The sequence below is a fragment of the Arthrobacter sp. 10N44_2 genome, from assembly GCF_056394385.1.
Map to the genome: position 1 here is coordinate 1 of NZ_JBFTHT010000022.1, position 57671 is coordinate 57671.

Sequence of the window (57671 nt, forward strand, 5' to 3'; positions counted from 1 at the left end):
CCGTATGCGGGCGCGGCGCTAGGTACGTCTCCAGCTCGCCATGGACAGACAGGATCGACGGCGGGATGATGTTCGGCACGACGCTAACGTCAGCGTCCGGGTTGAAGTCCTTCACCCGCTGCGCAAGCGGCGCAGTCGAGACGGTCACCWTGTCAAACTCGCCCAGGCCCGACAGGTTGCTCGCGAATGCGGCGATGGCCCTCTCGGGTGTCAGCGTGCCGTTCTTCGCCGCAGAGGACTGCAGGGCGATCCCCTCGTCGCCGAAAATGAGGTCATCGTAGTCGGCGATGAGCGTCTTGCCGGCACTGCGCAGACGACGGAGGACAGGTAGGAAGTTCCCGCGGGCCTTGTTGGGCCGGTGGAAGACGTAAACGTCGTGATCGAAATTCGGGTCTTTGTAGAATTGCGCGGCCGAGTAAACGGAGGCGAAGTTGCCCTGGCCAGCCAGCACCTCTGCTGGGTGATAGCACCGGTACCGTACCGATGGGTCGTTGATCGGCCTCTCGCTCCGCCCAGTTTCGGAGACAAAACAGATCGACGTCATCCCGCGAGGCTCCGGTTGCCATCTCGACGCCCCGCGCCACAGGTATCGGACCTAGCCCCGGCCATGGCGTGATCGATGCGCACGTTCCCATTAGCAATTACCACGCATTCCCCCTCAAGGTCGTATTCAGCGTCCAAGTTTAGCGGACGAATCGCCCCGGGTTTGTCGGAAGCCCTGATAGCACGGGTGAACCGTCTGAACCGCACCGGGTTTAATTCCGCTTTTCAAACGAGTGCAGGACGAGGACAGATCGAACAGGGCGAGCCGGTCCGGATTCGCTTTTTTCCGTCAGGTGCCGGGCGGCGAGCCTGGCTTCGATTCCTTCCTGCCGGACCTCGAGCCAGTCCATCGCGGCGTAGACCTCGTCCGTGGTGGCCCCGGGGACGCCGAGGTCCTCGGCCAGGGTGGTGTCGGCCCACCACCGGGTGGTCGCCAGCTTCGATGCGGGAAGGCAGATCCGCGGGATCACCAGGGCGAAGGCAATGTCCCGCATCCGCCCGGCCCGCCCCAGTAGCGCGGGCATCCCGAGCGCTTTGGCCTGGACGGCCACGGCGGCAACGTGGCCGTGGGGAAGGGACTGCGCGGCCTCCGGATTCTCGGTGGAGAATACCGCCGGTTTGCCGGCCAGCGCGCCGCGGACCGCTTAGATCGCCGGTTCCGGCAGCGCCGAGGGGTTCGCCAGGGTCTCGTGCTTGACCTTGCCGTCCTGCCGGAAGGACCGGCGGAGTAACGCCGATTCGTACTCGACCGTTTCCCGGCCTTGTTCACCCGCCGGCTCCGACCATCATCGGTGGATCAAGGTTAGAGCGACCGGTAGAGCTCGCCCGTGGGGGTCAGTGACCCGTTGTTCCGGAACAGGGCAGAGGCCCCCATGATGGGATCGCCGTGGACCCTGGTCTTCCAGGCGAAGCGCTCCACGTAGGACATCTCCCGGAGCCCGGCAACGGTTTCCTTCATGAAAGCCAGAATTTCTTTCTCCGTGAACCGGGAGGGCGAGGAGGCCGTGGCTTTCCAATCGGCCACGGCAAACTCAGTAATCCATATTGGCTTTCCGTAGCGTTCATGCAGCTTCTGCACCGTTTTCAGGAATGAGTCTGCACGGGGCGAAGCGTAGGAGTGCATCGTGACAAAATCCACCTGCAAGTCCTTCGCTGCTGCCTGGTCCATGAATTTTTTGAGCCAGTCGCCCAGCGCCTGAAACGGAGCCGGAGACCCCAGTCTGAGGCCCGATTGTTCCAGCTGCGGCCAGAGCTTGATGGCAGTGCCCACTGACATGTCCGCCTGGGCATCATAGTCAGGTTCGTTGAAGCCGAGGAGATGTTTGGCGCCCGTCCACTGTACCTCCGAGCGTACTTGCGCGATGGCTTTCCGCTCCAAAGATCCGCGCCCCCAGATCATCGGCACATATTCAGCGGCTTGCCTCGAAGCCGGCTGGAGGGACGGGTAGCTTGCTCCCCAGTTGTAAAACCAGTCCAAGTCCAGCGAATCTAGCTCATCGAAGTCGAATCCATTAAAGCGGGGCATACCGACGCCCTTGCTCGCATATCCGGGCTTGGGCCGGCGGGGTCGCAGCGTGGCTCTTGGCGTGGCTCTTGGTGTGTTCGGAGCAACACTCGGCGCGGGCGGCGCCGACGGCGGCCGGGGCCCGGGGGTCGTATCCGGAGTGCACGCCGCCAAGGCGGCGGCGCCGGTGGCGAGGGGGATGGTGAGAAAGGTCCTGCGGTCCATATGCACCCCCTGGCATCGTGGTCGAACTGGCGCCCATCACCCGGCGGACCGGTAACAGTCGTGAGGGCGTGGTGGTCAAACAGCGCAGTGTGGGTAAAGCCCTGTGCTGGCGAAGTACTGCGGCAAACCTGCGTCCTCGGCGGCTCGACCTCCATTGTTTCATGAATGCCCCCGTCGGTTCACCACGGGAATGCGACCGCAGGGCACCGTCGACCACTGCATTTTGCCCGTGGAAGTTGCCTCCTTAAACTGGCGCCCGAGCGGCGTGTCAACGGGGTGCATTCGCAATTCCGGCGTGGTGAATTGGGAATGGAGTTCCAGCGGATATGCATCCTCCAGGCTTTGATCGCTCCGACGAAGACTCTCCGTCCCTAAGTTTTGTGGCGGACGAATTCGTGCGGAGAGGTACAGTCGGCCGAGGCGAACTCGCACAGAATTTCATCTCGCATCCGTTTGTCGATGCGCTCGTGATGCGCGTCCCGAAGCGCCTCGCGGTCTTTGACCGCATCGCAGCACTTCACGGCGCCGAACTGCCGGACAGGTTCGTCCCCAAAATGCCAAAGGCTGGTCGTGAGCGGCGCCGGACATTGGTCCGCGTCCGCTGAGGCGCCTACGCCCCGCTGAACTCCGCCGTCCGGTAGCCGACGCCCAGCAACTCCTCGATGGCCGCCACCGTGCGGGCTGCGGCCTTGCCATCGCCGTAGGGGTTCACTGCGTTTGCCATGGCGGCAAAGTGCGCGGAATCGTGCAGGAGGCGGGTCACCTCGGCAACAATCCGCTCCTCGTCCGTGCCGATCAGCTTCACGGTCCCGGCCTCCAGGGCCTCGGGCCGCTCCGTGTTTTCCCGCATCACCAAGACGGGCTTGCCGAGGCTGGGCGCTTCCTCCTGCACTCCGCCGGAGTCGGTGAGGACGATGTGCGCCCGGGACAGGAGGCGGGTGAATTCGCCGTAGGCCAGCGGCTCCGTCACCAGGACGTTGGCCTTGCCTTCCAGCGCGGGAAGCACGGCCTCGCGCACCACCGGGTTCTTGTGGGCGGGGAGCACAATGACAAGGTCCGGCTCGGCGTCGGCGATCCGGGCCAGCGCCCGGCCCACGTTGCGCATGGATTCGCCCTGGTTTTCGCGCCGGTGCGTGGTGACCAGCAGGATCCGGCAGCCGCTCGCGTCCAGGTCTTCGAGCCGCGGGTCCGTGAAGGGGAGCTGCTTGTCCACCGTGGTGAGCAGGGCATCGATCACGGTGTTGCCAGTCACCACGATGTCCTCCGGACTGATGCCTTCCCTCTCCAGGTTTTCCCGGCTAGTGGAGGTGGGTGCCAGGTGCAGGCGGGTGATCTGGCTTGTGACCTTGCGGTTGGCCTCCTCCGGAAACGGCGAGAGCAGGTCGCCGCTGCGCAGCCCGGCCTCGACATGGATCACAGGGATGCCGTGGTAGAACGCTGCGATGGCCGCGGCGGTGGAGGTGGTGGTGTCGCCCTGGACGACGACGGCGTCCGGCCGGGTGCCGGCGAAGAGCTTCTCCAGACCGTCGATGGTCCGCGTCATGATGGCCGAGAGGGATTGCCCCTGCTGCAAGATGTTGAGGTCGTGGTCCGGAACGATGCCGAAAAGTTCATTGACCTGGTCCAGCATCTCGCGGTGCTGCCCGGTGACCGTCACGATGCAGCGGAAGAGTGGAGACTCCTGGAGCGCGCTGACGATCGGTGCCATCTTGATGGCTTCCGGCCTGGTTCCGAAGATCGGCATGATGCTGTGCATGGTCATTCCCCAAGGGTGTGCGAGTGGTTGGTAAGGTCTTTGGCCCGGGTTCAGCCGAAGAAAAGGGCAAGCGCGATGGCCTGCACCGCGATGACAACGAAGAGCATGGCCAAGAACGCCACACGCCGCTTGCGCCGATATGATGCGGCCCGGATGAGCTGCTGGGCTTCTTTTTCCCGGATAGCGGCAGCCTGGGCCGCAGCTTCAGCGGCCGGGCCTGTAGGCTCCCGCTCCGGGGCGTCTTGTGTTCTGGCATCCTGCTCGGCCGACGGTTCCTTATACGGTACTGGCTCCGCCCCGGGCACTAGGAGGGTGTCTGCGATCTCGGCGTGCATGCGCCGCCTGCGCAGGTGACGTGGCGCGGCGACCAGAGGGGGACGGCCGTCAGGAGAGTGTTCCAGCGTGTCCTCCTCGCCTGGGTCAGATGCCCGAACCGGCTGACCAGTTCAGCCGGTTGAGGTTCAATTGTTACATTTCCGCTCACTGATTGGCGCATTCCGGCCGCAAGGAAGCATCGATCAATCCTCCGGTTTCGACCACAAACCGCCGCAACCATTGGCCCAAATCCAGGTCCGGATGAGAGGCAACCATTTGTACGTCCGCCGTCGTGCACTGGCCAATCAGGCGCCCCGCACGGGTGAGGTGATAGCTGGATGTCACTACGGTGACGGACTTCCAGCCGTTGGCCTTGACCAGGTTGGAGATTGCCAGTGCTTCGCCGCGGGTGTCCAGGTCCGGGGGGCGGAAGCAAATGACGGCCGCGTTGGGGAAGGCGGCTGAATTGCACGCCTCATCCGCCTCCCGATTGCCGAACGTGTCCGTGTGTGAGATCACGAGGACCGGAACGTGGAATTCGGCCTGGAACTGGCGGGCCACCGGCAGTCGTTCGGACGCCGCGCCGCCGAGCATGATGACGGCGTCCGTCCGGTGCGTGCTGAGCGGTTCCACGTTGACGAACAGTTGAAGGGCGATGAGCAGCCACAGCAGGAGGCCCCCGACGGCGAAGGCGAGCACCCTGCGGGTGGCGGTATTCACCGCGGCGACGGAAGGAAGCACGGCTAAGAGTTTGGCACGCGGTCTTCAGGTGGCGAAATGGTGCGCCGGTACTGCGCCAAAACTTGGACAAAAGAATGCGTGATGCAGTTGTGATTTTGGAGATCAAAGTTACTGGGGTGACAGATGTGGATTGCCGTTTATGCTGTAGGCAACTTACGTCGCTCCCACCAACAGGTCTCCACCTGCGGTCTCACCCCTAAGCGAGCAATCTTGCGAAAACTAAACATAGCGGCAACCGTGATTGCCGCCGTGATGCTGGCAGCAACCTTGCCGCAGGCCGCCGTGGCCGCTGTCGAGGTGCCGGCCGCCGGACAGGTGTCCGCCGGAGCGCTGGCGCCGGCGGCTGCCATGCAGACTGGTGCCGTGCCGACAGGTGCTGTTCCGGCGGTGTCGGACCCGAGCCCGCAGCCGCAGGTGGATGACTTTGTGCGTCCGGAACCGCCCGCAGGCAGGGCCAAGTCCGAGTACACCTACGTCAGCGCGCCGCTGGCCGGTACGTTGAAAACCACATTGGTGACGGTGCAGCTGGCCGACAAGTCTGCCGCCGAAACGGACGCGGCCGTCCCCATGGCGGCGGCGAAGGCCTCGCTCAGCGCCGCCAACCGCTACTGGGCCTACGCCACCGCGGGCCGGGTGGACATTGCGCTGACTTCCTCGCGCCAGCTGCACAAGTCCGCCGCGACCTCCAAGCAGTCGCCGGCGCAGATTGTGGACATCGTCTCCCAGGAGCTGGGCTGGACGCAGAGTTCTTACACGGCACTGGTCATGTTCATCCCCGGCGCCTACCTCACAAACGGCGCCGCGGGCATGACCTACAGCAACGGCAACATCGGCGGCCGCATCCTGATGCCAAAAAACAGCCAGCTCTCCACGCCTGTCCTGGCACATGAGTTCGGGCACGCCCTTGGCATGGACCATGCCAACAGCCTGCTGTGCGGCAGCGGGGCCATGGACGTGGCCTCCGGGCCATTCGCCGGGTTTGCGGATGCCACCTGCAGCATCAAGACCTACGGCGACAACCTGGACCTGATGGGCATCTCGCACTTCGACATCATGCCGGAAATCAGCGCCAGCTTCTGGGAAATGGGCCGGTTCGGCAACGGTAACGAGATCGCCAACCTGGGCACGTTGTCCGCCCCCCGCACGGTGAACCTCAAGCCTTGGGCCGGAACGGGTGCCAACCGCGCAGCGAAGTTCACGGACCCGAAATCCGGCGAGGTCTATTTCCTGGAACTCCGCACCCCGGTCGGTTACGACTCCGTCATTGCGCAAGACGGAAACCGCGGCGTGAAGATCACTCAGCAAGGCGGAGGCAACACCTCGATCCTGCTTCCGCCCAATACCCGGGCAACTGCCTTCAACGGCTACTACAGCAACACCCAGGCCTGGCAGGCCGGCCAGACTTTCACGACGCACGCCGGCACGAAGGTCTCCATTGGCGCTGTCAGCGATACCGCGGCTACCGTGACGATCCGTCCGCCGGGTGCGCCCGCGAAGGGCTCCTTCGACAGCGCAGCCCTCGCGGTCACCTCGTCCGGCGCCACCATCAACGTCCGCGGATGGTCGGTGGATCCGGCCGCGGCCTCCACCTCCACCCAGACGCACATCTATGTCACAGCACCTAACGGCACGACGGCTGGCCATGCCTTCACCGCGAACAAACCGCGCGCCGACGTCAATGCGGCGCTGGGCATCAGCGGAAACCACGGCTTCCAGGAGTCGATCACCGTCAAAGCGGCCGGACAGTATGAAGCCTGCGCCTATGCAATCGGCATCTTCAACAACACAGCACTGGGCTGCCGGACCCTCACCCTGGCCGGCACGCCCGCTCCCGAGGGATCCCTCGATGAGGTCACCACCGCCATGGTGTCTGGCAAACCGTCCATCAAGCTGCGGGGCTGGGCCGTGGACCGCGGCCAGGCAGGCGCGTCCATCCCGGTCCACGTCTACGTGACCAGCCCCGCAGGGGCCACCACCGGCCAGGCCTTCACCGCCAACCTGCAGCGCCCGGACGTCAACCAGGCCTTGGGGGTCAGCGGCGCGCACGGGTTTGCGGTCACCGTCCCGGCGACGGAGACCGGCACGTATCGGGTCTGTGCCTACGCCATCCCCGTCGCCCCGTTTGCTGCCGGTAACACCACCCTGGGCTGCCGCAACGTCCCGGTGGCCGTCAGTGACCCGCCCACCGGATACCTGGATTCCGTGGCGTTCATCAACGCCGGGTCCTCGGCGCGGCTGGACGTCGCAGGCTGGTCCTTCGACGCCGGCGTCCCGTCGGCGTCGATCCCCGTCCAGCTGAGTGTCACGGCGCCCGACGGCAGCACCAAGTCAGTGACCACCCCCGCCAACGCTGCCCGGAGCGACGTCAACGCCGCCATGGGGATCGCCGGTTCGCACGGGTACCAGACATCCGTGAGCGTGACGAAGGCCGGTACGTACCGCGTCTGCGCCACCGGAATCGCGGTCGCGACCCTGACCAAGGGCAACGGCTTCCTGGGCTGCGTGAACGCTACGGCGACCCTTGCTGCGCGGCCGGTCGGCTACGTGGACAACATTGTGGTGCAGACCAGGACGCCGTCGGCGGTTATCACGGCTTCCGGCTGGACCTACGAACCCGGTACACCGGCGGCCTCCAACGCCGTACATATCTACGTCACGGGCCCGGACGGCAAGACCAAGGGCTACCCCTTCACCGCGAACGGGACCCGGCCGGACGTCAATGCCGCGTTTTCGCTGACCGGAAGCCACGGATTCCAGAACAGCATCCCGATCACCCTGTCCGGCCGCTACCGCGTGTGCGCATACGGCATCTCCGTGAGCCCGCTGAGTGCGGGCAACACGCTGCTCGGCTGCCGGGATGTGGTTGCGCAGCCCGCAGCCCCGGTGCGGGGTTACCTCGACACCGCCCGCCTCTCCGGGACCAGCACGAATAAATCGATCGTGGCGACCGGCTGGGCCATGGATCCGGGCTTCACGAGCCAGAGTGTTCCGGTCCGCGTCACCGTGAAGTCACCGGATTCGAGCTCCAAGAGCTACAGCGTCACGGCCAACCTGGCCCGGCCGGATGTAAACAGCGCGCTGGGCGTGACGGGAAACCACGGCTACCGTGCCGCCATTCCCATCAAGGCGCGGGGCAAGTACACCGTCTGTGTCTCCAGCGCCGGGGCCGGCGTCCTGCGGACCGGGGTGTCCGCGCTGGGGTGCCAGTCCCTTACCTACTGACGGACCGGAGGGTTCCTTCGAACCCTCCGGTCCGGCACGGTCAGTCCCTCGCGGTAGCGTAGGGCTGTGCCTGAAACTGTGCCCGAACCTGTGCCCGAAACCGCTGTCCCCGAAACCGCCGTGCCCGATGCCCTGCCCGCGGACGCCGCACTGACCGTTGCCGGCCTCTCGGAGTCCCAGCTGCTGGGACGCATCTTTCCGCGGCTGACGATCCCGCAGCCCAATGGCGGACCGGCGGCGGCGTCGTACTTGCTGCTGGGGCCGGGGGACGACGCCGCGATTGTCGCCGCGCCGGACGGGCGGACCGTGCTGAGCATCGACACCCAGGTGGCGGACCAGGATTTCCGGCTCGAATGGAACAACGGCTACCGGACCACCGGGTACGACGTCGGCTGGAAGGCCGCGGCGCAAAACCTCAGCGACATCAACGCCATGGGCGCCCGGGCCACGTCCGTTGTGGTCAGCCTGACCATGCCGCCGGAGACCCTTGTCTCCTGGGTGGAGGATTTCGCGGACGGCCTCGTGGCCGGCATCAGGGGCCTGGGGGCTCCGGCCTGCGCGGTGGCCGGCGGCGACCTCGGCCGCGGCCGCGAACTGGCGGTCAGCGTGGCGATCCTGGGGACCCTTGACGGCAAGGAGCCCGTCCTGCGCTCCGGGGCCCGGCCGGGGGACACCGTGGCCCTGGCGGGAACCGTGGGCCGCGCCGCCGCCGGGCTGGCGTTGCTTGAGTCGAGCGTCCCGGTGGGCGCCCTGACCGCCGGGCAGCGTTCCCTCCTGGACACCCAGTGCAGGCCGCAGCCGCCGCTCGCCGCCGGACCGCTGGCCCGTGAGGCGGGGGCGTCCGCCATGATGGACATCTCGGACGGCCTGGTCCGGGACGGAAACCGCATGGCGGCCGCCAGCCGCGCAATGCTGAACCTGGACGCCGCCGCCCTGAAGGAGCTGGCCGCCCCGCTGCTGCCGGCGTCGGAGCTGCTGGGGGCAGACCCGATGGCCTGGGTCCTCGGCGGCGGTGAAGACCATGGGCTGCTCGCCACTTTCCCGGCAGGGGTTCCGCTCCCTCCCGGGTTCACTGCGATAGGCTCGGTAGAGGCCCCTGCACCAACCGAAAGCACGGGAGTAACGATCGCGGGCAGGCCCGCTGACGCTGTGGGATGGGATCACTTTGCAGACTAAGATTGCCGCCAACGCGCAAGCGATGAAGCGGTGGTTGGGCAAGGCGGAAACCACGCTCGGCAACCACAGCGACCGCCTGAACGCCATCAACATCTTTCCGGTAGCCGACGGCGACACCGGCACCAACCTCTACCTGACTGTCCGCGCCGCGGCCCACGCCGCGGACGCCGCCGTGCCGGGACACCCGGACGGGGCGGCGCACGCGGCGCCGGACCCGACCCTGCATGACGTTGGCGCCGTCCTGGCGCAGGCCGGCCAGGTTGCCATGGAGCAGGCCCGCGGCAACTCGGGAACCCTGTTCGCCGTCTTCCTCTGCGCTGCCGCCGAACCCCTGGCCGGGCACACCCGGATCAGCTCACCCCTGCTGGCTGCGGCCCTGAACCGGGCCCAGATCCGGGCCTGGTCCGCGCTGAGTGATCCCGTGCCCGGCACCATGCTCTCCGTCATGGAGGCTGCCGCCCGGGCCGCGGCCGCCGTGGACTCCGCACACGACGGCGATGACAGCAACCAGACCCTGGGCCTGGCCCTGGACGCCGCCGTCGAGGCCGCCCTGGCCGCCGTGGTCCGCACGGAGGAGCAGCTCGCTGCCCTGCAGGCCGCCCACGTGGTGGACGCCGGCGGCGTGGGCATGCTGCTCATCCTGGACTGCCTCCGTTCGGCCGTGCTGGGCGAGGAGCTCCAGAGCGAACTGCTGGACGGACTGCACGGCTACGACGTCCAGGATCCGCATATCCACGTCGGCATGCCGCGCGACGAAGGTGTCGAAGTCATGTGCACCATTTCCCTGTCCCCGCTGGACGCCGCAATGATGCGCCAACGGCTCGACGAAATGGGCGACTCGGTGATCATGAGCCAGGTCGGCGGCGGCGCCGACGCCGCCGGGCTCTACCGCTGGCGCGTCCACGTCCACGTCCTGGATGCGGACCTCGCCGTCGCGCTGATCCGTTCCCTGGGCGAGCCCACGGACATTTCCGTGAGCGAGCTCGCAGTCCCGCGCGACCCGGAGGCACCGGCCGCCACAGTTGCCGCCACCGCAGCCCCTACAGTTGCCACTGCGCGTGCCGCCGAAACCCGAAACCCCGACGGACATGCACGCTGAACTTGAACTGGGCCTGGAGCGCCGCATCGGCAAGCGCTCCGCGGCTGTCATCGAAAAACACCTTGGCATCACCACTGTCGGCGGGCTCCTGAACTATTTTCCCCGCCGCTACCTCAGCCGCGGCGAGCTCACGCCCATCAGCGAGGTCCCGCTGGACGAGGAAGTGACCCTGATCGCCCGGGTGGTCTCCAACAGCACCCGGCCCATGCGCGCCCGGCGCGGTTCCCTCACCGACGTCGTGATCTCCGACGACGCCGGCGGTGCCGCTTCCACGCGGGCCGCCGGCGCACTGCCGGGTACGCTCAAGGTCAGTTTCTTCAACGGGTTCCGGGCCAAGGCCGAGCTGCAGCCGGGCCGGCGCGCCATGTTTTCCGGCAAGGTTACGCGCTACGCCGGATCCCTCGGCCTGACCAACCCGGATTTCCTGCTGCTGGACGAGGACCCCGAAACACCGGGCATCGACCCCGAGAAGCTCGCCGCCATGCCGATCCCGGTTTACCCGGCCACGGCGAAACTGACCAGCTGGTCCATCCAGAAGGTCATCTCGACGCTGCTGGACACCGTGGAACTGGAAACCCTCGGCGACCCGCTGCCCGCCGAGATCGCGGCGCGGGAGAAGTTCCTGCCGGTCGCGGACGCCTACCGGCTGATTCACGCCCCGCAAACACCGGCGGACTACCAGCGGGCCCGCGACCGGTTCCGCTACCAGGAAGCCCTGGTGCTCCAGTCGGCCCTGGCCCGCCGCCGCGCCCAGCTCGCCGCCGAGGAAGCGACGGCCCGCCGCCCGGCACCGGACGGGCTGCTGCCCGCCTTCGACCGCCAGCTCCCGTTTACGCTGACCGCCGGCCAGGCCGCCGTCGGCAAGACGCTCTCCGATGAGCTCGCCCAGGACTCGCCCATGAACCGGCTGCTGCAGGGCGAGGTGGGCTCCGGCAAGACGATCGTGGCACTGCGCGCCATGCTGCAGGTCGTGGACGCCGGGGGACAGGCTGCCCTGCTGGCGCCCACCGAAGTCCTCGCCGCCCAGCACTATGAATCCATCCGGCGCACGCTCGGACCGCTCTCCCGGGACGGGATGCTCGGCGGGTTCGGCCCGGACGCCGTCCAGGTCACCCTGCTCACCGGCTCCATGCCCACCGCGGCGCGGAAGCAGGCCATGCTCGACGCCGCCTCCGGAACGGCCGGAATCGTGATCGGCACCCACGCCCTGCTCAGCGACAACGTCTCCTTCTACGACCTTGGCCTGATCGTGGTGGACGAACAGCACCGCTTCGGCGTGGAGCAGCGCGACGCCCTCCGGGCCAAGGCCAGCAAACCGCCGCACCTGCTGGTCATGACCGCCACCCCGATTCCCCGGACCGTGGCCATGACCGTGTTCGGCGACCTCGAAACCTCCGTGCTCGATGAGCTCCCCGCCGGCCGCGCCCCGATCTCCACCCACGTGGTGGGGCTCGCGGAACACCCGGGGTGGGCCACCCGGATCTGGTCCCGTTCGCGGGAGGAGATCGACGCCGGCCACCAGGTCTACGTCGTTTGCCCCAAGATCGGCACGGACGACGACGGCGACTTCACCCCGGGCGAGGCCGAACCGTCCGCCGCGTACCTCGAAGGCGAGAACGGTTCCCGGGAACTCGCCTCGGTCACCGGCGTCGTGGAACATCTCCAGGACGAACCGGCCCTGGCCGGGGTGGCTGTGGCGCCGCTGCACGGCCGGCAGGACCCGGTGCTGAAGTCCGAGACCATGGCCTCCTTCACGGCCAACGAAACCAAGCTGCTGGTCTCCACCACCGTGATCGAAGTCGGCGTGGACGTCCACAACGCCACGCTCATGGTGATCCTGGACGCTGACCGTTTTGGCATCTCCCAGCTGCACCAGCTGCGCGGCAGGGTGGGCCGCGGCGGGCTGCCCGGAACCTGCCTGCTGGTCACCACCCTGGAGCCGGGCCATCCGAGCCGGCGCCGCCTGGATGCCGTAGCCGCCACCACCGACGGCTTCGAACTGTCCCAGGAGGACCTCAAGCTCCGCAGGGAAGGCGACATCCTGGGCGCCTCGCAGTCCGGCGGGCGCTCCACGCTGAAGCTGCTGCGCGTCCTCGAACACGAGGACGTGATCGCCCGGGCCCGGCAGGACGCCCAGCGGATCGTGGCCGCCGATCCCGCGCTGGCGGGCCAGCCCCGGCTTGCGGCCGCGATCGATGAATACCTGAACCCCGAGAAGGAGGCGTTCCTTGAACGCGGCTAGGACCACGAGCCAGGCAAGCACGTCCGCAGGGGTCCGCGCATGAGCCGGATCATTGCCGGGGCGGCCGGCGGCAGCACGCTGAACAGCGTGCCCGGGAACCTGACACGGCCCACCACCGACCGTGTCAAGGAGGCCCTGTTCTCCCGGCTGGACGCCTTCAACGTCATCGCCGGCGCCCGCGTGCTCGATCTGTACGCGGGATCCGGCTCGCTGGGGGTGGAGAGCGGCAGCCGCGGCGCGGACTCCGTGGACCTGGTCGAATTCGACGCCAAGGCAAGCGCCGTCTGCCAGCGGAACGCCGCTCTTGTCAACACCGTCACGGGCCGCAAGGTGGTCTCCGTGCACCGCTCCAAGGTCGAATCGTTCCTCGACCGGGCCGCCGACGCCGCGATCTGGGACCTGGTGTTCCTGGACCCGCCCTACCCCCTGGACGAGCCGGCCCTCGCTGCCGTGCTGGCCAAGCTGGTGCCGCACCTGGGCGAGGGAGCGGTCGTGGTGGTGGAACGCTCGTCCCGGAGCCCCGAACCGGCATGGCCCCAGGGCATGGAACGGTTTGCCGAGAAGAAGTACGGCGAAACCCGGCTGTGGTTCACCGAGCCCGGCGTGGAAGCCGCGGACGCTGTAGAAGCCGTGGACCTGGAGGCAGGGGACTAGCCGGCCAGCGCGTCCAAATCGACGCCGGCGAGCAGCCGGGCCGGATGCGGACCGCGCGCCGTGAGCGCCGCCGTCCAGACCTCCGGCCACGGCCCCTGCGTCCCGGTCAGGATGATGTTCCCGGGGTACCGGCCAGTGAACATTCCGGCCTCCGCGAAGGCCGAGACGTCGGCCATGGCCCGGCGCATGGCCGCGATCTGGCTCCGGACCAGGGTCAGTCCGGGTTCGTCGCCCACGTTGACGATCAACACGCCGCGCGGTGTCAGCCGGGCCGCCGCCTCCTGGTAGAACCCGGTACACGCGATGTGTTCCGGCGCCTCCGGCCCGGAGAAGATGTCCAGGATCACGACGTCGAAGCGCAGGTCCGCCGGAAGCCCGGCGAGGGCGTCGCGGGCATCGCCGATCACCGTGTGCAGCTCGGTTCCCTCCGGCAGGGGCAGCTGCGCGAGCACGAAGTCCAGCAGTTCCCGCTCCAGCTCCACGGCGTACTGAACCGAGCCGGGCCGGGTGGCCTGGATGTAGCGGGCCAGCGTCAGGGCCCCGGCGCCCAGGTGCAGCGCCGTGATCGGCTCGCCCCACGGGGCGGCGAGGTCCACCACGTGCCCGATCCTGCGCAGGTATTCGTAGAAGATGTCCGCGGGGTCGGCCAGGTTGACGTGGGACTGCTCGGCGCCGCCGATGCTCAGCACGAAGCCGCCGTCGGTAAAGGGATCCGGTTCGATTACGGCGTGCTGCCCGGTGGTCCGCAGGAACCGCGAGGCCCCGGGTTGCTGCCCGGCCATGTTCACAGCCTGTCGCGCAAGGTCGCCAGCCGCTCGGCGGCCTCCTCCAGCACGTGCAGCTGCTTGCAGAACGCGAAGCGGAGCAGGCTGCGGGTGCGTTCGGCGCCGTCGGTGTGGCAGAAGACGGGCACCGGGATCGCGGCGACGCCCACGAGGGCCGGCAGCCTGCGGGCCAGCTCCACGGAATCGGTGATCCCCAGCGGTGAGGTGTCCACGTTGACGAAGTAGGTCCCCTGTGGGGTCAGCACGTCGAGGCCGGCCGCGCGCAGTCCCTCGCTGAGGATGTCGCGCTTGTACCGGAGGGTGTCGGCGATGCCGGCGTAAAACTCGTCCGGAAGCCCCAGGCCCACCGCGATCGCGGCCTGGAAGGGCGTGCCGGAACTGTAGCTCAGGAACTGCTTGACCGTCCGGGCGGCGGCCACGAGCTCCTCCGGCCCGGAGAGCCAGCCGATCTTCCAGCCGGTGAAGGAGAACGTCTTGCCGGCCGAGGAAATGGTCAGCGTGCGCTCCGCCGCCCCGGGCAGCGTCGCGATCGGGATGTGCCGCACACCGAACGTCAGGTGCTCGTACACTTCGTCGGTGACGATGACGGCGTCGTATTTCGCGGCCAGTTCGACGACGCGCTCGAGCACCTCGCGGGGGAACACCGCTCCGGTCGGGTTGTGCGGATTGTTGATCAGCACCACCTTGGTGCGGTTGCTGAATGCGGCCTCGAGTGCGGCCAGGTCCGGCATGAAATCCGGGGCCAGGAGCGGGGCGGTGACATGCGTGGCGCCGGAGAGCCCGATGATGGCGCCGTAGGAGTCATAGAACGGCTCGAAGGTGAGCACTTCATCTCCCGGACCTACCAGCGCGAGCAGGGCGGCGGCGATGGCCTCCGTGGCGCCGGTCGTGACGATGATTTCGGTCTGCGGATCCGGGTCCAGCCCGTAGAACCGCTGCTGGTGCACCGAGATCGCCTCCCGCAGCGGCAGGATGCCCTTGCCGGGCGCATACTGGTTGGCTCCGGCGGCGATCGCGGCCTGGGCGGCCTCCTTGATCTCCAAGGGGCCGTCCTCGTCCGGGAAGCCCTGGCCAAGGTTGATGGCGCCCGTGCTCAGGGCCAGGGTGGTCATCTCCTCGAAGATCGTCACGCCCAGCGAGCCATCGGGGGAGAGCAGGTTGGCGCCGGTTGCGGCGCGCTGCCACGGCAACGGCATGAGGGGGCTCATCGGGTGCCCGCCTTCTCGTCCCGGCCGGTGAAGCTGTCCATGGTGGTGTAGATCCCAAAGACCTTTCCGCCCACGAAGTCCCACGCCCGCACCGGCAGTATGCCCTTGAGTACTTTCCCCAGCGTGGCCATGGCGGGGGCGATCAGCAGCGGCCGCCCGGCGGTCGTAGCGCGCCATGCCCTGTCCACGGCGTCCTCGGGCGTCATGAGCGGGGTCAGCAGGGGACCGCGGGCTCCCTCGAACATGCCGGTGGAAATGTAGCTGGGGCAGAAAGTGGTGACTTTCAGGTGGCCGTAGCCCTGCTGCTCAAGCTCGAGCCGGAGCGAGTCGCTCCAGCCGATGACGGCCCATTTCGAGGCCGCGTACACGCTCATCCGCGGATTCGAGACCGTGCCGGCGGCGGAGGCAACGTTGAGGATCCGGCGCGGGCGGCCGGCGGCGGCCATCATGTCCGGCAGGAACTCAAGGGTGACGTACATGGGGGCGAGGGCGTTGATGTCCATGGTCAGGGCGATGTCACGGTCCGGGGCGTGGTCCCAGAAGTACGCGCCGCGGACAATCCCGGCGTTGTTCACCAGCAGCGCCAGCGGCCCCTCGGCCCGGGCCTCCCGGGCGGCGCCGGCAATCGCGGCGCGATCCGCCAGGTCCACCGTGCGGGGGACGGCGCGGGCGCCCAGGGCGGCAACTTCAGCGGCGGTGCCGGCCAGGGTATCGGCGTCGACGTCCCAGAGGATCACCACCCCGGCGCCTTCCCGGGCGGCGCGGAGGGCGTAGAGCCGGCCCATGCCGCTGGCGGCACCGGTGACCAGGACCACGCCGCCGTCCACGGTGAAAGGCGGCGCAGTGACAGGCTGCGCAGCGACAGGCCGCACAGTGACAGGAGAAGTCGCGCGATTGTTCGATGCTGACATTCAGCCATGTTATCCCGGGCTGCGGCGCGGATACGGTAGGTTCGGAGCATGAGACGCGCTGTTTGCCCTGGCTCTTTTGACCCCATCCACAATGGACACCTGGAAGTCATTGCGCGTGCCGCGGGCCTCTTCGACGAGGTGATCGTGGCCGTGTCCACGAACTATTCCAAGAAGTACCGCTTCAGCCTGGAGGAGCGGATCGACATGGCCAGGGAAACGTTCGCGTCCTTGCGCGGGATCGTGGTTGAACCCGTGGGGGAGGGTCTCCTGGCCGAGTACTGCCGGCAGCGCGGTGTATCGGCGATCGTCAAGGGCCTGCGTTCGTCCTCGGACTTCGACTACGAGCTGCCGATGGCCACGATGAACCGGCAGCTGACCGGTGTCGAGACGGTGTTCCTGCCGGCGGAAAGCCACTACCTGCACCTGTCCTCCACCCTCATCAAAGAGGTCTTCGCCCTCGGCGGGGACGTCTCGGACTTTGTTCCCCGCTCCGTGCTGAAACGGCTGGCCCCGGGCGAGCCGGTCCCGAACCGGGCGCGCAAAGTGTAAGCTTGACCGGTACTCGGCGGCCTGCTGCCGGTTGCGGGGCCCGAATCCGAGGCCGCTTGTGGTGTGAACCGCCGGCGTGCCCCCGGTTTGAGTCCGTCCGGAAGTTCAGGCTAAGATAGTACGTCGGTCATATGTTCAACAGGAGTTCTCATTAAACGAGATGCTAGTTCGCCCTTGGCGTTCGACGTCAAGGACCTCGGACGCAGTCCGGGAAGCATGCGGACGCTGACGGAACATGTACCCGCGCCAAGTGATCTTGGCGTGGCGCTCATTGGCGTGCAGGAAGGCTCGGATGTCGAGCTGAACCTGCGGCTTGAGGCCGTACACGAAGGAATTCTGGTATCAGGAACCGCGCACGTTGAAGTTACTGGCGAATGCGGCCGATGCCTGGATCCCCTTGCGTATGACCAAGAGGTTGATGTGCAAGAACTTTTCTTCTACGAGGATGCTGTGTTCTCCGACGAAGAAGACGAAGAAGAGCAACGTCGAGTCGAGCACGATCTGATCGATCTTGAGCCGGTGTTGCGGGACGCAGTTGTCACCATACTGCCGTTCCAGCCGGTGTGCCGGGAAGACTGCCAGGGCCTTTGCTCCGAATGTGGAGTGCGCCTGGAAGACGAGCCGGGGCATCACCACGAGGTCGTAGATCCTCGCTGGGCCGCCCTGGCTGACTTGGCTAAGCCTGACCGGCAAAACTGATTTGTAAGTGTTTTTCTAGAGAGAAATGAGTTAGCCGTGGCTGTCCCGAAGCGGAAAATGTCTCGCTCGAATACCCGCGCCCGCCGCTCCCAGTGGAAGGCAACTGCCCCCCACCTGGTGAAGACTGTCGAGAACGGCCAGGTCACGTACAGCCTGCCGCACCAGGCAAAGGTCGTTACCGACTCGGCTGGCACTGCGCTGTTCCTTGAGTACAAGGGCCGCAAGGTCGCAGACGTCTAATCCGCCAACAGGCTGAAAAAGATGTCTTCAACTGAAGAGCTTCTGAAGCGTCTCGGTGTCACTATTGACGCCGGGACGCTTCGTCTTGCGCTCACACACCGTTCCTACGCCTACGAAAACGGCGGCATCCCCACCAACGAACGGCTCGAGTTCCTGGGCGACTCCATCCTGGGGTTCTCCGTAACGGACGCGCTGTACCGTGACAACCCCACGCTGCCCGAAGGCGACCTGGCCAAGCGCCGCTCCGCCGTCGTCAGCACCCGGGCGCTGGCCGGCATCGGCCGCAGCATCGGGCTGGGGGAGTACATCTACCTTGGACAGGGCGAAAAGCTCACCGAAGGCAAGAACAAGGCCTCCATCCTGGCGGACACCATGGAGGCGCTGATCGGCGCCACCTACCTCTCCAACGACATCGAGACGGCCCGGCAGCTGGTCATGCGGCTGGTCGGCCCGCTGTTGAAGGACGCCGCCGCCCTCGGCGCGGGCACCGACTGGAAGACTTCCATCCAGGAGCTCGCCGCCAGCCGGCAGCTTGGGACCATCAACTACGCGGTCGACGGCTCCGGGCCGGACCACGCCCGGACGTTCGAGGCCGTGCTGCGGATCGGCGGCACGGACTACGGCACCGGCACCGGCAACTCCAAGAAAGAGGCCGAACAGGAAGCCGCCGCCGACGCCTGGCGCCGGCTGACCGCCCCGTCCGCGCCGGATCCGCAGCAACTGCAGTCCCAGACCGGCAGCTAGGCAGCGGCATTGCCTGAACTGCCCGAGGTCGAGGTGGTCCGGCGCGGCCTGGTGAGCTGGGTGCGCGGCCGGACCATCACCTCCGTCGAGGTGCTGGACCCCCGCTCCCTGCGCCGGCACGCCCTGGGACCGGACGACTTTGCCGGCAACCTTGAAGGCGCGCGGGTCCTGGACGTGGTCCGCCGCGGCAAATTCCTGTGGATGCCACTGGCGGACACGCCCGCCCCGCCCGGAAACGGTACCCCGGCCGGCGGGCCCGCCCCCGCCGTCGCGCTCATGGCCCATCTGGGCATGTCCGGCCAGCTGCTTATGCAGGACCCCGGCGTTCCGGACGAAAAACACCTGAAGGTCAGGCTGCGGCTCAGCCCAGCCGACGGCATGCCCGAACAGCTCCGGTTCGTGGACCAGCGCATCTTCGGCGGCCTGTTCCTGACCACGCTGATCCCCACCGACGACGGCGGCCCCGGCGGCCTCGCCGAAACGCCGCTGCCGCTCATCGCCGAGGAAGCCGCGCACATTGCCCGCGACCCGCTGGATCCCTGGTTCTCCTTCGAGACCTTCTACCGGCGCCTGCGGGCCCGCAAAACCGGGCTCAAGCGGGCGCTGCTGGACCAGGGCCTGGTCTCGGGGATCGGCAACATCTACGCGGACGAGGCCCTCTGGACGGCGCGGCTGCACTACGCCCGGCCCACCGACACCCTGCGCCGACCCGATGCGCTGCGGGTCCTCGACGCCGCCCGTGCGGTCATGACGGATGCCCTGGCCGCCGGCGGCACGAGCTTCGATTCGCTCTACGTCAACGTCAACGGAGCCTCCGGGTACTTCGACCGTTCCCTGAACGCCTACGGCCGGGAGGGGCTCGAGTGCAAGCGCTGCGCCGCCGCCGGCCGGGTCAGCCGGCTCCTGCGGGAACAGTTCATGAACCGGTCCTCGTACACCTGCCCCGTCTGCCAGCCCCGGCCGCGGAACGGGCGCTGGTAGGGGGAGTCCGGGCGTAGTGCCCGGCCAGCCTCACCAGGCCCTCGTCAAGCGAAACGGCGGGGGCCCAGTTGAGGAGTTCACGGGTCCCGCGCTGGTCGAACCAGTGGGCCGTGGAGAGCTGCTCAGCGAGGAATCTGGTCATCGGCGGCTCCCCCGCCCGGCCGGACCGGGACCACACCTTCTCCACCACCGATCCCGCAGCCCGCGCGAGACTGCCCGGCACCGTCCACGACGGCGCAGGGACGCCGCCCGCGGCGCAAATGCCCGCCAGCAGCTCACCAACCGGGCGGGGTTCGCCGTTGCTGACCACGAGCGCCCGGCCGTGGATGTGCTCCATCCGGTCAAGCGCGGCGACGATGGCCGAAGCGGCGTTGTCCACGTAGGTCGTGTCGATCAGGGCCGCACCGGCGTCGAGCAGCGGCAGGCGGCCGCGGCTGGCACGTTCCAGCACCCGTTCCACCAGCTGGGTGTCACCCGGGCCCCAGACGATGTGCGGGCGCACCGCCGTGACCCGGAAACCCGGCGAGTCCGCGGCCAGCGCCAGCAGTTCGGCCTCGGCCTTCGTGCGGGAGTAGTCACCGTGCGCGCGGGCCGGGTCCGCCGCCTCGGCGCCCAGCCCGGCGATGGCGGCCCCGGAATTGGCCACGGACGGGGAGGAAACAAACACCAGCTCCCGCACACCGGCCTCGCGGGCGGCCCGGAGCAGGCGGCGCGTGCCTTCGACATTGACCTCGTCGAACTCCGCGGCACGGCCCGTGAAGGACACCTTCGCGGCCAGGTGGATGACGCCCTCGGCGCCGGAGACGGCGCGGCGCACGGCGGCCTCGTCCGCAACGGACCCTTGGAGGTCCGTGGCGCCGTCGACGCCGGAGGGGCGGCGCTGGAACGTGCTGACGGCGTGGCCCTGCCGCACCAGCAGCCGTGCCACCTCCCGCCCGAGCAGTCCGCTCGCGCCGGTGACGAGGACCCTCATGGCGTGCCCGGACGGCCGCCGGCCAGCACCGCCGAAGCCCACCGGGCCAGGCGGCTCCGGTCGATCTTGGCGTTGTGGCGGACGTCGGTCGGCTGGGAGGGGACAGCGAGCACGGCGGAGACGCTGACCCCTGCCGCGCGGGCGGCGTCCCGCACGCGGCCCGCCAGCTGCGGCGCGGCGGGACCGGCCCGGCGGACCGGCGGAACTGTTTCGACGACGGCGACGACAGCCTGGGTCCCGGACGGACCGACCCCGACGACGGCTGCCATCCCGACGTCGTCCAGGCGTTCGATGGCCTGCTCGGCGCCCACCGGCGTCACCACGGCGCCCGGGGCCGTCACGACGTGCACGAGGCGTCCTTCCACCCAGAGCCGGCCGGCGGCGTCGAGGTGCCCCACGTCGCCGGTGCGGTGCCATCCGGCCGTGCGGACGCTCTCGCACTGGGTCAGCCAGAGCCGGTCGTAGGCTTCTTTCACGTGCGGGGCGCTGACGAGGATCTCCCCGCTCACTCCGGCCTCGCTGACGGGCTCGTTCCCGGGTGCGGTGCCGTCCGCGGCCAGCGGGATGATGGCCACGCGGGCGCCCTGCACCGGCCGGCCCACGCACACGCCGTTGCCGGCGCCTGCCATGGTCCCGGCGGCGGCGTCGGCCGCGGCGGCACGGATCTGTTCGAGGCTGATGTCCGTGACGGGCAGCGCCTCGGTCATCCCGTACGGGGTATGCAGCGAGGCGCGCGGCAGCAGCCGCTGCACCTCTGCGAGGAGGGATTCAGGGACCGGCGCGCCGGCGGAGAGCAGCAGCTCAACGCGCCCCAGCGCCTCGTGTCCGGCCCGGCTCAGGCCGGCCCGGGTGGCCAGGACGTTGCGCAGCGCCGCGGGCGAGGCGAAGACCACCGTGGCGTCGATGGCTGCTGCGGCGTGCGCCAGCGCGCTGGCCGTCAGGGTGCGGGGGGCGGTGACGTCCATGGCGGGCGTCACTGAAACGGCTCCGAGCGCCGGTCCCAGCAGGGCGAACGGCGCGAAGCCCGCCACCAGGCGTGCGCCCGGGCGGATCCCCAGCGTCGCGGCCACGGCATCGCGCATCGCTGCCAGCCGCCGGTGCGTGTAGACCACGCCCTTGGCGGGCCCGGTGGAACCGGAGGTGAACAGCACCGCGGCGGGGGCGTCCGGGTCCGGAACCGGGGCCGTGCCCGGGCGGGGGAGTCCGGGGCTGAGGCCGGCTCCGCGGCGGGCAAGGGCAGCGAGGGAGGTCTCGACGGCGAGGAGCCGGTGGCGGCGGGCCGGCAGGTCCCGCACACTGATGCGCCGCCCCGGCCAGCCAAGTACCGAGGCGGCCGCCAGGGCCTTGTCGATTCCGATGAAGAAGTCCGGGGTGGCGCCCTTCACCGCACGGCTCAGGCCGCGGGTGCCCAGGCCGGCGTCGGCCACGATGACCACCGCGCCGAGCCGCAGGCAGGCGTAGAGGACCACGGTCAGATCCACGCCCGGCGGAACCATCAGGCTCACCCGGGTGCCGTTCCCTACACCGGCGTCCTGCAGGCCCGCCGCGAGGGCGGCGATGTTCTGTTCGAGCTCCTGCCAGCTGAGCGAACGGGCGACGCTGCCGTCCCTGGCCATTTCCGCGACGGCGGTATCCCCGGCCGCCGGTCCCGCCGCCAGCTCGGCGAGGGGCGCCCAAAGGGGCGGGACCCCGGCGCCGGGCTCCAGGGGCCCGGCCCCGAATTCCAGCATCGAGTCGTCGGCCGGGCCGTCGGCCGGCCCGCTGTCCGGCCCGCACTCGGCCAGCCACTCGAAGACGGGCGCGGCGATGTCCCGGTCTTCCGCGACCAGGTGGCCGGCACCCTCGAAGCGGTGAACTTTCGCGTCCGGCAGCCGGCCGATGAGGTCCTTGAGGTACCGGTCGGAAAAGATCGGATCGCGCGGGCCCCAGAGCATCAGGGCCGGAACCCCCAGCCCGCGCACCCCTTCCGCGACGCGGCTGAGCGTCGGAAAGCTGGGATGGGACGCGTCGGCGGGAATGTCCGCGACAAAGTTCCCCACGCCGGCGCGTCGGCCGGCGCCGCGATAGGGGGCCATGAAAGCGCCACGGACATCCGCGGTGAGCGGCGGGCGGGCCAGGGCATGCGTCACGCGCAGGAAGCTGTCCGTCCCCGTCGTTCCCCAGCGGTGCACGGCAGGGTGCAAGGCAAGCCGCAGCGCAGGCGGTATACGGGTGCCGGAGGGCTGGTGCACGGCCGTGTTGGTCAGCACCACGCCGGCGAGCTGCTGCGGATGGGCCACGGCCCAGCCCAGGCTGATCACGCCGCCCCAGTCGTGGCCGACGGTGACGACCGGCCCATCCAGGCCGAGCGCCGCGGTGAGGTCGCCCAGGTCGTTGATCCGGTCCTCCAGGCGCCGGAACGTGCCGGTGCGCTCGGAGAAGCCCATGTCCAGCTGGTCCACGGCCACCACGCGCCACGGATGTGCGGGGTCGGATCCGGCGGCCAGCAGGGTCCGCCACAGGTAGGACCACGTCGGGTTGCCGTGCACGCACAGCAGGGTGCCGGCAGGAGTCAGGCCGCGGCGCGCGAGCTGGGCACCGTTGTCCAGCAGGTGCCAGCGGCGCACGGTGCCGGGCTCATCCGCGGCGGAGGTGGACGCCACATCGATCTCGCGCGACCATTCGGGGTCGACGCCGGGCCAGTCGGCGGTTACCAAACGATTTCCACCATGGCGGTGTTCAGGCCGGAACCGACGCCCATGCACAGCACGCGGTCCCCGGCGGCGAGAGTCTGCGCTTCGGCCGCGAGGGTCATGGGGAGGGAGGCCGGGCCCACATTGCCCCAATGCGGGAACGTGATCGGCACCTTGTCCGGGTCCAGGTCAATGGCGTTGATGATGGCCTGGGTATAGGCATTGCTCACCTGGTGCGTGACGTACCGGTCCATCGAGGCCCAGTCCCACTCCGGCTGGGCCTCGTGCCAGGCATCGACCACGAGCTGCAGGCCGCCGTCGAGCAGGCCTTTGGTGTCGGTGGCCATGCCGTCAATGCTGCCCACGCACAGTTCATGGTGCTCGGTTCCGGCACGCATCACGCCGCCGAGGACCCGGTGCGCCCCGGGGTGCTCGTCCGCCGGGCCCAGGACGGCCGCAGCGGCTCCGGAGCCGAGCGTCAGTGTGGCGAACTCGCGGTTGAAGTCCTCGCGGGTCGTCTCGGGCCGCTGCAGCCGGGCCAGGGTGGCCTCCTGCGTTGGCTGGGCGTCTTCACCGTTGACGATCATCGCGTACTTGATCTGGCCGGAGTCGATCATGTTGGCCGCCAGCGTCATGCCGTTGACGAATCCAAGGCAGGCGTTGGCCAGATCAAAGTTCATGGCCGACGAAGGCAGGCGCAGTCCGTGGTGGATCTTCACCGCGACGGACGGTTCGAGGTTGCGCCGCGTCACGGAGGTGTTGATCAGCAGGCCAATCTCGGACGCTTCGATGCCGGACTCGGCCAGGGCCTTTGCGCCCGCCTCGATGGCTGCGTCGTCGAACGATGTCCCGGGGGCCCACCAGCGCCGGTGTGTGATGCCTGCGACCCGTTCGAGCAGCTTCGGGGGGACCCTCAGCCGCCGCAGGGTCGAAGCCAGCCTGCGGTCGAAATCCATGGAACTGATGATCGTCGGAGCTTCGACGCTGCTTACCGAAAGTAGAGCGGTGTTGCTGTGCCGGAATGTTGCATTGCCTACCAATTCAAGCCCCTCTTCATGTCCGTCCTGCGCTCCGGCGGTGGCCGCTCACAAGCCCGAGAGCTTAACTATGCCCCGTGCAGGTCAATTCCCGCATATGCGGCCTCAGCCATCTGCGGCGGCTTCGCGCTGGTTCTGCGCGGAATGGCCGCAGATGCGCAGTAGATTGTAAGTATCCGGGGCCGCCCCGGAACCCCCGTGTCCGTCCGAATCATGCTTTCGTCGGACAGCGGACCAGTCCGCCGACCAGGAGAACCGAAGCGCCTTGCACCTGAAAAGTTTGACCGTCCGGGGATTCAAGTCGTTCGCCTCGGCGACGACCTTTGAATTCGAACCGGGCGTCACCGCCGTGGTGGGCCCCAACGGCTCGGGCAAATCCAACGTGGTGGACGCGCTGGCGTGGGTCATGGGCGAACAGGGAGCCAAGACCCTCCGCGGCGGCAAGATGGAAGACGTGATCTTCGCCGGCACCTCGGGCCGGCCGCCCCTGGGGAGGGCGCACGTCTCGCTGACCATCGATAACAGCGACGGCGCCCTCCCGATCGAATACAGCGAGGTCACGATCTCGCGCACGCTGTTCCGGACCGGCGGCTCGGAATACGCCATCAACGGCGCGGGATGCCGGCTGCTCGATATCCAGGAGCTGCTCTCCGACTCGGGCCTGGGCCGCGAGATGCACGTGATTGTCGGCCAGGGCCAGCTGGACAAGGTCCTGCACGCCACCCCCGAGGACCGGCGCGGCTTCATTGAGGAGGCCGCCGGCATCCTCAAACACCGCCGCCGCAAGGAAAAGACGGTCCGCAAACTCGAAGCCATGCAGGCCAATTTGTCCCGGCTCAGCGACCTCACCGGCGAAATCCGGCGGCAGCTGACCCCGCTGGGCAAACAGGCCGAGGTGGCCCGGCGCGCCCAGAGCGTCCAGTTCGAGGTCCGTGACGCCCGCTCACGGCTCCTGGCCGACGACCTCGTTGCGCTGCAGTCCGCGCTGGCGCAGGACGTGGCGGATGAATCGGCGCTCAAGGCACGCCGCGCCGTCGTCGAACGCGACCTCGAGGCGGGGCGGCAGCGCCAGGCCGTCCTCGAGGGGCTCGCAGCCGAGGCCACGCCCGCGCTGAACGCCGCGCGGGAGAACTGGTATTCGCTTTCCACCGGGCGCGAACGGCTCCGTTCCCTCGGTTCGCTCGCCGAGGAACGCCGCCGCCTGCTCGGCGCCGCGGACGTGGTTCCGGACACCGGCCGGGACCCTGACCAGCTGGAGCAGCAGGCCGCCCGCGTCCGCGACGAGCAGTCCGGGCTGGAACGGCAGATCCTGGACCGCACCGAGGCCCTGGACACCGCGACAGCCGCCAAACACGACGCCGAACAGGCCGCCGCCGCCGAGGACAAGCGGCTCGCGGCCCTGCTCCGGGCCGCCGCGGACCGGCGTGAAGGCCTGGCCAAGCTCGCCGGGCAGGTCGGCGCGGCACGGTCCCGCGTCGAGTCTGCCCAGTCCGAGCTCGGCCGCCTCCGCGAATCGCAAAAGGCCGGCGAGGAGCGCCGCCGGCAGGCGCACAGCGAGTTCACGGCCCTGGAAGCGCAGGTCGCAGGGGTCGAGGACGGCGAGGAATCGCTCGACGCCGATTACGAGGCCGCGAGCGAGGCCCTCGAAACCATCATCGCCGAAATTGTCGCCCTGAAGGCGGCCGAGCGTGAAGGCGAGCGGGAACGCGGCGCCCTTATGGCCCGCCGCGATGCCCTCCAGCTGGGCCTGAACCGCAAAGACGGCTCCGGGCACGTGCTCGGCGCCACAGCCGGGGACCTGGCCGACGGGGTCCTGGGATCGCTGGCATCCATGATCACCGTGGATCCCGGATTCGAGGCCGCCGTCGCCGCCGCACTCGGCAGCGCGTCCGACGCCGTGGTGGTCCGGGACCAGCAGACGGCCGCCGCTGCCGTGCGGCTGCTGCGCGCGGACGACGCCGGCCGTGCCGCGCTGCTGCTGGCCGGCCCCCCGGCCGGGTCCCCGCCGCCGGTGGCCGATGCGCTGACGGCCGATGCATTAACCGGCGGCAGCACGCTTCCCGCGGGCGCGCGCTGGGCTGTGGATCTGGTGGATCTTGTGTCGGCTGCGGCACCGGACGCCGCCGGCCTGCCGCTGCCCGCCCTGCTGGCCGGCGTCGCCGTCGTCGAGGACCTGGATGCCGCAGCGCAGCTGATCGCCGCGCGTCCCGAGCTGACCGCCGTGACCCGGACCGGGGACGTCTTCACGGCGCTGACCGTGACCGGCGGGTCCGCGTCGGCGCCGTCGCTGCTGGAAGTCCAGGCCGCCGTCGACGACGCCGCGTCGAAGCTGGCCGCCGTCACCGCCGCGCTCGAACGCAACCGCTTCGCACTCTCCACCGCCCGGACCCGGCGCGCCGAAGCTCAGGACCGTGCCGACGCGGCCCTCGCGAAACTCCACGATTCCGACGCGAAACTCGCGGCCGTCGCCGAACGCCTGGGCCACCTGAACGCGGTGCTGCGCAGCGCCGTCGCCGAAAGTGAGCGGCTGGCCGCGTCCCTGGCCAGGGCTGAGGCCCAGATTGTCAGCGAACAAGGTGCGCTGGAAGCGGTGGCGGCCCGGCTCGCCGCGGCCTCAGAGGCCCCCGCGGAGCAGGAACCTTCCCCGGAGCACCGGGATGCCCTGGCCCTGGCCGCCTCGCTGGCCCGCACGGCCGAGATGGAGGCCAGGCTCGCCCTGCGCAGCGCCGAGGAACAGCTCACGGCCACCCGCAACCGGGCGGCGTCGCTGGAACGGGCCGCCGCCACCGAACGCCGCGCCCGCGAGGAAGCCGCGGAACGGGCCCGCCGCCGCCGGCTCCAGGCCCGGCGCGCCGCCGCCGCCGCCGGCGCCGTGCAGCAGGTCATCGGATTCATCGACGTGTCCGTGGAACTGGCCCGCCGCGAGCGGGACAGCGCCGAGGAACGCAGGGACGCCATGGACCTTGAACTGGCCGGGGTCCGCAGCGGCAACGACGCGCTGGCCCGCGAACTGGCCGAACTCACCGACTCCGTGCACCGCGACGAGCTCGCCCGCACGCAGCAGCGGCTGCGGATCGAGGCGCTGGAACTGAAGAGCGTGGAGGAGCTCGGGCTGACTGCCGGACAGCTCGTGGCCGACTACGGACCGGACCTGCCTGTCCCGGTCCCTGCCGGCGACTCGGCGGACAAATGGGCCGCATTGCGCGCCCCGGTGGACGAGGACGGACGCGAGATTTCCGAAGGCAAGCCCTTCGTCCGTGCGGAACAGGAAAAACGGCTCAAACGCGCCGAACGCGACCTCGCGGCCCTGGGGAAGGTCAACCCGCTGGCGCTCGAGGAGTTCGCCGCGCTTGAGGAGCGCCACCAGTTCCTCAGCACCCAGCTCGAAGACCTGAAGTCCAGCCGCAAAGACCTGCTGGACATCATCAAGGAAGTCGACGACCGCGTCCAGAAGGTCTTCGGCGAGGCCTTCGAGGACACCTCCCGGCAGTTCGTCCGCGTCTTCGCCCGGCTGTTCCCCGGCGGCGAGGGCCGGCTGGTCCTGACCGACCCCACCGACATGCTCACCACCGGCATCGAAGTCGAAGCCCGCCCGGCCGGCAAGAAAATCAAGCGGCTCTCGCTGCTTTCCGGCGGCGAACGCTCCCTGACGGCCGTGGCGCTGCTGGTGGCCATCTTCAAGGCACGGCCCTCGCCCTTCTACGTCATGGACGAGGTCGAGGCCGCGCTCGATGACACCAACCTGGGCCGCCTCATCACCATCTTCGAAGAACTCCGCGAATCCAGCCAGCTGATCGTCATCACGCACCAGAAACGCACCATGGAAGTCGCCGACGCCCTCTATGGCGTCACAATGCGCGGCGACGGCGTCTCCACGGTGATCAGCCAGCGGCTCAGTGCGGAGATCTAGGCAAACGTCCAGGTCCCGGCACGACGGCGCCCGCGCGCAACAAAAGCGCTGGCCACGGCCCATTTGGGGTTTGTGAGAAGCTAGGGGAGTGAACGATATCCTCCCCATCATTCTGCCCATTTTCGCTGTCCTGGTGGTCCTCGGTGTGCTGATCCCGGTGCTCATGAAGACCCGGAAGAGCGCCAAGACCTACACCGGCCCGCGTGACGCGAACGACCCCGTGCAGGCCCCGGGAGCCGGAACCCTTGTGGAGGACCGTCCCGCGCAGGCGCCGGCACCGGCACGGACCTCGCCGGACGGCGTCGAAATCGAAGAACCAACCCTCGAAGTTCCGGACGACGCAGCCGGGCTGGAAACCGTCCCGGTCGAAACGCCGCTGCCGGTGGCCGGGCGGCTGATGCGGCTGCGCGAGCGGCTCGTCAAGTCCAACAACATCCTGGGCAAGGGACTCCTGGCCCTGCTCTCGGCGGACAAGATCGATGAAGACGTCTGGGATGAGGTCGAGGAAACCCTGCTGCTGGCCGATCTCGGCACCGAACCGACCATGCAGCTCGTGGACTCACTCCGCGAACGCGTCAAGGTGATGGGCACGCGGGACCCTGAGCACGTCAAGGCCCTGCTCCGGGAGGAACTCATCAAGCTCGTGGATCCGACCATGGACCGGAGCCTGAACGTCGAGCGCCACGGCGACAAGCCCGCCGTCATGATGGTTGTCGGCGTCAACGGCGTTGGCAAGACCACCACCGTGGGCAAGCTGGCCCGAGTCCTCGTGGCCGAGGACAAGGACGTGCTGCTGGGCGCGGCGGACACCTTCCGCGCCGCCGCCGCCGAGCAGCTGGCCACGTGGGGCCAGCGCGTCGGCGTGCCCACCGTGAAGTCGGACATCGACGGCGCGGACCCGGCCTCGGTGGCCTACGAGGCCGTCAAGGCCGGCATCGACCAGGAAGTCGACGTCGTCATGATCGACACCGCGGGGCGCCTGCAGAACAAGGTGGGCCTCATGGACGAGCTCAGCAAGGTCAAGCGGGTCATCGAAAAGCTGGCCGAGGTGGACGAGGTGCTGCTGGTCCTGGACGCCACCACCGGCCAGAACGGACTCAACCAGGCCCGGGTGTTCTCCGAGGTCGTGAACATCACCGGGATCGTCCTGACCAAGCTGGACGGCACCGCCAAGGGCGGGATCGTCGTCGCCATCCAGAAATCCCTCGGAGTCCCGGTGAAGCTGATCGGCCTGGGCGAAGGCGCCGACGACCTCGCGCCGTTCGACGCTGAAGGCTTCGTGGATGCGCTGCTGAACTAGCCCGCACCGCAACAAAAAGAGTGCCCCGGTCCTGTCTGGTGAGTTCAGACGGAACCGGGGCACTCTTTGTTCAAGTGGCTAGTACTTGAAGTTCAGGACCGTCACTGTGCCGGCCGTCAGCTTGAACTGCTGCGTCTGGGACTTGTACGCGAAGCCGGGCACCGTGGCGCGCTTGGCGAGGGGCGTGGGCTCGGCCTTGGCGCCATCGATCACGGTCTGGTCCTCGGCTGCGTAGCTGGGTCCGCTGAGCTGGGTCATGGTCCCGGTGACCGGTTTGCCCGGAAGGTTCAGGGTGACGGAAGTCTGCGCGGCCTTTTCGGGGTCGTTTTCGTTGATGATCACCACGCTGGTGCTGCCGTCGGCGTTCTGCAGCGCGTAGCTGAACGCCGGGCCGCCTCCGGCGCTGTTCACTTTCATGAACTTGCCGGCCTCGAGCTCGGCCACCATGGAGATGCCGAAGAAGTTGGCCCGGCCGGACATCTGGCCGTTGCCGAACGGGTAGGCCCCGGCGCTGCAGATGGCGGACAGGGGCGGGCCGCCCTTGCAGGTCAGCAGCGAGCTGTGGAAGCCGATTCGGGTGATGCCCAGCTGGGCGGCGGTGAGGGCATAGTCTGCCGCCCAGAGCGCAGATGCGTGGGTGCGGGAGGTCTCATTGGAACCGGGGCACGCCGAGATCCCGGTTTCCGGAATCCAGGTTTCCAGGCCGGCGGCCTGACCCACCGCGAGGGCCGCCTTCTGGTAGTTGACGCCACGGTCGTGCATCGTTCGGCTCATCGCGTTTGCCAAGGTAGGCGAGTCCTGGGGCAAGCTGCCGTCACAGTTGGAGAGCGGGTAGTGGTGGAACGTCAGGATCTTCTTCTGCGGGAGGTCCGCATCGACGAACGGCTGCCACCACTTCTGGTCGTAGGCGCCCGGGCCGGAGATGGGCACGTTCGGCGCCACTGCATAGATCGCGTTGGCGTAGTCCTTCAATTCCCGAATGTACTGATCCAGGCTGTAGCCGCTGCCGGACTTCACATCGTTGAACACGAAGCCGTTGGGCTCATTGCCCACAGTGATGCTCAGCAGCCGGTCGCCGAGGATCGCCGAGGCGTTTTTGGCCATGTCCGCAGCCCGCGCCGGGTTGTAGTGGCCCAGATCCACTGTGAGGCTGACCCTGGCGTCGCCGGCGTCCAGCAGGGTCTTGAGCCGGACCAGGTCTGCCGGGCCCACGGCCTTGACCGGGTGCGTCTTGTCACCCTTGTAGTCGGCGGGGACGGCCTCGCCGGTGGAGGTCCAGAAGAAACGCCGGTCCACGGCGTTGCCGCCGAAACGCAGGACCGGCTGGTCGATCTCCTTGAGCAGCTTGACCATCGACGCGTTGTCGCTGCTGAGGTCGGGATCGGCCAGATCCGTGGCCTCCAGGGAAATTCCCGCCATGCCCTTGTTCAGGGAAGTGCCCACGAGGTCGCTGGAGACATCGACCTTGAGGGGCTCAACCTTTTCCAGCGGCGACCCGGCCGGCGGACCCGGCTGCGCGTAATAGGTGACGGTCGGGCCCACCTCGGCAGGGGCGAGCGCCGGTGCCGACTGGGCCGGGGAAGAAGCGGCCGGCGGGGCCGGCGTCGGGTTTCCGAGGGCGAGGGGAACCAGTACTGCTGCGGCGACGGCGATAATTCCGGCGCCGGCGATCAGCCCTGCGCGCTTCCTGTTTCCCGCGCTTGTGCCCGCACTCTTACCGGGGTTTGCGGGTTGGGCGGGGTCGGGGCTTTCGGCTTTCCCGGGGGAAGAGTCGAATTTGGCCATGGGGGATTACCTCCGGAAGTTTGTGGCACGTGCCCCCAGCTTAGCCAAGGGCGAAGGCCGCCGCTGACCGGAAGGCCCTGGACAACGTCCCGTGCACGGTCCCGGACAAGATCCCGGCGGAGGCGCCGCCCGGAGCGGACCAGCGGCGGCAACGCCGCAGGTCAGGCGCGGTCCGGGGCCGGCCGGCGGAACGTTTCGCGGGCCGGCAACCACACTGCGGCGGCGGCCAACAGGATGCCGCCAGTGACCCCAAAGGCCCAGCCGTAGCCCAGCCGGTCCGCCAGCAGCCCGGCCACCACCGGTCCGACAATTGCGCCGCTGTCGGAAGCCATCTGGAAGACGGCCAGGACGCGGCCGCCCGAGCGCTCGTTGCCGATCACGTCGGCGATGGCGGCCTGCTGGGCCGGTCCGAGCAGCCCGGAGCCGATCCCGGCGCAGGCGGAGGCGAGCAGGAACCAGGGCAGCTGGTGGGTGAAGCCGATGGCCGCCGTGGCGGTGCCGGTGACCAGCAGCCCGGCCAGCAGGAGCGGCTTGCGGCCGAGGCTGTCCGCGAGCCGGCCGGAAAACGTCAGCGCCACCGCGTTGCCGCCGGCAAACACCGCCAGCGCCCAGCCGGCCGATTCCGGACCGGCGCCGAGCGCAACGACGGCGAAGAGCGGCACTGTGGCCATCCGAACCCCGAAGGTGGCCCAGCCGTTGGCAAAGCTCGAAAACAGGCCGGCCCGGTAGGCGCTGTCCCGCAGCGCGTCCCGCAGTTCCATCGCAGGGGCCGTGGCGCCGGGCTGCCGCGAGGCGGCGGGGACATGGCTGAGCTGGGTCTGCACCACGACGGCGGCCAGCACCAGGGCCCCCGCGTAGGCCAGGAACGGCACCCGCAAGCCGAAGCTGGCGAGCATCCCGCCGACGATGGGGCCGCAGACGTTGCCGATCAGGAAGGCGGAGGCATAGGCCCCGGAGACCCGGCCGCGGCTTTCCGGCGGCGCGAGGCGGACCACGAGCGCCATGGACGCCACCGTGAACATCACCGAGCCAGCCCCGCCGAGGCCGCGGAAGACCAGCAGCTGCCAGTAATTCTGGGCGAAGGCGCAGGCGGCCGTGGACACCGCGACGATCAGCAGCCCGGCCACATAGACCGGCCGTTCGCCCAGCTTCACGATCAGGGTGCCCGCGGCCGGTGCGAAGACGAGCCGCATGAAAGCGAAGATGCTCACGATCACGGCCGCGGCGGTCGCCCCGACGTCGAACGTGGTGGCGAACTGGGGCAGAACCGGTGCCACGAGGCCGAAGCCGATCGCAATCAGGAAGGCCGCCACCAGCATCACCTTGATGTCCCGGGGCAGCCGGGAATGGCCCGGGGCCCGGGAGGGCACCTCGGCTGCGGCGTCGCCGGCGGGGCGGGAGGTCTTGCTCATAATGCGTTCGTCCTTGGGAAGATGCGGTGCCGGCTGGCGGCGGGTCCAACAAGTGCGGGAATAATCCGCTGAAACATAACCGTAACAAGTGTGAGATGCACCATTTACGTCCGGGAGGTTCTTGTAACAACCCGGCAATGTAAATCCTCCGCCAGCGAAACACGGCCCCGCGAAACTCTTTCTAGAACGCAAATAAATGCGTTGGGACCGGCGGACTACTCCGCACCTAATAGCAAGAGAGGACGTAGACCATGGAACTCACCGCAGGTCTCGTTTGGCTCCTGGTCGCCGCGGCACTCGTGCTGTTCATGACCCCGGGCCTGGCATTCTTCTACGGCGGCATGACCCGCGCCAAGTCGGCTTTGAACATGATGATGATGAGCTTCGTCGCCATTGGAACCGTCGGCATCATGTGGATCCTGTGGGGCGCTTCGATGGCTACGACCAACGAAGACAACTTCTACCAGATCTTCGCCAACCCGTTCAGCCACTTCGGCCTGCACAACTTCACCGAACCGGCCGACCTGCTCAAGGTCGGCTACGCGGCCACGTTCGCGATCATCACGGTGGCCCTGATCTCCGGTGCGGTCGCCGACCGCGCCAAGTTCTCCGCATGGGTGGTCTTCACCCCCATCTGGGCCACCCTGGTCTACGCGCCGATGGCCTTCATGGTCTGGGGCGGCGGACTCTTCTCCGCGAATGGCTGGTTCGGCCAGACGTTCGCGCCGGTCATCGACTTCGCCGGCGGCACCGTGGTCCACATCAACGCCGGCGTCGCGGGCCTGATTCTGGTCCTGATCATCGGTAACCGCAAGGGCTTCGGCAAGGACCCGAACCACCGCCCGCACAACATTCCGTTCGTCATGCTCGGTGCCGCAATCCTGTGGTTCGGCTGGTTCGGCTTCAACGCCGGTGCCGCTGCCACTGTGGAGCAGGCCGGCCTGATCTGGATCAACACCCTGGCCGCCCCGGCCGCAGCCATGCTCGGCTGGCTCGCCGTGGAGCGCTTCCGCGACGGTCACCCGACCTCCCTCGGTGCCGCGTCCGGCGTGGTCGCCGGCCTGGTCGCCATCACCCCGGCCTGCGCCAACGTCTCCCCGCTGGGTGCGATCGCCCTCGGCGTCGTTGCCGGTGTGGCTTCGGCGCTCGCCGTCGGCCTGAAGTTCAAGTTCGGCTACGACGACTCGCTCGACGTCGTCGGCGTACACCTCGTCTCCGGTGTTGTCGGCACGGTCGCAATCGGCTTCCTGGCCACCCCGACCCAGGGCGCCGCGGGCCTGTTCTACGGCGGCGGCACCACGCAGCTGGTCGCCCAGACCCTCGCGGCAATGATGGCCATCGTCTTCACCGCCGTGATGACCTTCATCATTGCCTTCCCGATCCACAAGCTCATGGGCTTCCGGGTTTCCCAGGAACAGGAAGTTGTCGGTGTGGACCTGAGCCTGCACGCAGAGACCGCCTACGAGTTCGGCGTCGGCGGGCACGGCGGCAGCTTCCAGCCGCTGCACGAACTGATCACGGGCAAGCCGATGGGCGGCGAGCCGCAGGAGGAAGGCACAGCCGCCGAAGTGCCGGTGGACGCCGCGTCCAACGGCAAGCAGAACGCAACGGGCAAGGAAAGTGTGGGGGCATGAAACTGATCACGGCAATCGTCCGACCGGAAAAGCTTGAGGCTATTCGCGAAGGCCTGGAAGCCTACGGTGTGCAGGGCCTCACGGTCAGCGCAGCCAGCGGCTACGGCCGGCAGCGCGGCTACACCGAGGTGTACCGCGGGGCCGAGTACAACGTGGACCTGCTGCCCAAGATCCGGGTGGAAGTCCTGGCCACCGACGAACAGGCGGACGACATCCTGGATGTCATCATCGCCAGTTCCAACACCGGCCGGGCCGGCGACGGCAAAGTCTGGACGATGGATGTGTTCGAGGCTGTCAGGGTCCGTACCGGAGAGCGTGGTTCGGCAGCGATCTAGCTGCCCCCGCTCCACTCCCGGAACGGGAGACAGGCAGGGCGTTGACACGGCACTGACACAGCGGGCCGGATACCTGAGAAGGTATCCGGCCCGCTGTGTCGTTGCTGCTTGTGTCGTTAGTGCTGTGTCGTTGCTGCTGTGTCGGCCCGGCGCGCCGCAGGATCCGCGCTGGCCCTGCCGCGACGAATCTAGGCCGGCCAGCCCTCCGGCCCCGGGGTCCCGGCCGGATATTCCTCCAGCGGGACATGTCCGGCGGTCCAGGATTTCAGTACCGGCGCCAGGATGCGCCAGCAGTCTTCGGCCGTGTCCGCCCGCACCGAGACCAGCGGATCCCCGGTCAGCACGCCCTCGAGCACTTCACCGTAGGGGAGGAGTTCGGAGGCGCTCAGTTCGGCCTGCAGCGTGGCCCGGTCCAGGCTCAGGACATTGCCCGGGCCGTTCACGTCGACGTCGAACTGCAGCGTGTCCGGGCCAAAGCCGATCCTCAGCTGGTTGGGGGCGTCCACACCGGTGAACCCCTTCGGAAGGTGCGGCACCGGCCGGAAGGTCACCACGGCCTCCTTGCGTTTCTGGCCCAGCGCCTTGCCTGAGCGCAGGATGAACGGCACGCCCTGCCAGCGCCAGTTGTCGATCTCCACCTGCACCTCGGCGAGGGTTTCAGTAGCCCTGGACGCGTCCACGCCCTCCTCCTTGGCGTAGTCCGGGATGTCCCGGCCGTTGATCGAACCCGCCGTGTACCGGGCCCGGCGGCTGCTTTGCCGGTAGGGGGCCTTGATGCTGCTGGCCCGCAGCACGGTGGCCACGGCATCGCGGAGATCGCGTTCGTCCACGGATGCCGGCGGCTCGATTGCCATGAGGGCCATGATCTGAAGCAGGTGGCTTTGGATCATGTCACGGAGCGCCCCGGCGCCGTCGTAGTAGCGGGCGCGGCCTTCGAGGGCGAGGTCCTCGTCGAAGATGATCTCGATTTTTTCGATGTTCTGCCGGTTCCACACCGGCTCCAGGAACGTGTTCGCGAAGCGCAGGCCAAGGATGTTCAGGACCGTTGCCTTGCCGAGGAAGTGGTCCACGCGGTGGATGTGGTCCTCCGGGACCAGCGCGGCCAGCGTCTTGTTCAGGTGGCGCGCCGACTGCTCGTCGGAGCCGAACGGCTTCTCCATGACCAGCCGGGTGCCGGCGGGCACGTCCTCCGGCGCCAGGGCCTCGCACGCGAGCTGGCTGACCCGCGGCGGCAGGGCGAAGTAGACCGCCACAGGTCCCTCCAGTTGCGCCAGGAGCCCGGCGAGCTGGCCCTCGGCCGTGACATCGAGCTGGTGGTAGGTGCTCTCCTTGCGGATCCGCTTGAGCTCCCGCTTGCCGTGGGCGTCGGCCTTGGAGTCCTCGTCCGCGAACGACTCCTCGATCCGGCCAAGCCACTGCTCCGGCGTCCAGGGGTCCGATCCCGCTCCCGCCAGGGCGAGGCCGTCGGCGCGGCCCCGGGCCACCAGGCGGGCAAGCCCCGGTAACAGGAGCCTTCCGGTGAGATCGCCGGAAGCGCCCAGGATGAGCAGGGTTTTTACAGTTGTTTGGCTGGTCACCTACGCCAGCATGCCATCTTGAAGGCGCATCTTGGTACCCTAGATAGTCGAGTCCTGTTGTCGTGGCGGTTCGTCCAGGCGAATACCAGTCGCGACGCTGGCGTGCCGCACCGGCCGCCACCTGTAGATCCACTGAAAGAAGTGCACGGCGCGTGTTCAATTCACTCTCTGACCGGTTGACAGCAACCTTCAAGAATCTGCGTGGCAAGGGCCGCCTGACCGAGGCGGACGTTGACGCCACAGTCCGCGAGATCCGGCGTGCCCTCCTGGACGCCGATGTCGCTGTGCCCGTGGTCCGGGAATTCACCGGCCGTGTGCGCGAGCGTGCCCTCGGCGCCGAGGTCTCCGGGGCGCTGAACCCGAGCCAGCAGATCGTGAAGATCGTCAACGAGGAACTCGTCGAGATCCTCGGCGGCGAGACCCGCCGGATCCGCCTGGCCAAGACCGGACCCACCATCATTATGCTGGCGGGCCTCCAGGGCGCCGGCAAGACCACCCTGGCCGGCAAGCTCGCCAAATGGCTCAAGTCCCAGGGCCACAGCCCCATGCTGGTGGCCTGCGACCTCCAGCGGCCCAACGCCGTCACCCAGCTGCAGGTGGTCGGCCAGCGCGCCGGCGTACCCGTGTTCGCCCCGCACCCGGGCGCCACGTCCACCGAACTGGACCACCCTGCCGGAGACCCCGTCGCCGTCGCCCGTGACGGCGTCGAGGAAGCCAAGCGCACCCTGCACGACGTCGTGATCGTGGACACCGCCGGCCGTCTCGGCGTCGACGCCGAGATGATGGAGCAGGCGCGCCAGATCCGCCGCGCGATCGTCCCGAACGAAGTCCTGTTCGTGATCGACTCCATGATCGGCCAGGACGCCGTCAACACTGCCCTGGCCTTTGACGAGGGCGTCAACTTCACCGGCATCGTGCTCTCCAAGCTCGACGGCGACGCCCGCGGCGGCGCCGCGCTCTCCGTCGCGTCGGTGACCGGCAAGCCGGTCATGTTCGCCTCCACCGGCGAAGGCGTGGACGACTTCGAGCTCTTCCACCCGGACCGCATGGCCTCGCGCATCCTCGACATGGGTGACGTCCTCACCCTGATCGAGCAGGCCGAGAAGTCCTGGGACAAGGATGAAGCCGCCCGGATGGCGAAGAAGTTCGCCGACCAGGAAGACTTCACCCTCGATGACTTCCTCGCCCAGATGCAGCAGATCCGCAACATGGGCTCCATGAAGAAGATGCTCATGATGATGCCGGGTGCGCAGAACATCCGCCAGCAGCTGGAGCAGTTCGACGAGCGCGAGATCGACCGTGTCGAGGCCATTGTCCGCTCGATGACCCCGCACGAGCGCGTGGCTCCGAAGATCATCAACGGCTCCCGCCGGGCCCGTATTGCGCGCGGTTCCGGCGTGCACGTCTCCGAGGTCAACGGACTGCTGGAACGGTTTGCCCAGGCCCAGAAGATGATGAAGAAGATGGCCGCCGGCGGCGGGATGCCCGGCATGCCGGGCATGCCCGGCATGGGCGGCGGGGGCGGTGCCCGCAAGGGAGCCAAGTCCGCGCCCAAGAAGAAGGCCCGCTCCGGCAACCCGGCCAAGGCGGCGCAGGAACTGCGCGACGCCGAGGCCCGGCGTGCCGCCGGCCCCAAGGCGTTGCCCACCGGCGCGTCGTTCGGCCAGCAGGGCGGCGACTTCGATCCGTCCCAGCTGAACCTGCCCAAGGGTTTCGACAAGTTCCTCGGCGGCAGCAAGTAGCCGCGAGTGCTGACGGCCGCCGGCACTGTGTCGCCGGCGGCATCAGCACTGAAGTGCCATAGGGTTAGACAATGTTCAAGCAGCGCGTAGTCTTCGTCCACGGGGACGGCAGCTTCGGCGCCGCCGCGTGGCCAAAACAGCACGGAATGGCGCTGGACTACGACGCCCTGTTCCTGCGGCGGCACGGGTTTGACGCCGTCGCGGAACCGCTCGAATCCAACTTCGCGGCCGACGCCGCCATCGTGCTCGCCTCGCTGGCAGACGACGGCCGCGGCGAGGCCGGCGGCCATGTGGTGGCCCATTCGCAGGGCGCGATCGCCGCGATGATGGCCGCCGTCGAACGGCCCGACCTCGTCCAGTCGCTGACCCTGGTGGAACCGGCCTGCCTGTCCCTGACCGCGGAGCTCCCGGCCACCGCCGCGCACCGGGCCCTGATGCAGCCGCTCTTCGACGTCCGCCACAACCTCAGCGACGACGACTTCCAGCGAGAGTTCATCCGCCGCGCGTTCGCGGCGGACGCCCCCGGGGCCACGACGCCGGAGGCCCTCCGGGCTGCGCGCCGGCTCCGCCTACAGGCGCCGCCGTGGGAAGCCCCGCTGCAGATCGTGCCGGGCGTGCCGACCCTGGTCCTGACCGGCGGCTGGGAACCGCTGTATGAGGAAATCGCCGGCTACCTGCGCGAGACCGGCGCCCTGCACCGCACGGCGCCGGGAGGGCACCGGCCCCAGGATTCAGCCGAAGGGGACCGGGCCATCCGCTCCTACATTGCCGAGGTCAGCCGGCACCAGCACGCCCGGGCGTCCTAGGAAGCTGCGGGTTCTCCCACCGAGGGCTGCGGCAGGTAGACCTTGCCGCCCGAGGCGAGGAACTCGTTGCTCTTCGCCCGCATTCCGGCCGCCATCTGCGCTAGGGCCGCCTGCGAATCTGCTGATCCGTATTCGTCCCGGATGTCCTGGCTGATCCGCATGGAGCAGAACTTCGGACCGCACATCGAGCAGAAGTGGGCTGTCTTGGCCGGCTCCGCGGGAAGCGTCTCATCATGGAAGGCCTCGGCCGTGACCGGGTCCAGGGACAGCGCGAACTGGTCCCGCCAGCGGAACTCGAACCTTGCCTTGGACAGGGCATCGTCGCGTTCGTGCGCGCCGGGGTGGCCCTTGGCGAGGTCCGCGGCATGGGCGGCGATCTTGTAAGTGATCACGCCCGTCTTCACATCGTCCTTGTCCGGCAGCCCGAGGTGTTCCTTGGGCGTGACGTAGCAGAGCATGGCAGTGCCGTAGCGGGCGATTTCGGTGGCGCCGATCGCCGAGGTGATGTGGTCATAGCCCGGTGCGATGTCCGTGACGAGCGGCCCGAGTGTGTAAAACGGGGCGCCCTTGCAGAGTTCCTGCTGGCGCTCCACGTTTTCCCGGACGAGGTGGAAGGGCACATGCCCGGGGCCCTCCACCATGACTTGCACGTCGAAGTCCCAGGCCCGCTGCGTGAGCTCGGCCAGGGTGTCCAGTTCGGCGAACTGTGCCGCGTCGTTGGCATCCGCCGTCGCGCCCGGCCGCAGCCCGTCGCCCAGCGAGAACGCGACGTCGTAGCGTGCGAAGATCTCGCACAGCTCATCGAAGTGGGTGTACAGAAAGTTCTCCCGGTGGTGCGCCAGGCACCAGCCAGCCATGATGGAACCGCCGCGGGACACGATGCCGGTGACCCGGTTGGCCGTCAGGGGCACATACCGCAGCAGCACGCCCGCGTGGATGGTCATGTAGTCCACGCCCTGCTCGCACTGTTCGATCACGGTGTCCCGGAAGATCTCCCAGGTCAGGGCGTTCGCCTCACCGTTCACCTTCTCCAGCGCCTGGTAGATCGGGACCGTTCCGATGGGGACGGGGGAATTACGGATGATCCACTCGCGCGTGGTGTGGATGTCATCCCCGGTGGAGAGGTCCATGACGGTGTCCGCGCCCCACTGCGTGGCCCACTGGAGTTTGTCGACCTCCTCGGCGATGGAGCTGGTCACGGCGGAGTTGCCGATATTGGCGTTGATTTTCACCAGGAACGACTTGCCGATGATCATCGGCTCGGATTCGGGGTGGTTGACGTTGTTGGGAATGATCGCGCGGCCCGCGGCCACCTCGCTGCGCACCAGCTCCACATCGCAGTTCTCGCGCAGCGCGACGAACCGCATTTCCGGGGTGATGACACCGTCCCGGGCGTAGCGCATCTGCGTGACGGTCCTGCCCTCAGCGGCCCGGCGCGGCACCGGCCGGCCGCCCCGCCACTCGGCCGACGCCGCACCGCGGCGCACCGCCGATTTGCCGTCGTCGAGCAGCTCCCGTTCACGGCCGGCGTAGGGTTCGGTGTCCGCCCTGGCCTCAATCCAGGGGGTGCGGAACGGCTCCAGCCCGCGGACCGGATCGCTGCCCGGTCCGGCAGTGCGGTACACCCGGAACGGCGGGTTCCGGATGCCGCCCGGGGAGGGTTCCAGGGCGATCTCGGTCACCGGCACGCGGATGCCGTGCTCCGGATCCGTGCTGAAGGCCAGCGAGTGGGACTTCAGCGACTGCGTGGTGGCTGCGGACTGAATTTGGACAGGGCTGTGCTGTGTCACTTGGGTGTTCACGGAAAAGCTCACTTCCTTCGCCGGCATTACCCGGACAGGTTCAACGGTCGCAGGCTGCGTCAGCCCGATCTCAGCCCCTGCAGGGGCACCCGTGTGGTCGTAGACGAAACTACCACGCACCGCCGGCCGGCCCTCGAGTGTGACGGAGTGCGGTCGGGCCGCGGTGTTAGCGTGGCATTGTGACTCTGCCCAGGGCCGTGCCCCGCATCCGGATGGCGACGCCGGAAGACCTCCCGGCGCTGCCGGTTCTCGAGGCCTAAGCAGACCGCATCCTCGAAGCGGAGCTGGGGAACCAGACGCTCCCGGCTCCGGAGTTGACGACGCCGGTTGAGCCGATCTTCATACTTGTCGCCGGAAACCCGCCCGTAGGGTTTGCCCGCGTTGACGAGGTCGGCGGCCAGGCCCATCTGGAACAACTCTCCGTGCAGCCGGACTCCGCCGGGCGGGGGATAGGACGGTCCCTGGTGGAGGCGGCCCTTGATGCGGCCCGGAGCCGTGGCAATTTATCGATGACGCTTTGCACCTTCGCAGGCGTCCCGTTCAATGCGCCGTTTTATGCGAGCTGCGGTTTCGAGGAACTCGCCCAGCCAGGACAGGCGTTGGGCGCCCTGCGGATCCACGAAGCGCAGCTGGGGCTGGACGGTCTTGGCCGGCGGATCGTCATGCGGATTAGGCTTTAGGTCATGACCGGCATCATCAAGTTCAGCGGCCCCATCCTCACCGCGGCGGACCATGAACGCCGCGGGCTCTGGTCGGTGGGCGGCCTGCTGACCTTCCGCCGTCCGGCCGCCGCGCCGGACCTCGTGCTCGACGGCTGGGTCATGCCCGGCCTCGTGGACGCACACTGCCACATCGGCCTCGGCCCGGGCGGGGACGTTACCGAGGACACCGCGGAATCCCAGGCCCTGGCGGACCGCGACGCCGGGACACTCCTGGTCCGCGACGCCGGCGCCGTCCACAACACACGCTGGCTCCAGCAGCGCGCGGACCTGCCCCGGATCATCCGTTCCGGCAGGCATCTCGCCAGGACCCGGCGCTACCTGCCGGGCCTGGCCGTCGAGGTCGAACCGGAGGATCTCGTCGAGGCCGTGCGCAAGCAGGCCCGCGCGGGTGATGGCTGGGTCAAGCTCGTGGGGGACTGGATCGACCGCGACGCCGGCGACCTCGCCGCCAGTTTTCCCGCCCGGACCATCAAGGACGCCGTCCAGGCCGCCCACGATGAGGGGGCCCGCGTCACCGCACACTGCTTCGCCGAAGACACCCTCGATGACATGCTCGACGCCGGGATCGACTGCATCGAGCACGCCACCGGGCTGCTGCCGCGGCACCTGCCGCGCTTCCTCGAACAGGGTGTTCCTATCGTGCCCACCCTGATCAACATCGCCACGTTCCCGGACATCGCCGCCCGGGCGGCGGCCAAGTTCCCCCGCTACGCAGCCCACATGCGCTCGCTGTGGGAGCGCCGGGCGGAGCGGATCCTCGAAGCCCACGAGGCCGGGCTGGCGATCTATGCCGGTACCGATGCCGGCAGCGTGATCAGCCATGGCAGGATCGTGGACGAGATCCAGGCCCTGCACGCCGCCGGCCTTCCCGCCGCTGCCGCCCTCGACGCCGCGAGCTGGTCTGCGCGGACCTGGCTCGGCGCGGAGTCCATCGGTGAAGGGGCAAGCGCTGACGTCCTCGTCACCGCCGAGGATCCGCGGAGCAATCCGGCCACGCTCCGCCGGATCCGGCACATCGTGCTGCGTGGGCTGCCGGTAGACCGGGCGCCAGTCCATGTTTTGGAATAAATTGAAGCTTCAAGTAATTTATCTTTACGTAGAGTCGCCGAAGGCCGGTGGCTACAGAATCCACGGAGCATTGCCATGACCGCAGAAGCCAGCACCCAGGACCTCCTTCCTGCCGAACTCACCATGGGCACCGTGATGCTCAAGGTCGGCGACATGAAGCTCATGACCGACTACTACCAGCGCGCCCTCGGCCTGGAGACTGTGGCCGAAGAGGACGGCGGGCTCTACCTTGGGCGCCAGCAGAAGCCGCTGGTGCATCTGGCGCCTGCCCCGGGCCTGAATCTACCTTCCCGCGGCGAGGCCGGGCTCTTCCACACCGCCCTCCTCTTCGAGGACCAGCACTCCCTGGCGGCCACCATCGCCACCGCGGCCCAGTACGAGCCCCAGTCCTTCACCGGCAGCGCGGACCACCTCGTCAGCGAGGCGTTCTACTTCAACGACCCCGAAGGCAACGGCATCGAGCTGTACTGGGACCGGCCGCGGGCGGCGTGGTCCTGGGAGGGCAAGAACGTCGTCATGGACAGTCTCGCCCTGCCGCCGCAGCGCTACCTGCAGCAATACCTGACCGAGGAGTCCGTGGCCGGCCAGCGCCAGGCCGCCGCCGGCGTCGGGCACGTCCACCTGCAGGTCGGCGACGTCCAGTCGGCGCATGATTTCTATGTCGGCACGCTCGGCTTCGAAAAGACCGCGGGCTGGCACGGCCAGGCGCTGTTCGTCTCGGCCGGCGGCTACCACCACCACATGGCCATGAACGTATGGAACAGCCGCGGCGCGGGCCCCCGGCGCGACACGCTGGGCCTGGGCGAAGTCCTGATCGAAGTGCCGTCCGGTGACGATGTCGCAGCGCTGGCCGACCGGCTCAAGGTTGCCGGCGTCGAATCCCACCACACCGGCGCCGAGTTGCGCTTCGAGGATCCGTGGCGCAACCGGATCCGCGTAGCCGTGCGCTAGAAGTTCTCCCCAGGCAAGCTGGTCGCTGGGCATGTCCAGCGCGCAGAGCTTCCCGCTGGACATGTCCACTCTTCGCCGGCGGGACAGCTGGGCATGTCCACTGCTCGCGGCCGGGACTCCGGAACATGTCCATTGCTCGCAGCCGGGAATGGACATAGTTGCCATATGTCCAGTACTCGCAGTCGGGGGAGGGCATGTCCACGGGCGGGGTCGGGTTCCCCGGGCCAGCGAGGGACATGTCCACTCTTCGCCAGCAGGACACTGGAACATGTCCATTGCTCGCAGCCGGGAATGGACATAGTGGCCATATGTCCAGTGCTCAGGGTCAGGGGAGGGCATGCCCATCGGGCCTTGGTCGGGTTCCCGGGCCAGCGAGGGACATGTCCACTCTTCGCCAGCAGGACACATGGGACATGTCCACTGTTCCCAGGCAGGACGTCGGAACATGTCCATTGCTCGCAGCCGGGAATGGACATGGTTGCCATATGTCCAGTGCTCAGGGCCAGGGGAGGGCATGTCCAGCGGGCGGGGCGGGGTCGTGCTGAAGCGGCTAGGCTGAAGCGACGCCGAAAACAGCGGTCTGCGGACCGCCGAACCCTAAGGACCAGCTGCATGGGATTCACCGAACTCTTTGTGTCCACCCACGAAGAAGCCCTCAAGCGCGCCGGCGCACTGGAAGGCGGCAGCCCGGCCGCCCCGGGCGCCGTCCGCATCCCGGAGATCAGCGATTTCGAGGTGGAGCGGCTGGGAGACCTCGCCGGCGTCGCCGTGCACGCCCCGGGCGCGGACTATGAACTGGCCATGGTCGACGTGGCCAGCGACTCGCTGCTCGGCGTCCCGGCGGCAATGGTCCGCACGCTGGCGGAACTGCTCAGCTATGAAACCGAAGGGGAGGGCGAGGTCCTGGAGGATGTCGCCGCCAACTGGGCCGCCGAGGAGGACATGCCCTTCGGCCCCGACGAGGCCCGGGACTACGTCCGCCGGATCGCCGAGCTCGCCGCCGGCGTCGACCCCGCCACCAGGTCCGGCCTCTACGTCTGGACGTCCTGACCGGCCCTCGAGGCCGCATCCAGGCCGCGCGCTGGTGCGCCGGGCACGTGTCAAGTCGAAATCCTGCCGGTGATCTGGCACAATGAACAGGTACTCGATCTGCGTGGCCCCTCTCTCCGCGTCTGGATCTTGTCCTTTAGAACCCCCAAGTACGGCCCGCCCCACGGGTGCAGAACGCCGGGCTCGACCCCGTTTCAGAAACAGGAGTGACCACAAAAGTGGCCGTAAAGATTCGCCTTAAGCGCTTCGGTAAGATGCGCGCACCGTACTACCGCATCGTCGTCATGGACTCACGCTCCAAGCGTGATGGCCGTGCTATCGAAGAGATCGGCAAGTACCACCCGACCGAAGAGCCCTCGTACATCGAGGTCGACACGGACCGTGCCCAGTACTGGCTCGGCGTCGGCGCACAGCCGTCCGAGCAGGTCGCCGCGATCCTGAAGATCACCGGTGACTGGCAGAAGTTCAAGGGTCTCCCGGGCCAGGAGGGAACCTTGAAGACCAAGGCTCCCAAGGCTGCCTTCGTTACCCCGGAAAAGGGTTCCGTGATCATCCCGGAAGCCATCACCAAGAAGGCCAAGAAGGACGAAGCTGCCGAGGCTCCCGCCGACGCCGCCGAAGCAGAGACCACCGAGGCTGAGTAAATTGCTGGCAGAAGCGCTCGAACACCTGGTCCGCGGGATTGTTGACAGCCCCGAGGACGTCAAGGTCAGTGCGAAGAACAACCGCCGCGGGGAAACCCTCGAGGTGCGCGTTCATCAGGACGACCTCGGACGGGTGATCGGCCGGCAGGGCCGGACCGCACGCGCATTGCGCACTGTGGTTGCGGCGCTGGCGGACGGCGAGCCGGTCAGGGTCGACGTCGTCGACACCGACCGCCGCCGGTAACGCTTTCAGCACTACTTGTCTTGAGTCCGGCCCCTTCACCAGATAACGGTGGAGGGGCCGGACTGTTTTCCCGTAATTCCGCACCAGAGAATACAGAATCACCAACCCCGAACAGAGGAACAGATGCAGCTCCAGGTGGCACGAATCGGCAAGCCCCACGGCATCCGCGGCGAAGTGACCGTCCAGGTGCTCACCGACGCGCCCGGCGACCGTTTTGTCCCCGGCACCCAGTTCATCGTGGAACCCGCCTCGGCCGGGCCGCTGACGGTAATCAGCGCCCGCTGGAACAAGGACATCCTGTTGCTGGCCTTCGATGAGATCGAGACCCGCAACGAGGCCGAGACCCTGCGCGGCGCCAAGCTGTTCATCGAAACCGAAGACATCGGCGCCGAGGACGACGATGAGGGCTGGTACGAGCACGAGCTCGTGGGCATGGAGGTCCGGGTGGGCGGCGACGTGGTCGGCAAGGTCTCCGGACTGCACACCCTGCCGGTCCAGGACCTGCTGGTGGTCACCACCGATGAGGGCAAGGAAGTCCTGATCCCGTTCGTCGAACAGATTGTGCCCGAGGTCAACGTGGGTGAAAAGTACGTCCTCGTCACCCCGCCGCCCGGACTGTTCGAAGTCAACACGGACGAGGCGCCCGAGGCCCCAAACCTCGAGGCCCAAAACCCCGAGGCCCAAAACCCCGCAGCCCAGGCTCCGAAAGCCGAGGGCGCCGCGGCCCGGAACTCCGAAGAGCAGGGCATCGCCTAGATGAGAATCGACGTCGTCAGCATCTTTCCGGAGTACCTGGCCCCGCTGGAGCTGTCGCTGATCGGCAAGGCCCGCCAGGACGGCCTGCTGGACCTCAAGGTCCATGACCTGCGGGACTTCACCACCGACCGGCACCGCACGGTCGATGACACCCCCTACGGCGGCGGCGCCGGCATGGTCATGAAGCCCGAACCCTGGGCTCAGGCCCTCACCGCCGTGGCCGCCGGGCGGTCCGGGGACGCAGGGGACGCCGGCGCACCTGACGACGCCGGCACCCCCGGCACTCCAGAGTCTGCCGGCCCGGAAGCTGCCGCCAAGCCTGTCCTGATCGTCCCGTCGCCGGCGGGGGAGCGCTTCACCCAGGCCACCGCCCATCAGCTCGCCGAGGAAGACCAGCTGGTCTTCGCCTGCGGCCGGTACGAGGGCATCGATGAGCGGGTCCTGGAATGGGCGGCGGAGCACTTCACGGTGCGCCCGATGAGCCTGGGGGATTACGTCCTCAACGGCGGCGAGGTCGCCGTGCTGGCCATGGTTGAGGCCATCGGACGGCTGCTGCCCGGCGTCGTCGGCAACCCCGAGTCCCTCGTCGAGGAATCCCACTCCGACGGGCTGCTCGAGTACCCCGTCTATACCAAGCCCTCCAGCTGGCGGGACCGCGGCGTCCCGGCCGTGCTGCTGAGCGGCAACCACGGAAAGATCGCCCAGTGGCGCCGGCATGAGCAGTACCGGCGCACCGCCGAACGCCGTCCCGACCTCCTAGTGGAATTCGACGCTGGCAAGCTGCCGCGCGCGGACCGTACGGCCTTCTCCGACCTGGGGTACGACGTCGTCGACGGCCGCCTGCTGCGCCGTCCCGACGCCTAACCGCCGGGATTGGGCTAACCCGCACAAAATGTGGCAAAATTAGTCCTTGTGCCTGCTGGGTTGCGAACCTGCCACAGGGGGAGCGCTACCAACAGCCCGGCACCCCGGCCCCGTCTACTCCTGACAGGGCCGGATTGACAAACTTTCGGCGGAAATTTCCGGGCGGCGCATGCCACCGGCCCTGACCGCCGTAACCCAACGTGAGTGACCTGTGGCGTTCACCAGGAGTGGATCAATGCATATCCTCGATTCCGTAGATGCAGCCTCGCTGCGCACCGATGTTCCCGAGTTCCGCGCGGGTGACACCATCAAGGTTCACGTGAACATCATCGAAGGCAAGAACTCCCGCGTCCAGGTCTTCCAGGGCTTCGTCCTTGGCCGCCAGGGCGATGGCGTCCGCGAAACCTTCACCGTCCGCAAGGTCTCCTTCGGTGTCGGCGTAGAGCGTACCTTCCCGGTGCACTCCCCGATCATCGACAAGGTCGAGCTCGTCTCCAAGGGTGACGTGCGCCGCGCCAAGCTTTACTACATGCGCAACCTGCGTGGTAAGGCCGCGAAGATCAAGGAAAAGCGCGACTTCCAGACCGCCAAGTAAGCTTTTTCGTCTTCCACGACAGGCTTCCACCGCGGATCCACGGACCGTATCCGGTGCGTCAGCTAGTGCGGCGCCGGAGCTATCCGCAACAGCGCACATTAGTTCACGACAGCGCCAGGGGATACGGAACATGGAACAGCCAAAACGCCAGCCCAGGAAACCGGGCTGGCGTTTTGCGTTGCTGGCCCTGGTGCTCGCCGTGGCCATCAGCGCCGTGGTCCGCTCCCTGTGGATGGACATCTTCTTCATCCCGTCCGCCTCCATGGAGCCGCTCCTGCACACGGGGGACCGGATCGTGGTGGCGCGGACCGGCTTCCAAGCTGAGCCCTTGGGCCGGGGCGACGTCGTCGTCTTCGACGGCCGCGGTTCCTTTGCCCCGCTCAACAGTGGCAACGGCCCCGTGGTGGATGCCCTCGCCGAAGCCGGACGCTGGCTTGGCCTTGCGGGCAGCGACACCACGTATGTCAAGCGCGTCATCGGGCTGCCCGGCGACCGTGTGGTCTGCTGCGACGCCGGCGGCCGGCTCACAGTCAACGGCCAGCAAGTTGCGGAACCGTATGTGTATCCGGGGGACACCCCGAGCGATGTGAAGTTCGCCGTCCAGGTGCCTGCCGGGCGGCTCTGGCTCATGGGGGACCACCGCTCGATGTCCGCCGACTCCCGGAGCCTCCTGGGCGCCCCTGGCGGGGGCATGGTGCCGCTGGAACGCGTCATTGGCAGGCCGGTACAGATCATCTGGCCGCTTGATAGATTTGCAGCAGTAGCGCGGCCCGAACCGGCTGCGACAACGACGACGACGAACGGACAGTAGATGCCCGAGACCGAACCGCGCACTCCTGATCCGCAGGGCCAGGACCGACCCCGGGTTACCGCCTCGGCGATTCCCGCGGATGAGCCGGCGGATCCACCGGCTGGTGCGCCGGCTCCTGCTCCTGCGTCGGCTCCTGCGTCGCAGGACGACAGCGCCGGTGCGCAGCGCGCTGATCGTATCCAGGCTGCCCGTATCGAGACTTCCCCTACCGCGGCTGGGCCGACCGCGCCTGAGCCGACCGCGCCTGGGCCGATCGCGGCTGGGCCGACCGCGCCTGAGCCGACCGGGAAGGAGCGGGCCGACGGCCCCGCCCACGCCGATCCGACCTCCCGCCGGGCCAGGAAGGCCAAGGCCCGCGAAGGGCGCAGCCCGCTCTTCCTGTGGCTCAAGGAGGTTGCCACCGTGGTCGTCGTGGCGATCGTGCTGTCCTTCCTGATCAAGACCTTCCTGTTCCGGGCCTTTTACATCCCGTCCGAATCCATGGTCAACACCCTCGATGTGAACGACCGCATCTTCGTGAACCTGCTCGTGCCCGAGCCCATGGCGCTCCAGCGCGGGGACGTGGTGGTGTTCCGGGACAGCCAGGGCTGGCTTGCCCCCGCAGCCGCGAAGACGAAGGGCCCGTTCACCTGGGTGCAGGACGGGCTGACGTTCGTCGGTCTGCTGCCGGACAACTCCGAACAGCACCTGGTCAAGCGCGTCATCGGGCTCCCCGGCGACCACGTGGTCTGTTGCGACGCCGGCGGACAGCTCACCGTCAACGGCGCGCCGCTGGACGAGAAATACATCAATGCCGCAGAGATTCCCCAGGTCCGCGACTTTGACGTCGTCGTGCCCGCGGGCAAGGTCTGGGTCATGGGCGACAACCGCAACCACTCCGCGGATTCGCGCGCCCATATGGACACCAACGGCGGCTTCGTCAACGAATCCGACATTGAAGGCAAGGCCGCCGTCATCGCTTGGCCGCTGAACAGGATGTCGGCCCTGGACAACTACCCGGACGTCTTCCGCAGCGTGCCCGCCCCGTCCGGAAAGTGATCCGCCCGTCATGTCAGCAGCCCCCACCCTCGACTACGAACGCCGCTTCCGCAGCTCCGGCGCACGGCTCCTCGCGGGCATCGACGAGGTCGGCCGCGGTGCCCTGGCCGGTCCCGTCAGCGTGGGGATCGCCGTCGTGGACCTGCAGCAACAAAAGCTCCTGGCCGATGTCCGGGACAGCAAGCTCCTCAAGGTAGCGGACCGGGAGCGGCTGGTGCCGCTGGTCCGGGACTGGAGCGTCGCCTCCGCCGTCGGGCATGCGTCCGCGAACGAGATCGACGAACTCGGGATCATCGCGGCGCTCCGTCTTGCCGGGAACCGGGCCTGGTTTGCCGTGCTCGCCGCCGGCGTCAGGCCCGAGGTTGTCCTGCTGGACGGCAGCCACAACTGGCTCTCGCCGGATCTGCAGCCGTCCTTGTTTGACGATGCCCCCGCCGAACCCGGTTGCGATGCCCCGGTGCACACATTGGTCAAAGCCGACATGCAGTGCCTCAGCGTCGCCGCGGCCAGCATCATCGCCAAGGTCGAGCGCGATGCGATGATGTGCGGGCTGCACACCCAATACCCGGCCTACGGCTGGGACGTGAACAAGGGCTACGGCACCGCAGCGCACAAGGAGGCGCTGCGGACCTCCGGTCCCACGCCGTACCACCGGGTCAGCTGGCAGCTGCTCTAGCTGCTCTGGCTGTTCTGGCCGCTCGGGCGCGACGGCCGGTGGCGCGCGGCCGGCGCCGGATGGTGCAAGATGGAACCATGAGTGCCGAGGACCTTGAAAACTATGAGACCGACATGGAGCTACAGCTCTACCGCGAATACCGCGACGTCGTCGGGCTGTTCAGCTATGTGGTCGAGACCGAGCGGCGTTTCTATCTTGCCAACCACGTTGACCTGCAGGCCCGCAGCGCCGACGGCGAGGTCTACTTCGACCTGACCCTGCAGGACGCCTGGGTGTGGGATGTCTACCGCTCCGCCCGGTTCGTCAAGAGCGTCCGCGTCATCACGTTCAAGGACGTCAACGTCGAGGAACTGCCCCGCAGCGAGGAACTCGCCCTGCCCAAGGTCGAGGACCTGGGCAACTGACCTTCGATTCCTAGCCCCCGGGTGGCGCAGGGTTTCCGTTGCGGTCCAGGGCAATGCCCTGCTGCCGCAGCAGGTCCAGCACACTCTCCGGATACGAACCGCAGCCATCCGGGTTCGCGGATCCCCGCTCGGCGGCGTGGTCGGACGCCGTGTCGCCGATGCCGATGGTTGCGACGGCCGCCTTCCATCCGCCGAGCCCCTCGATCTGCTTGGGGACCCACACGTTGGCCGCACCGTTGACGTAGTCCCACACTTTGGGGTGGACCCCCGGGCCCAGGTAGATGCCGCCTTCCGCCGCCCGGGTGACGAGTGTGGGCAGTGGCAGGACCCCCATCAGTTGCGCGGCCTGATACTCGGACATATTCCACGGGGGTTCGTCGAAGTAGTACCAGCTCGCCGCGCAGATGCCGTACAGCTTCGGGCCGAACTGCGCGTAGTTCAGATACAGCTCCATGATCCGTTGCGGGGTCAGGGTGAGGCTGAACTCGGTTGCAAGCCCGGCCTCCAGCCCCTTCCTCAGGGCATTCGCATCAGGCCACAGGAAGATGTTCTTGACCAGCTGCTGCGGGACCGTGGAACCGCTCGGGTCATCCTTGCCCTGCAGGTAGGCGACTGCCCTGTCCCGGAACTCATCGACGGAGAACGCGCCAACACGCGTTCCCAGCTGTTGGTCCTCGTGGGCGACGGCCGCGGCGATGACATAGCGGCTGATGTGGTTCAGGGACACGTACTGGTAGGCGATCGGGCCGCCGGTCTGCAGCATGTAGGCAGTGCGCGGGGGAGCGAACCAGATGAAGGAGACGGCGGCCAGCTCCGTGATGACCACCATGGCGAGGGCGAACTTGAAGATCCTGGCGAGCAGACGCCGGACCCGGTGCTTGCGTTTTACCGCCGGAGCCGCTGGCTCAGGCTCTGGCGCGGGGCCGGGTTCTGACCGCACTGGTGGCGGCCAGGTCTCGGGCTCAGGCCGCCCTGGTGCGGGCCCGGATCCTGGCGCAAGCCGCGGTGCGGTCTCGGTCTCAGGACGCGCTGGTGGGGGCCAGCTGGGGCCCGCCTGCCTGCCGGGCGGACCTGGTTCCGTAAGCTGCTGCGTTCCCAGTGGCTGGGCCGCTCGATATTCCATACGCCGATCCTTCGGCCGATCCTCAGGAGAGACTACGGACGCCCCGCGGAATTCGAGGGGGTTGGGAAAAGCCTAGGTGGGCCGTGCGGGCATTGGCTACGTTTCGTTGCCTGACAATCGCATCAACACGTCCTGTCAATGCCGCCACGGATTTGATCGCCCGAAGTGGCCGCCCGGGATCCGCCCAGATCCGGGGCCGTCGGCAGGCGTCGCGGCGAAGTGTCCCAACGTTGGTAGATGTGCACTCATGGGTTATCTCCACTGTTGAGAAATTCGGTTACCTGCTGCGCAACCTCGTCGGAGATTCCCGTTTGCCAGCTCGTTTTGAACAAGGGCTGATCGGCATAGAAGTCAGTGTCATCGTCGACGATTGCATACCGCGCAACTTCCGGATGCCGGTCCAGCCACATCTTCACTTCCTCGCCACGAAAACCTGTGTCCGCCGTCGGAGTAACGTCAAAGGTCTTGCAAACGTGTCTGTCGACTTCTTCACGGCCGCCGGGGATATGCCGCCATGTGGACGTTAGAACAACGGCTGCGTCCGTGTCGAAGATGATCTTGCAGACCTTGGACGCCAGGAAAGGATCGATGCCCATGAAGCCGCGAAAGCTCTGTCTCGTACCAACGCGGTTGACGACACCGTCAATGTCGAGGAAAAGTACCTTCATTCCTTGTTCCTCCTGCAGTTCTTTCGTTCTGCCTTGATTATGCGATCAGCAGTGCTGAGCGGGCTGCGGATACTCTTCTCATCACGCATGTGCTCTTGCAGCCCGGCGACGTTTTCCACATAGCCGAGGTGGGCCCTGTCGTCGTAAGTGGCGGCGCTTCACGCTGGAGGCATGAGAGCTAAGGATGTGCTGGGCCGGCGCGGGGAGGACCTCGCTGCGGACTTCCTGCAGGCCCACGGCATGAGGATCGTGGAGCGGAACTGGCGCTGCCCGGAGGGTGAGATCGACATTGTCGCGCTCGACGGCGACGCGCTGGTCATCGCCGAGGTGAAAACCCGGAAATCCCTGGCCTTCGGGCATCCGTTTGAGGCTGTCGGCGCGGACAAGCTGGCCAGGCTCCACCGGCTGGCAGCGGCGTGGTGCCGTGCCCAGGGGCTGTGGATGCCGCTGTGCCGCGTGGACGTGATCGCGGTGGTCGACGACGGCATCGGTGAGCCCGCCCTCGAGCACCTCAAAGGGGTGGGGTAGATGGCCCTGGGCCGGACCTATTCTGTCGCCCTCGTGGGCCTCAACGGCTACATCGTGGAGGTCGAAGCTGACATTGGCCAGACCCTGCCGGCGTTCGTGATCCTGGGCCTGCCGGACGCCTCACTGAACGAGGCCAAGGAACGGATCCGCTCGGCGGCGCAGAATTCGGGGATCCCGCTGAGCCGCCGGAAGATCACGGCCAACCTCATTCCGGCATCCCTGCCCAAACGCGGTTCGGGATTCGACCTCGCCATCGCGATGGCCGTGCTGCTGGCGGCGAATGACATCAGGCCCACGGGCCGCACGGTCTTCATCGCCGAGCTCGGCCTGGACGGCCGGTTGCGGCCAGTGCGCGGTATCCTTCCGGCCGTGATGGCCGCGGTCCGGGCCGGCTACCCGGAGGTCGTCGTGGCCCGGGCCAACGTGGCGGAGGCCGAACTGGTCCCCGGCGCGCAGGTCCGGGGCTACGCCACACTGGCCCGGCTCGCGTTCGACTGCGGCGCGGACCCGCAGGACCTCGCTCTCGACTTCGAACCCGAGACCGAGGACTCCGGCCACCCCGAACCCGGCACCGGTCCCGCCCTGGCGCCGGACATGTGCGATGTCTCCGGCCAGGCGGCGGCGCGGCGTGCATTGGAAGTGGCCGCCGCCGGTGCCCACCACCTGCTGCTGACCGGACCGCCTGGTGCCGGGAAGACCATGCTCGCGGAGCGGCTGCCCGGGCTGCTGCCGGACCTGGGCGACACCGAGGCCATGGAGGTGACCGCCATCCACTCCCTGTGTTCGCTGCCGTCGGGCTCCGTGCAGCTGCTGCGCCGCCCGCCCTACGAGAACCCGCACCACACCGCGACGGCGGTTGCCATCATCGGTGGTGGGTCCGGGCTGCCGCGGCCCGGGGCGGCATCCCGCGCGCACCGCGGGGTGCTCTTCCTGGATGAGGCCCCGGAGTACGACCGCGGCGTCCTGGACGCCCTGCGGCAGCCGCTGGAAAGCGGAGAGCTGGTCATCCACCGCTCGGCCGGGTCCGCGGCCTATCCCGCGCGGTTCCAGCTGGTCCTTGCAGCCAACCCCTGTCCCTGCGGCAAGGCAACGGGCAAAGGAGTGGACTGCATCTGCACGCCCATCATGCGCCGCCGGTACCAGGCCCGGATGTCAGGACCGCTGCTGGACAGGGTCGACATCCAGCTCGAAGTCGAGCGGGTCTCGCTCGCCGGCTTCGGCCAACCTGCAGCCGAGGAGGGAACGGCCAGCATCGCGGAAAGGGTCCGGGCTGCCCGGACGCGCCAGCTGGACCGGCTGCTTCCATTCGGGATGGAAACCAACGCGCAGGTGCCGGGGCGGCTGCTGCGCGGGTCCCTGCGGCTCGATGCCCCCACCACCCGCATCCTGGACTACGCACTGGAACGCGGAGTGCTGACCGCCCGCGGCTACGACCGCGTGCTGCGCCTCGCATGGACCCTCGCAGACCTGTCCCGGCACGACGTCCCGGACGCAGACGACGTCGGGCAGGCGCTGGGCCTCCGGCAGGCCGCCGCGGTCTCACCCTGAGCCTGCCGGCACGAAGCCCACCCCAGCCGTGCGAAAGGAACCACCATGATTGATGACGAACGAACAGCCCGCGCCGCCCTGGCCCGCCTGTTCGAGCCGCAGGACGCGGCGGCCCTGGCCCTGGTCCAGGCAGTTGGGGCGCAGGACGCCCTGCGGATTGCCAGCGGCGCGCTGGCCGCCGGTCCCGGGCTCGAACAGGCGATCACTGGAATCCTGGCGGACGGCGGGTGCGGCAGCGGCTGGTCCGGGCTCAGCGAGGCGCTGAAGCGTTGGGCCCCGCGCGTGCCCGACCTCGCGCCGGAGCGGGACCTGGCCACCATGCACCGGCTCGGCGGACGCGTCATCATTCCCACGGATGACTTGTGGCCGCGGCAGCTGGCGGACCTCGGACTGCAGGAGCCCCTGTGCCTGTGGTGGCGCGGCGTCGAACAGGAGCTGCCACCGGCGGCCCGGTCCGTTGCCCTCGTGGGCTCCCGGGACAGCACCAGCTACGGGGCATCGGTGACGGGCGATCTCGCCTACTCGCTGGCCCAGCGCGGCTTCACGATCGTCTCCGGCGGGGCCTACGGGATTGATGCCCACGCCCACAGGGCGGCCCTGGCCGGAAGCGCGGGCGGCGTGCCCACCATTGCCGTCATGGCCGGGGGAGTGGACCGCTTCTACCCCGCCGGCAATGAGGACCTTCTGCGGACCGTGGCGAACCGCGGCGCGGTCCTGGCCGAGGTGCCGCCCGGGTCCGCTCCCACCCGCTACCGGTTCCTGCAGCGGAACCGGCTCATTGCGGCGTTGGCCTCCGTCACGGTCGTGGTCGAGGCCCGGCGGCGCTCCGGCGCCCTCAACACGGCCCACCATGCCGAGAGCCTGGGCAGGGCCGTGGGCGCCGTGCCCGGATCCATCCACAGCGCCAACTCCGCCGGCTGCCACCGGCTTCTCCGTGAAGGCGGCGCGGTATGCGTCACGGATGCCGGGGAGATCGCCGAGCTCGCCTCCCCGAGCGGCGAGGCGATGCCCCCGGACAAGGCAGACCGGTCCGAGGCCCACGATGGCCTGACCCTGGAGGACCTGATCCTGCTCGATGCCCTGCCGCTGCGGACCACCACCACGGTCGAGAAGCTTGCCGCGGTGGCCGGGCTGAGCCCGGACTCGGTCCGCGCAGGTCTTGGCCGGCTCGGGCTGCTGGGGCTGGCCGAATCCCGGCATGGCGGCTGGAAACGCTCCGGGAAGGCGGACTAAGATGGCTTGCTTCACCGGGAAGAAGCGGCTCGCCGACCGGCTCCTTGAATGCGGGGGGAATACTGCCAGAGTAAGAGGGTGTCTACACAGGATCCCCCCGCTGCCTCGCCCGCCGCGCTCGACGGCGGTATCCGGCTCGTCGCCGCACGCTTCGGCCGCTACCTGGAAGCGGAGCGGGGCCGGTCCGCCCATACCGTGCGGGCCTATCTCTCCGATGTCGAAAGCCTGCTCGCGCACGCCGCAACCGAGGGCGTCCACGACCTTGCCGGGCTGGAGCTCGGGACCCTGCGGCGCTGGCTTGGTGCCCAGAGCGAGTCCGGGAAGTCCCGCGCCACCCTGGCCCGCCGCGCCGCCACCGCCAGAGCCTTCACCGCCTGGGCTGTCCGTGAGGAGCTGATCGAAGCCGACCCCGCCCTGCGGCTCAAGGCGCCAAAGCGGGAGAAGTCCCTGCCCGGCGTCTTGCACCAGCAACAGGTCCGGCGGCTCGTGGACGACGCCGAATCCGCCTCGGCCGAGGGGGAACCGCTGGCCTTGCGCAACCGTGCCATGGTGGAGCTGCTCTACGCCACCGGCGTCCGGGTTGGCGAGCTGGCCGGCATGGACGTCGACGACCTCGACCCGGACCGCAGGACGCTCCGGGTGCTTGGCAAGGGCAACAAGGAACGCACGGTGCCCTACGGGCTGCCGGCGGCGCTCGCCGTCGACGACTGGCTCCGCCGCGGCCGGCCGGCCCTCGCCACCGGGACCAGCGGCCCGGCGCTCTTCCTGGGCGCGCGCGGCGGAAGAGTGGACCAGCGCCAGATCCGCAGCGTGGTTAAGGAGATGCTGGAACGGCTGGGAGACACCGCCGCCACCGGGCCGCACGCCCTGCGGCACTCCGCAGCGACCCACCTGCTCGACGGCGGGGCGGATCTGCGCGCCGTGCAGGAAATCCTGGGGCACAGCAGCCTTGCCACCACCCAGATCTACACCCACGTGTCCGTCGAGAGGCTCCGGCAGAGCTACCAGCAGGCGCACCCCCGGGCCTGAGGATCGCCGGTCCGGCGCGTCCGGCCGGCCGGAAAAGGCACACAATTCGGCCCGGATTCCTACACCGGATTCGGCCCGCATACCTGCCCGGCGCCAAGCGGACCAGGGTCCACCTGCGGGACTGCCGAAGCATGCACGGCGCGCCGGAAAAGACGCGCCGAATCGCACTGGCGTAATTAGGAGGGGTAGGGCAGAATAAAACTCACGCCCGGGAAGTTTCAAGTTGAACTTGAAGCTGGAATGCACCACGTCCCAGCTTTGAACCCGGTTGTATATTAGTAGTCTGGCAGGGACCGCCGGCATAAATTCGGATCCGCGCAACAGACAGACATCCAGGCACAGGTCGTTGGGGAAGACGTACCTACAGCTATGGAGGATGGAATGTCTGTTGCACTGACCCGAGGTGTGTTGTTCGTTCACTCGGCCCCGACTGCCTTGTGCCCCCACGTCGAGTGGGCCATAGGGTCTGTCGTGGACAAGCGGACGGACCTGGAGTGGACCGCTCAGCCTGCCGCGCCCGGAATGTTCCGGGCCGAGCTGTCGTGGACCGGAACGCCGGGCACGGGGGCTCAATTGGCGTCGGCTCTGCGAGGCTGGGCGCACCTGCGCTATGAAGTCACTGAGGAGCCGAGCCAGGGGGTGGACGGCGGCCGCTGGTCGCACACCCCGGAGCTCGGGATCTTCCACGCCACCACTGACGTCCACGGCAACATCATGGTGTCCGAGGACCGCATCCGTTACGCCTACGAATCCGGCGCCGGCGACCCCTCGGCCGTCTACCACGAGCTCTCGCTCGCCCTGGGCGAGGCCTGGGACGAGGAACTCGAGCCGTTCCGGCACGCCGCCGAAGGCGCCCCCGTGCGCTGGCTCCACCAGGTCGGCTAGGGCCTCACCGGGCGCACCACCGCAGCAATTCCATAGCTACGCGCCAAAAGGCAGATGGCGGCAATGTTCACGAAGAACATTGCCGCCATCTGCCGTCCCGGCGTGCTGCGGGCGTGCTGCTGGTCGTGCAGCTAGACGCTGCGTACCGCGATCACGGCGTTGTGGCCGCCGAAACCGAACGAGTTGCTCAGCGCGGCGATGCTGCCGGCCGGCAGGTCGCGGGCGGTCGTGACGACGTCGAGCGGGATTTCCGGA

General features: G+C 68.3%; 52 protein-coding genes, 1 pseudogene and 1 riboswitch (1 of these 54 running past the window's edge). Of the genes and pseudogenes, 34 read left to right on the forward strand and 19 right to left on the reverse strand.

What is annotated here, in order from left to right; genetic code table 11:
• From AC1DBX_RS18490 to AC1DBX_RS18515, 6 genes and pseudogenes are all read right to left on the reverse strand, one after another.
• A partial coding sequence (locus AC1DBX_RS18490; RefSeq protein WP_476932417.1) for a hypothetical protein occupies window positions 1-451 on the reverse strand: 451 nt, incomplete at its 3' end.
• A gap of 330 nt (window positions 452-781) precedes the next feature.
• Window positions 782-1312 (reverse strand): annotated as a pseudogene (locus tag AC1DBX_RS18495) (IS1634 family transposase); the annotation flags it as partial.
• Between the two features lie 33 nt (window positions 1313-1345).
• Complete coding sequence (locus tag AC1DBX_RS18500) at window positions 1346-2020, reverse strand: glycosyl hydrolase (protein ID WP_476932418.1); 675 nt, start codon at window positions 2018-2020, stop codon at window positions 1346-1348.
• Between the two features lie 862 nt (window positions 2021-2882).
• Window positions 2883-4028: a non-hydrolyzing UDP-N-acetylglucosamine 2-epimerase gene (wecB, locus tag AC1DBX_RS18505; RefSeq protein ID WP_476871190.1), complete on the reverse strand. Its 1146-nt coding sequence runs from the start codon at window positions 4026-4028 to the stop codon at window positions 2883-2885.
• Between the two features lie 50 nt (window positions 4029-4078).
• On the reverse strand, window positions 4079-4363 hold the full coding sequence (locus AC1DBX_RS18510; protein ID WP_476932419.1) for a hypothetical protein: 285 nt from the start codon (window positions 4361-4363) through the stop codon (window positions 4079-4081).
• A gap of 145 nt (window positions 4364-4508) precedes the next feature.
• Window positions 4509-5084, reverse strand: a complete 576-nt coding sequence (locus tag AC1DBX_RS18515) for a YdcF family protein (protein WP_476932420.1) — start codon at window positions 5082-5084, stop codon at window positions 4509-4511.
• Between the two features lie 210 nt (window positions 5085-5294).
• Between AC1DBX_RS18515 and AC1DBX_RS18520 the strand changes: the two genes are divergently transcribed.
• The 5 genes from AC1DBX_RS18520 to rsmD all read left to right on the forward strand — a co-directional run bounded on the left by AC1DBX_RS18520 (window position 5295) and on the right by rsmD (window position 13477).
• Window positions 5295-8306: a hypothetical protein gene (locus AC1DBX_RS18520; RefSeq protein ID WP_476932421.1), complete on the forward strand. Its 3012-nt coding sequence runs from the start codon at window positions 5295-5297 to the stop codon at window positions 8304-8306.
• 120 nt (window positions 8307-8426) lie between these two features.
• On the forward strand, window positions 8427-9482 hold the full coding sequence (thiL, locus tag AC1DBX_RS18525; protein ID WP_374208255.1) for a thiamine-phosphate kinase: 1056 nt from the start codon (window positions 8427-8429) through the stop codon (window positions 9480-9482).
• 22 nt (window positions 9483-9504) lie between these two features.
• Entirely contained in the window at window positions 9505-10581 is a 1077-nt protein-coding gene (locus AC1DBX_RS18530; RefSeq protein ID WP_476849017.1) for a DAK2 domain-containing protein, read from the forward strand.
• Window positions 10571-12823 carry an ATP-dependent DNA helicase RecG gene (locus tag AC1DBX_RS18535; RefSeq protein ID WP_476932422.1) on the forward strand — a complete coding sequence of 751 codons (2253 nt, stop codon included), beginning with the start codon at window positions 10571-10573 and terminating at the stop codon, window positions 12821-12823. The genes AC1DBX_RS18530 and AC1DBX_RS18535 overlap by 11 nt, the downstream gene beginning before the upstream one ends.
• A 39-nt stretch (window positions 12824-12862) precedes the next feature.
• Entirely contained in the window at window positions 12863-13477 is a 615-nt protein-coding gene (rsmD, locus tag AC1DBX_RS18540; RefSeq protein ID WP_476932423.1) for a 16S rRNA (guanine(966)-N(2))-methyltransferase RsmD, read from the forward strand.
• Here the strand turns inward: rsmD and AC1DBX_RS18545 are convergent.
• The 3 genes from AC1DBX_RS18545 to AC1DBX_RS18555 are packed head-to-tail and all read right to left on the reverse strand — an operon-like array spanning window position 13474 to window position 16381.
• Window positions 13474-14259 (reverse strand): spermidine synthase, encoded by a 786-nt coding sequence (locus AC1DBX_RS18545; RefSeq protein WP_476874034.1) that lies wholly within the window; start codon window positions 14257-14259, stop codon window positions 13474-13476. The genes rsmD and AC1DBX_RS18545 overlap by 4 nt on opposite strands.
• Before the next feature lie 2 nt (window positions 14260-14261).
• Window positions 14262-15470: an aminotransferase class I/II-fold pyridoxal phosphate-dependent enzyme gene (locus AC1DBX_RS18550; protein WP_476932424.1), complete on the reverse strand. Its 1209-nt coding sequence runs from the start codon at window positions 15468-15470 to the stop codon at window positions 14262-14264.
• On the reverse strand, window positions 15467-16381 hold the full coding sequence (locus AC1DBX_RS18555) for an SDR family NAD(P)-dependent oxidoreductase (RefSeq protein WP_476932425.1): 915 nt from the start codon (window positions 16379-16381) through the stop codon (window positions 15467-15469). Before AC1DBX_RS18555 ends, AC1DBX_RS18550 begins: the two co-directional genes overlap by 4 nt.
• Before the next feature lie 48 nt (window positions 16382-16429).
• Here AC1DBX_RS18555 and coaD point away from each other — a divergent pair, with 48 nt between their 5' ends.
• The 5 genes from coaD to mutM all read left to right on the forward strand — a co-directional run bounded on the left by coaD (window position 16430) and on the right by mutM (window position 19594).
• The gene (gene coaD, locus AC1DBX_RS18560) at window positions 16430-16930 is read left to right on the forward strand and encodes a pantetheine-phosphate adenylyltransferase (protein ID WP_223916485.1); all 501 of its coding nucleotides are present in this window, start codon (window positions 16430-16432) and stop codon (window positions 16928-16930) included.
• Window positions 16931-17104: 174 nt separating this feature from the next.
• Window positions 17105-17629 carry a YceD family protein gene (locus AC1DBX_RS18565; protein WP_476932426.1) on the forward strand — a complete coding sequence of 175 codons (525 nt, stop codon included), beginning with the start codon at window positions 17105-17107 and terminating at the stop codon, window positions 17627-17629.
• A gap of 36 nt (window positions 17630-17665) precedes the next feature.
• A complete protein-coding gene (gene rpmF / locus AC1DBX_RS18570) occupies window positions 17666-17869 on the forward strand; it encodes a 50S ribosomal protein L32 (protein WP_009356569.1) in 204 nt (67 codons plus the stop codon).
• Between the two features lie 21 nt (window positions 17870-17890).
• Window positions 17891-18613, forward strand: coding sequence for a ribonuclease III (rnc, locus tag AC1DBX_RS18575; protein WP_079553422.1), 723 nt, complete (start codon window positions 17891-17893; stop codon window positions 18611-18613).
• A 9-nt stretch (window positions 18614-18622) separates the two neighbouring features.
• Window positions 18623-19594 (forward strand): bifunctional DNA-formamidopyrimidine glycosylase/DNA-(apurinic or apyrimidinic site) lyase, encoded by a 972-nt coding sequence (mutM, locus tag AC1DBX_RS18580; protein WP_476932427.1) that lies wholly within the window; start codon window positions 18623-18625, stop codon window positions 19592-19594.
• Here the strand turns inward: mutM and AC1DBX_RS18585 are convergent.
• Genes AC1DBX_RS18585 through AC1DBX_RS18595 form a run of 3 tightly spaced genes read right to left on the reverse strand, consistent with a single transcriptional unit; the run spans window position 19530 to window position 24279 of the window.
• The gene (locus tag AC1DBX_RS18585) at window positions 19530-20567 is read right to left on the reverse strand and encodes an NAD-dependent epimerase/dehydratase family protein (RefSeq protein ID WP_476932428.1); all 1038 of its coding nucleotides are present in this window, start codon (window positions 20565-20567) and stop codon (window positions 19530-19532) included. The two genes, mutM and AC1DBX_RS18585, sit on opposite strands and share 65 nt — an antisense overlap.
• On the reverse strand, window positions 20564-23263 hold the full coding sequence (locus tag AC1DBX_RS18590) for an alpha/beta fold hydrolase (RefSeq protein ID WP_476932429.1): 2700 nt from the start codon (window positions 23261-23263) through the stop codon (window positions 20564-20566). The genes AC1DBX_RS18585 and AC1DBX_RS18590 overlap by 4 nt, the downstream gene beginning before the upstream one ends.
• The gene (locus AC1DBX_RS18595; protein ID WP_476860310.1) at window positions 23257-24279 is read right to left on the reverse strand and encodes a 3-oxoacyl-ACP synthase III; all 1023 of its coding nucleotides are present in this window, start codon (window positions 24277-24279) and stop codon (window positions 23257-23259) included. Before AC1DBX_RS18595 ends, AC1DBX_RS18590 begins: the two co-directional genes overlap by 7 nt.
• A gap of 262 nt (window positions 24280-24541) precedes the next feature.
• On the opposite strand from AC1DBX_RS18595, the gene smc reads away from it, so the two are divergent.
• Complete coding sequence (smc, locus tag AC1DBX_RS18600; RefSeq protein WP_476932430.1) at window positions 24542-28186, forward strand: chromosome segregation protein SMC; 3645 nt, start codon at window positions 24542-24544, stop codon at window positions 28184-28186.
• Between the two features lie 88 nt (window positions 28187-28274).
• A complete protein-coding gene (ftsY, locus tag AC1DBX_RS18605) occupies window positions 28275-29486 on the forward strand; it encodes a signal recognition particle-docking protein FtsY (protein ID WP_476932431.1) in 1212 nt (403 codons plus the stop codon).
• Between the two features lie 78 nt (window positions 29487-29564).
• On the opposite strand, the gene AC1DBX_RS18610 is transcribed toward ftsY, so the two are convergent.
• Both AC1DBX_RS18610 and AC1DBX_RS18615 read right to left on the reverse strand, forming a co-directional pair.
• Window positions 29565-31271, reverse strand: a complete 1707-nt coding sequence (locus AC1DBX_RS18610) for a hypothetical protein (RefSeq protein WP_476932432.1) — start codon at window positions 31269-31271, stop codon at window positions 29565-29567.
• Window positions 31272-31432: 161 nt separating this feature from the next.
• Window positions 31433-32683, reverse strand: a complete 1251-nt coding sequence (locus AC1DBX_RS18615; RefSeq protein WP_476932433.1) for an MFS transporter — start codon at window positions 32681-32683, stop codon at window positions 31433-31435.
• Between the two features lie 251 nt (window positions 32684-32934).
• Between AC1DBX_RS18615 and AC1DBX_RS18620 the strand changes: the two genes are divergently transcribed.
• Together AC1DBX_RS18620 and AC1DBX_RS18625 are read left to right on the forward strand one after the other, a co-directional pair.
• Window positions 32935-34317, forward strand: coding sequence for an ammonium transporter (locus AC1DBX_RS18620; protein ID WP_243177164.1), 1383 nt, complete (start codon window positions 32935-32937; stop codon window positions 34315-34317).
• A complete protein-coding gene (locus AC1DBX_RS18625; protein WP_028276847.1) occupies window positions 34314-34652 on the forward strand; it encodes a P-II family nitrogen regulator in 339 nt (112 codons plus the stop codon). The genes AC1DBX_RS18620 and AC1DBX_RS18625 overlap by 4 nt, the downstream gene beginning before the upstream one ends.
• Before the next feature lie 188 nt (window positions 34653-34840).
• Here the strand turns inward: AC1DBX_RS18625 and AC1DBX_RS18630 are convergent, their stop codons facing one another.
• Window positions 34841-36229, reverse strand: a complete 1389-nt coding sequence (locus tag AC1DBX_RS18630) for a glucose-6-phosphate dehydrogenase (protein WP_476932434.1) — start codon at window positions 36227-36229, stop codon at window positions 34841-34843.
• A gap of 152 nt (window positions 36230-36381) precedes the next feature.
• On the opposite strand from AC1DBX_RS18630, the gene ffh reads away from it, so the two are divergent.
• Window positions 36382-37971, forward strand: a complete 1590-nt coding sequence (gene ffh, locus AC1DBX_RS18635) for a signal recognition particle protein (protein WP_223916506.1) — start codon at window positions 36382-36384, stop codon at window positions 37969-37971.
• A gap of 71 nt (window positions 37972-38042) precedes the next feature.
• Entirely contained in the window at window positions 38043-38777 is a 735-nt protein-coding gene (locus AC1DBX_RS18640; RefSeq protein WP_229992666.1) for an alpha/beta fold hydrolase, read from the forward strand.
• Here the strand turns inward: AC1DBX_RS18640 and thiC are convergent.
• Window positions 38774-40579 (reverse strand): phosphomethylpyrimidine synthase ThiC, encoded by a 1806-nt coding sequence (gene thiC, locus AC1DBX_RS18645; RefSeq protein ID WP_476932435.1) that lies wholly within the window; start codon window positions 40577-40579, stop codon window positions 38774-38776. The two genes, AC1DBX_RS18640 and thiC, sit on opposite strands and share 4 nt — an antisense overlap.
• Window positions 40575-40682, reverse strand: a riboswitch (TPP riboswitch). (Overlaps the previous gene by 5 nt.)
• A gap of 211 nt (window positions 40683-40893) precedes the next feature.
• On the opposite strand from thiC, the gene AC1DBX_RS18650 reads away from it, so the two are divergent.
• From AC1DBX_RS18650 to AC1DBX_RS18710, 13 genes are all read left to right on the forward strand, one after another.
• Window positions 40894-41259 (forward strand): GNAT family N-acetyltransferase, encoded by a 366-nt coding sequence (locus tag AC1DBX_RS18650; protein WP_476932436.1) that lies wholly within the window; start codon window positions 40894-40896, stop codon window positions 41257-41259.
• Between the two features lie 3 nt (window positions 41260-41262).
• Window positions 41263-42369: an amidohydrolase family protein gene (locus AC1DBX_RS18655; protein WP_476932437.1), complete on the forward strand. Its 1107-nt coding sequence runs from the start codon at window positions 41263-41265 to the stop codon at window positions 42367-42369.
• Window positions 42370-42444: 75 nt separating this feature from the next.
• Window positions 42445-43320, forward strand: coding sequence for a VOC family protein (locus AC1DBX_RS18660; protein ID WP_476932438.1), 876 nt, complete (start codon window positions 42445-42447; stop codon window positions 43318-43320).
• A gap of 612 nt (window positions 43321-43932) precedes the next feature.
• Window positions 43933-44370, forward strand: coding sequence for a hypothetical protein (locus AC1DBX_RS18665; RefSeq protein ID WP_223916518.1), 438 nt, complete (start codon window positions 43933-43935; stop codon window positions 44368-44370).
• 218 nt (window positions 44371-44588) lie between these two features.
• A complete protein-coding gene (rpsP, locus tag AC1DBX_RS18670; RefSeq protein ID WP_026266438.1) occupies window positions 44589-45014 on the forward strand; it encodes a 30S ribosomal protein S16 in 426 nt (141 codons plus the stop codon).
• A 1-nt stretch (window position 45015) separates the two neighbouring features.
• A complete protein-coding gene (locus AC1DBX_RS18675) occupies window positions 45016-45258 on the forward strand; it encodes an RNA-binding protein (RefSeq protein ID WP_018773450.1) in 243 nt (80 codons plus the stop codon).
• Window positions 45259-45381: 123 nt separating this feature from the next.
• The gene (gene rimM, locus AC1DBX_RS18680; protein WP_476932439.1) at window positions 45382-46014 is read left to right on the forward strand and encodes a ribosome maturation factor RimM; all 633 of its coding nucleotides are present in this window, start codon (window positions 45382-45384) and stop codon (window positions 46012-46014) included.
• A complete protein-coding gene (gene trmD / locus AC1DBX_RS18685) occupies window positions 46015-46878 on the forward strand; it encodes a tRNA (guanosine(37)-N1)-methyltransferase TrmD (protein ID WP_476932440.1) in 864 nt (287 codons plus the stop codon). It abuts the gene before it with no gap.
• A 235-nt stretch (window positions 46879-47113) separates the two neighbouring features.
• Complete coding sequence (rplS, locus tag AC1DBX_RS18690; RefSeq protein WP_018773447.1) at window positions 47114-47473, forward strand: 50S ribosomal protein L19; 360 nt, start codon at window positions 47114-47116, stop codon at window positions 47471-47473.
• A 130-nt stretch (window positions 47474-47603) separates the two neighbouring features.
• Window positions 47604-48284, forward strand: coding sequence for a signal peptidase I (gene lepB, locus AC1DBX_RS18695; RefSeq protein WP_476871175.1), 681 nt, complete (start codon window positions 47604-47606; stop codon window positions 48282-48284).
• Window positions 48285-49322, forward strand: a complete 1038-nt coding sequence (gene lepB / locus AC1DBX_RS18700) for a signal peptidase I (protein ID WP_476932441.1) — start codon at window positions 48285-48287, stop codon at window positions 49320-49322.
• Window positions 49323-49332: 10 nt separating this feature from the next.
• A complete protein-coding gene (locus tag AC1DBX_RS18705) occupies window positions 49333-49998 on the forward strand; it encodes a ribonuclease HII (protein ID WP_223916524.1) in 666 nt (221 codons plus the stop codon).
• A 77-nt stretch (window positions 49999-50075) separates the two neighbouring features.
• Window positions 50076-50402: a DUF2469 domain-containing protein gene (locus AC1DBX_RS18710; RefSeq protein WP_018773443.1), complete on the forward strand. Its 327-nt coding sequence runs from the start codon at window positions 50076-50078 to the stop codon at window positions 50400-50402.
• A 10-nt stretch (window positions 50403-50412) separates the two neighbouring features.
• Here AC1DBX_RS18710 and AC1DBX_RS18715 read toward each other — a convergent pair whose 3' ends face one another.
• Window positions 50413-51342 (reverse strand): transglycosylase domain-containing protein, encoded by a 930-nt coding sequence (locus AC1DBX_RS18715; protein ID WP_476932442.1) that lies wholly within the window; start codon window positions 51340-51342, stop codon window positions 50413-50415.
• Window positions 51343-51770: 428 nt separating this feature from the next.
• A complete protein-coding gene (locus AC1DBX_RS18720) occupies window positions 51771-52193 on the reverse strand; it encodes an HAD domain-containing protein (RefSeq protein WP_223916528.1) in 423 nt (140 codons plus the stop codon).
• 171 nt (window positions 52194-52364) lie between these two features.
• Between AC1DBX_RS18720 and AC1DBX_RS18725 the strand changes: the two genes are divergently transcribed.
• From AC1DBX_RS18725 to AC1DBX_RS18745, 5 genes are all read left to right on the forward strand, one after another.
• Entirely contained in the window at window positions 52365-52721 is a 357-nt protein-coding gene (locus AC1DBX_RS18725; protein ID WP_230012585.1) for a YraN family protein, read from the forward strand.
• Window positions 52722-54269, forward strand: coding sequence for a YifB family Mg chelatase-like AAA ATPase (locus AC1DBX_RS18730; RefSeq protein WP_476932443.1), 1548 nt, complete (start codon window positions 52722-52724; stop codon window positions 54267-54269).
• 45 nt (window positions 54270-54314) lie between these two features.
• A complete protein-coding gene (gene dprA, locus AC1DBX_RS18735; RefSeq protein WP_476932444.1) occupies window positions 54315-55502 on the forward strand; it encodes a DNA-processing protein DprA in 1188 nt (395 codons plus the stop codon).
• Window positions 55503-55550: 48 nt separating this feature from the next.
• The gene (locus AC1DBX_RS18740) at window positions 55551-56531 is read left to right on the forward strand and encodes a tyrosine recombinase XerC (protein WP_476871181.1); all 981 of its coding nucleotides are present in this window, start codon (window positions 55551-55553) and stop codon (window positions 56529-56531) included.
• 381 nt (window positions 56532-56912) lie between these two features.
• On the forward strand, window positions 56913-57416 hold the full coding sequence (locus AC1DBX_RS18745; RefSeq protein WP_026266435.1) for a DUF3145 domain-containing protein: 504 nt from the start codon (window positions 56913-56915) through the stop codon (window positions 57414-57416).
• A gap of 131 nt (window positions 57417-57547) precedes the next feature.
• Here AC1DBX_RS18745 and fabF read toward each other — a convergent pair whose 3' ends face one another.
• Window positions 57548-57671 carry the end of a beta-ketoacyl-ACP synthase II gene (gene fabF / locus AC1DBX_RS18750; protein ID WP_028275211.1) on the reverse strand. Its footprint extends 1112 nt past the window's final position, so the window shows 124 of its 1236 coding nt (coding positions 1113-1236); its start codon lies off the right edge, out of view; it ends in the stop codon at window positions 57548-57550.

Bases quoted from the DNA above. Each gene is read 5' to 3' on its own strand.
- wecB (WP_476871190.1), bottom strand. From the start codon at position 4,028: ATGCACAGCATCATGCCGATCTTCGGAACCAGGCCGGAAGCCATCAAG.
- AC1DBX_RS18510 (WP_476932419.1), bottom strand. From the start codon at position 4,363: ATGCACGCCGAGATCGCAGACACCCTCCTAGTGCCCGGGGCGGAGCCA.
- AC1DBX_RS18530 (WP_476849017.1), top strand. From the start codon at position 9,505: ATGAAGCGGTGGTTGGGCAAGGCGGAAACCACGCTCGGCAACCACAGC.
- AC1DBX_RS18535 (WP_476932422.1), top strand. From the start codon at position 10,571: ATGCACGCTGAACTTGAACTGGGCCTGGAGCGCCGCATCGGCAAGCGC.
- rsmD (WP_476932423.1), top strand. From the start codon at position 12,863: ATGAGCCGGATCATTGCCGGGGCGGCCGGCGGCAGCACGCTGAACAGC.
- AC1DBX_RS18545 (WP_476874034.1), bottom strand. From the start codon at position 14,259: ATGGCCGGGCAGCAACCCGGGGCCTCGCGGTTCCTGCGGACCACCGGG.
- AC1DBX_RS18550 (WP_476932424.1), bottom strand. From the start codon at position 15,470: ATGAGCCCCCTCATGCCGTTGCCGTGGCAGCGCGCCGCAACCGGCGCC.
- AC1DBX_RS18555 (WP_476932425.1), bottom strand. From the start codon at position 16,381: ATGTCAGCATCGAACAATCGCGCGACTTCTCCTGTCACTGTGCGGCCT.
- coaD (WP_223916485.1), top strand. From the start codon at position 16,430: ATGAGACGCGCTGTTTGCCCTGGCTCTTTTGACCCCATCCACAATGGA.
- rnc (WP_079553422.1), top strand. From the start codon at position 17,891: ATGTCTTCAACTGAAGAGCTTCTGAAGCGTCTCGGTGTCACTATTGAC.
- AC1DBX_RS18585 (WP_476932428.1), bottom strand. From the start codon at position 20,567: ATGAGGGTCCTCGTCACCGGCGCGAGCGGACTGCTCGGGCGGGAGGTG.
- AC1DBX_RS18610 (WP_476932432.1), bottom strand. From the start codon at position 31,271: ATGGCCAAATTCGACTCTTCCCCCGGGAAAGCCGAAAGCCCCGACCCC.
- AC1DBX_RS18615 (WP_476932433.1), bottom strand. From the start codon at position 32,683: ATGAGCAAGACCTCCCGCCCCGCCGGCGACGCCGCAGCCGAGGTGCCC.
- AC1DBX_RS18620 (WP_243177164.1), top strand. From the start codon at position 32,935: ATGGAACTCACCGCAGGTCTCGTTTGGCTCCTGGTCGCCGCGGCACTC.
- AC1DBX_RS18625 (WP_028276847.1), top strand. From the start codon at position 34,314: ATGAAACTGATCACGGCAATCGTCCGACCGGAAAAGCTTGAGGCTATT.
- AC1DBX_RS18640 (WP_229992666.1), top strand. From the start codon at position 38,043: ATGTTCAAGCAGCGCGTAGTCTTCGTCCACGGGGACGGCAGCTTCGGC.
- AC1DBX_RS18655 (WP_476932437.1), top strand. From the start codon at position 41,263: ATGACCGGCATCATCAAGTTCAGCGGCCCCATCCTCACCGCGGCGGAC.
- AC1DBX_RS18660 (WP_476932438.1), top strand. From the start codon at position 42,445: ATGACCGCAGAAGCCAGCACCCAGGACCTCCTTCCTGCCGAACTCACC.
- AC1DBX_RS18665 (WP_223916518.1), top strand. From the start codon at position 43,933: ATGGGATTCACCGAACTCTTTGTGTCCACCCACGAAGAAGCCCTCAAG.
- rimM (WP_476932439.1), top strand. From the start codon at position 45,382: ATGCAGCTCCAGGTGGCACGAATCGGCAAGCCCCACGGCATCCGCGGC.
- trmD (WP_476932440.1), top strand. From the start codon at position 46,015: ATGAGAATCGACGTCGTCAGCATCTTTCCGGAGTACCTGGCCCCGCTG.
- rplS (WP_018773447.1), top strand. From the start codon at position 47,114: ATGCATATCCTCGATTCCGTAGATGCAGCCTCGCTGCGCACCGATGTT.
- lepB (WP_476871175.1), top strand. From the start codon at position 47,604: ATGGAACAGCCAAAACGCCAGCCCAGGAAACCGGGCTGGCGTTTTGCG.
- lepB (WP_476932441.1), top strand. From the start codon at position 48,285: ATGCCCGAGACCGAACCGCGCACTCCTGATCCGCAGGGCCAGGACCGA.
- AC1DBX_RS18705 (WP_223916524.1), top strand. From the start codon at position 49,333: ATGTCAGCAGCCCCCACCCTCGACTACGAACGCCGCTTCCGCAGCTCC.
- AC1DBX_RS18710 (WP_018773443.1), top strand. From the start codon at position 50,076: ATGAGTGCCGAGGACCTTGAAAACTATGAGACCGACATGGAGCTACAG.
- AC1DBX_RS18720 (WP_223916528.1), bottom strand. From the start codon at position 52,193: ATGAAGGTACTTTTCCTCGACATTGACGGTGTCGTCAACCGCGTTGGT.
- AC1DBX_RS18725 (WP_230012585.1), top strand. From the start codon at position 52,365: ATGAGAGCTAAGGATGTGCTGGGCCGGCGCGGGGAGGACCTCGCTGCG.
- AC1DBX_RS18730 (WP_476932443.1), top strand. From the start codon at position 52,722: ATGGCCCTGGGCCGGACCTATTCTGTCGCCCTCGTGGGCCTCAACGGC.
- dprA (WP_476932444.1), top strand. From the start codon at position 54,315: ATGATTGATGACGAACGAACAGCCCGCGCCGCCCTGGCCCGCCTGTTC.
- AC1DBX_RS18740 (WP_476871181.1), top strand. From the start codon at position 55,551: ATGCGGGGGGAATACTGCCAGAGTAAGAGGGTGTCTACACAGGATCCC.
- AC1DBX_RS18745 (WP_026266435.1), top strand. From the start codon at position 56,913: ATGTCTGTTGCACTGACCCGAGGTGTGTTGTTCGTTCACTCGGCCCCG.